Origin of the sequence: Iodobacter sp., from assembly GCF_025352645.1 — a bacterium.
GTDB lineage: Bacteria > Pseudomonadota > Gammaproteobacteria > Burkholderiales > Chitinibacteraceae > Iodobacter.
Window position 1 is genome coordinate 57,672 of record NZ_JANXSO010000017.1, and the last position, 56,308, is coordinate 113,979.

General features: G+C 49.8%; 61 protein-coding genes and 1 riboswitch (2 of these 62 only partly in view). Of the genes, 39 read left to right on the forward strand and 22 right to left on the reverse strand.

The features are described 5' to 3' along the window. Positions 1-55, forward strand: the end of a protein-coding gene (locus tag Q0R17_RS01950) for a PEP-CTERM sorting domain-containing protein (protein ID WP_293931659.1). The gene continues 623 nt to the left of window position 1, outside the view; the window shows 55 of its 678 coding nt (coding positions 624-678); its start codon lies beyond the left edge, outside the window; its stop codon occupies positions 53-55. A gap of 14 nt (positions 56-69) precedes the next feature. On the opposite strand, the gene Q0R17_RS01955 is transcribed toward Q0R17_RS01950, so the two are convergent. The 5 genes from Q0R17_RS01955 to ribBA all read right to left on the reverse strand — a co-directional run bounded on the left by Q0R17_RS01955 (position 70) and on the right by ribBA (position 3,805). Continuing rightward, positions 70-579, reverse strand: coding sequence for a phosphatidylglycerophosphatase A (locus Q0R17_RS01955; RefSeq protein WP_293931660.1), 510 nt, complete (start codon positions 577-579; stop codon positions 70-72). Positions 580-646: 67 nt separating this feature from the next. Continuing rightward, the gene (gene thiL, locus Q0R17_RS01960) at positions 647-1,597 is read right to left on the reverse strand and encodes a thiamine-phosphate kinase (RefSeq protein ID WP_293931661.1); all 951 of its coding nucleotides are present in this window, start codon (positions 1,595-1,597) and stop codon (positions 647-649) included. A gap of 122 nt (positions 1,598-1,719) precedes the next feature. Next, the gene (nusB, locus tag Q0R17_RS01965) at positions 1,720-2,229 is read right to left on the reverse strand and encodes a transcription antitermination factor NusB (protein WP_293931663.1); all 510 of its coding nucleotides are present in this window, start codon (positions 2,227-2,229) and stop codon (positions 1,720-1,722) included. Further along, positions 2,226-2,699, reverse strand: a complete 474-nt coding sequence (gene ribH, locus Q0R17_RS01970) for a 6,7-dimethyl-8-ribityllumazine synthase (RefSeq protein WP_293931664.1) — start codon at positions 2,697-2,699, stop codon at positions 2,226-2,228. The genes nusB and ribH overlap by 4 nt, the downstream gene beginning before the upstream one ends. Continuing rightward, entirely contained in the window at positions 2,699-3,805 is a 1,107-nt protein-coding gene (gene ribBA / locus Q0R17_RS01975) for a bifunctional 3,4-dihydroxy-2-butanone-4-phosphate synthase/GTP cyclohydrolase II (protein WP_293931666.1), read from the reverse strand. The genes ribH and ribBA overlap by 1 nt, the downstream gene beginning before the upstream one ends. Positions 3,806-4,153: 348 nt before the next feature. On the opposite strand from ribBA, the gene Q0R17_RS01980 reads away from it, so the two are divergent. The 21 genes from Q0R17_RS01980 (at position 4,154) to Q0R17_RS02080 (ending at position 22,349) form a co-directional block, all read left to right on the forward strand. Further along, positions 4,154-4,855 carry a beta-ketoacyl synthase chain length factor gene (locus Q0R17_RS01980; RefSeq protein WP_293931668.1) on the forward strand — a complete coding sequence of 234 codons (702 nt, stop codon included), beginning with the start codon at positions 4,154-4,156 and terminating at the stop codon, positions 4,853-4,855. After that, positions 4,848-5,630, forward strand: coding sequence for a 1-acyl-sn-glycerol-3-phosphate acyltransferase (locus Q0R17_RS01985; RefSeq protein WP_293931669.1), 783 nt, complete (start codon positions 4,848-4,850; stop codon positions 5,628-5,630). The genes Q0R17_RS01980 and Q0R17_RS01985 overlap by 8 nt, the downstream gene beginning before the upstream one ends. Next, positions 5,617-5,877: a phosphopantetheine-binding protein gene (locus Q0R17_RS01990; RefSeq protein WP_293931671.1), complete on the forward strand. Its 261-nt coding sequence runs from the start codon at positions 5,617-5,619 to the stop codon at positions 5,875-5,877. Before Q0R17_RS01985 ends, Q0R17_RS01990 begins: the two co-directional genes overlap by 14 nt. 47 nt (positions 5,878-5,924) lie before the next feature. Then, positions 5,925-6,182, forward strand: coding sequence for an acyl carrier protein (locus Q0R17_RS01995; protein ID WP_293931673.1), 258 nt, complete (start codon positions 5,925-5,927; stop codon positions 6,180-6,182). Between the two features lie 4 nt (positions 6,183-6,186). Next, positions 6,187-6,720, forward strand: coding sequence for a hypothetical protein (locus tag Q0R17_RS02000; protein ID WP_293931674.1), 534 nt, complete (start codon positions 6,187-6,189; stop codon positions 6,718-6,720). After that, positions 6,713-8,410, forward strand: a complete 1,698-nt coding sequence (locus tag Q0R17_RS02005; RefSeq protein WP_293931676.1) for an AMP-binding protein — start codon at positions 6,713-6,715, stop codon at positions 8,408-8,410. Before Q0R17_RS02000 ends, Q0R17_RS02005 begins: the two co-directional genes overlap by 8 nt. Next, positions 8,407-9,144 (forward strand): glycosyltransferase family 2 protein, encoded by a 738-nt coding sequence (locus Q0R17_RS02010; RefSeq protein ID WP_308446350.1) that lies wholly within the window; start codon positions 8,407-8,409, stop codon positions 9,142-9,144. Before Q0R17_RS02005 ends, Q0R17_RS02010 begins: the two co-directional genes overlap by 4 nt. Then, positions 9,141-10,079, forward strand: a complete 939-nt coding sequence (locus tag Q0R17_RS02015; protein WP_293931678.1) for an acyltransferase — start codon at positions 9,141-9,143, stop codon at positions 10,077-10,079. The genes Q0R17_RS02010 and Q0R17_RS02015 overlap by 4 nt, the downstream gene beginning before the upstream one ends. A 74-nt stretch (positions 10,080-10,153) precedes the next feature. Next, positions 10,154-11,704, forward strand: coding sequence for a histidine ammonia-lyase (gene hutH, locus Q0R17_RS02020; protein WP_293931680.1), 1,551 nt, complete (start codon positions 10,154-10,156; stop codon positions 11,702-11,704). After that, a complete protein-coding gene (locus Q0R17_RS02025; protein WP_293931682.1) occupies positions 11,691-12,116 on the forward strand; it encodes a thioesterase family protein in 426 nt (141 codons plus the stop codon). The genes hutH and Q0R17_RS02025 overlap by 14 nt, the downstream gene beginning before the upstream one ends. A 107-nt stretch (positions 12,117-12,223) precedes the next feature. Continuing rightward, positions 12,224-12,532: a hypothetical protein gene (locus Q0R17_RS02030; protein WP_293931684.1), complete on the forward strand. Its 309-nt coding sequence runs from the start codon at positions 12,224-12,226 to the stop codon at positions 12,530-12,532. A 115-nt stretch (positions 12,533-12,647) separates the two neighbouring features. Next, on the forward strand, positions 12,648-13,256 hold the full coding sequence (locus Q0R17_RS02035) for an outer membrane lipoprotein carrier protein LolA (RefSeq protein WP_293931685.1): 609 nt from the start codon (positions 12,648-12,650) through the stop codon (positions 13,254-13,256). Next, complete coding sequence (locus Q0R17_RS02040; RefSeq protein WP_293931687.1) at positions 13,249-15,582, forward strand: MMPL family transporter; 2,334 nt, start codon at positions 13,249-13,251, stop codon at positions 15,580-15,582. The genes Q0R17_RS02035 and Q0R17_RS02040 overlap by 8 nt, the downstream gene beginning before the upstream one ends. Positions 15,583-15,585: 3 nt before the next feature. Further along, the gene (locus Q0R17_RS02045) at positions 15,586-15,855 is read left to right on the forward strand and encodes a hypothetical protein (RefSeq protein WP_293931689.1); all 270 of its coding nucleotides are present in this window, start codon (positions 15,586-15,588) and stop codon (positions 15,853-15,855) included. Between the two features lie 216 nt (positions 15,856-16,071). After that, positions 16,072-17,307, forward strand: a complete 1,236-nt coding sequence (locus Q0R17_RS02050; RefSeq protein ID WP_293931691.1) for an NAD(P)/FAD-dependent oxidoreductase — start codon at positions 16,072-16,074, stop codon at positions 17,305-17,307. Between the two features lie 43 nt (positions 17,308-17,350). After that, on the forward strand, positions 17,351-17,908 hold the full coding sequence (locus tag Q0R17_RS02055) for a DUF3261 domain-containing protein (protein WP_293931692.1): 558 nt from the start codon (positions 17,351-17,353) through the stop codon (positions 17,906-17,908). A gap of 29 nt (positions 17,909-17,937) precedes the next feature. Further along, entirely contained in the window at positions 17,938-19,128 is a 1,191-nt protein-coding gene (locus tag Q0R17_RS02060; RefSeq protein WP_293931694.1) for a beta-ketoacyl-ACP synthase, read from the forward strand. Further along, positions 19,115-19,576, forward strand: coding sequence for a hotdog family protein (locus tag Q0R17_RS02065; RefSeq protein ID WP_293931696.1), 462 nt, complete (start codon positions 19,115-19,117; stop codon positions 19,574-19,576). Before Q0R17_RS02060 ends, Q0R17_RS02065 begins: the two co-directional genes overlap by 14 nt. Further along, on the forward strand, positions 19,569-20,300 hold the full coding sequence (fabG, locus tag Q0R17_RS02070; RefSeq protein ID WP_293931697.1) for a 3-oxoacyl-ACP reductase FabG: 732 nt from the start codon (positions 19,569-19,571) through the stop codon (positions 20,298-20,300). Before Q0R17_RS02065 ends, fabG begins: the two co-directional genes overlap by 8 nt. 133 nt (positions 20,301-20,433) lie before the next feature. Next, on the forward strand, positions 20,434-21,669 hold the full coding sequence (locus Q0R17_RS02075; RefSeq protein WP_293931699.1) for a beta-ketoacyl-ACP synthase: 1,236 nt from the start codon (positions 20,434-20,436) through the stop codon (positions 21,667-21,669). Between the two features lie 101 nt (positions 21,670-21,770). Next, positions 21,771-22,349 (forward strand): hypothetical protein, encoded by a 579-nt coding sequence (locus Q0R17_RS02080; protein ID WP_293931701.1) that lies wholly within the window; start codon positions 21,771-21,773, stop codon positions 22,347-22,349. Positions 22,350-22,527: 178 nt separating this feature from the next. Here the strand turns inward: Q0R17_RS02080 and Q0R17_RS02085 are convergent, their stop codons facing one another. From Q0R17_RS02085 to Q0R17_RS02135, 11 genes are all read right to left on the reverse strand, one after another. After that, positions 22,528-23,235, reverse strand: a complete 708-nt coding sequence (locus Q0R17_RS02085; RefSeq protein WP_293931703.1) for a riboflavin synthase subunit alpha — start codon at positions 23,233-23,235, stop codon at positions 22,528-22,530. Then, positions 23,236-23,409 (reverse strand): zinc-ribbon domain-containing protein, encoded by a 174-nt coding sequence (locus Q0R17_RS02090; RefSeq protein WP_293931705.1) that lies wholly within the window; start codon positions 23,407-23,409, stop codon positions 23,236-23,238. Further along, positions 23,399-24,526: a bifunctional diaminohydroxyphosphoribosylaminopyrimidine deaminase/5-amino-6-(5-phosphoribosylamino)uracil reductase RibD gene (gene ribD, locus Q0R17_RS02095; RefSeq protein ID WP_293931706.1), complete on the reverse strand. Its 1,128-nt coding sequence runs from the start codon at positions 24,524-24,526 to the stop codon at positions 23,399-23,401. Before ribD ends, Q0R17_RS02090 begins: the two co-directional genes overlap by 11 nt. Positions 24,527-24,697: 171 nt before the next feature. After that, on the reverse strand, positions 24,698-25,150 hold the full coding sequence (gene nrdR / locus Q0R17_RS02100; protein ID WP_293931707.1) for a transcriptional regulator NrdR: 453 nt from the start codon (positions 25,148-25,150) through the stop codon (positions 24,698-24,700). Positions 25,151-25,411: 261 nt separating this feature from the next. Next, the gene (gene glyA / locus Q0R17_RS02105) at positions 25,412-26,659 is read right to left on the reverse strand and encodes a serine hydroxymethyltransferase (RefSeq protein WP_293931709.1); all 1,248 of its coding nucleotides are present in this window, start codon (positions 26,657-26,659) and stop codon (positions 25,412-25,414) included. Positions 26,660-26,765: 106 nt separating this feature from the next. Continuing rightward, positions 26,766-28,442, reverse strand: a complete 1,677-nt coding sequence (locus Q0R17_RS02110) for a hypothetical protein (RefSeq protein WP_293931710.1) — start codon at positions 28,440-28,442, stop codon at positions 26,766-26,768. Positions 28,443-28,605: 163 nt separating this feature from the next. Continuing rightward, the gene (locus Q0R17_RS02115; protein WP_293931711.1) at positions 28,606-29,160 is read right to left on the reverse strand and encodes a hypoxanthine-guanine phosphoribosyltransferase; all 555 of its coding nucleotides are present in this window, start codon (positions 29,158-29,160) and stop codon (positions 28,606-28,608) included. Positions 29,161-29,275: 115 nt separating this feature from the next. Continuing rightward, positions 29,276-29,836, reverse strand: a complete 561-nt coding sequence (locus Q0R17_RS02120; protein ID WP_293931712.1) for an adenine phosphoribosyltransferase — start codon at positions 29,834-29,836, stop codon at positions 29,276-29,278. Positions 29,837-29,845: 9 nt separating this feature from the next. Next, on the reverse strand, positions 29,846-31,138 hold the full coding sequence (locus tag Q0R17_RS02125; protein ID WP_293931713.1) for an NCS2 family permease: 1,293 nt from the start codon (positions 31,136-31,138) through the stop codon (positions 29,846-29,848). 85 nt (positions 31,139-31,223) lie between these two features. Beyond that, positions 31,224-31,793, reverse strand: coding sequence for a TMEM165/GDT1 family protein (locus Q0R17_RS02130; protein ID WP_293931714.1), 570 nt, complete (start codon positions 31,791-31,793; stop codon positions 31,224-31,226). Positions 31,794-31,879: 86 nt separating this feature from the next. Next, a riboswitch (yybP-ykoY riboswitch) is annotated at positions 31,880-32,010 on the reverse strand. An 86-nt stretch (positions 32,011-32,096) separates the two neighbouring features. Continuing rightward, positions 32,097-32,573 carry a low molecular weight protein-tyrosine-phosphatase gene (locus Q0R17_RS02135; RefSeq protein ID WP_293931716.1) on the reverse strand — a complete coding sequence of 159 codons (477 nt, stop codon included), beginning with the start codon at positions 32,571-32,573 and terminating at the stop codon, positions 32,097-32,099. A gap of 961 nt (positions 32,574-33,534) precedes the next feature. Here Q0R17_RS02135 and Q0R17_RS02140 point away from each other — a divergent pair. The 5 genes from Q0R17_RS02140 (at position 33,535) to Q0R17_RS02160 (ending at position 40,873) form a co-directional block, all read left to right on the forward strand. Continuing rightward, positions 33,535-34,791, forward strand: coding sequence for an MFS transporter (locus Q0R17_RS02140; protein WP_293931718.1), 1,257 nt, complete (start codon positions 33,535-33,537; stop codon positions 34,789-34,791). 48 nt (positions 34,792-34,839) lie between these two features. After that, on the forward strand, positions 34,840-35,970 hold the full coding sequence (locus Q0R17_RS02145; RefSeq protein ID WP_293931720.1) for an acyl-protein synthase: 1,131 nt from the start codon (positions 34,840-34,842) through the stop codon (positions 35,968-35,970). Positions 35,971-35,972: 2 nt separating this feature from the next. Then, entirely contained in the window at positions 35,973-38,417 is a 2,445-nt protein-coding gene (locus Q0R17_RS02150; RefSeq protein WP_293931722.1) for an acyl-CoA reductase, read from the forward strand. A gap of 240 nt (positions 38,418-38,657) precedes the next feature. Continuing rightward, positions 38,658-39,935: a phenylacetate--CoA ligase family protein gene (locus Q0R17_RS02155; protein ID WP_293931723.1), complete on the forward strand. Its 1,278-nt coding sequence runs from the start codon at positions 38,658-38,660 to the stop codon at positions 39,933-39,935. Continuing rightward, complete coding sequence (locus Q0R17_RS02160) at positions 39,932-40,873, forward strand: GNAT family N-acetyltransferase (protein WP_293931725.1); 942 nt, start codon at positions 39,932-39,934, stop codon at positions 40,871-40,873. Before Q0R17_RS02155 ends, Q0R17_RS02160 begins: the two co-directional genes overlap by 4 nt. A gap of 173 nt (positions 40,874-41,046) precedes the next feature. Here the strand turns inward: Q0R17_RS02160 and Q0R17_RS02165 are convergent, their stop codons facing one another. Then, positions 41,047-41,628 carry a DUF2628 domain-containing protein gene (locus Q0R17_RS02165; RefSeq protein WP_293931727.1) on the reverse strand — a complete coding sequence of 194 codons (582 nt, stop codon included), beginning with the start codon at positions 41,626-41,628 and terminating at the stop codon, positions 41,047-41,049. A 653-nt stretch (positions 41,629-42,281) separates the two neighbouring features. Here Q0R17_RS02165 and Q0R17_RS02170 point away from each other — a divergent pair. From Q0R17_RS02170 to Q0R17_RS02225, 12 genes are all read left to right on the forward strand, one after another. Then, positions 42,282-42,449: a hypothetical protein gene (locus Q0R17_RS02170; RefSeq protein WP_293931728.1), complete on the forward strand. Its 168-nt coding sequence runs from the start codon at positions 42,282-42,284 to the stop codon at positions 42,447-42,449. Positions 42,450-42,666: 217 nt separating this feature from the next. Then, complete coding sequence (locus Q0R17_RS02175) at positions 42,667-43,077, forward strand: VOC family protein (RefSeq protein ID WP_293931730.1); 411 nt, start codon at positions 42,667-42,669, stop codon at positions 43,075-43,077. Between the two features lie 27 nt (positions 43,078-43,104). Beyond that, positions 43,105-43,635, forward strand: a complete 531-nt coding sequence (locus Q0R17_RS02180) for a GNAT family N-acetyltransferase (protein WP_293931731.1) — start codon at positions 43,105-43,107, stop codon at positions 43,633-43,635. Between the two features lie 164 nt (positions 43,636-43,799). Further along, positions 43,800-44,318: a GNAT family N-acetyltransferase gene (locus Q0R17_RS02185; RefSeq protein ID WP_293931733.1), complete on the forward strand. Its 519-nt coding sequence runs from the start codon at positions 43,800-43,802 to the stop codon at positions 44,316-44,318. Between the two features lie 24 nt (positions 44,319-44,342). After that, positions 44,343-44,651, forward strand: coding sequence for a hypothetical protein (locus tag Q0R17_RS02190; protein WP_293931734.1), 309 nt, complete (start codon positions 44,343-44,345; stop codon positions 44,649-44,651). A gap of 14 nt (positions 44,652-44,665) precedes the next feature. Beyond that, positions 44,666-45,187: a class IV adenylate cyclase gene (locus tag Q0R17_RS02195; RefSeq protein ID WP_293931736.1), complete on the forward strand. Its 522-nt coding sequence runs from the start codon at positions 44,666-44,668 to the stop codon at positions 45,185-45,187. Positions 45,188-45,329: 142 nt separating this feature from the next. Beyond that, on the forward strand, positions 45,330-45,737 hold the full coding sequence (locus Q0R17_RS02200) for a VOC family protein (RefSeq protein WP_293931738.1): 408 nt from the start codon (positions 45,330-45,332) through the stop codon (positions 45,735-45,737). A gap of 17 nt (positions 45,738-45,754) precedes the next feature. After that, positions 45,755-46,510 carry a pyridoxine 5'-phosphate synthase gene (locus Q0R17_RS02205; protein WP_293931740.1) on the forward strand — a complete coding sequence of 252 codons (756 nt, stop codon included), beginning with the start codon at positions 45,755-45,757 and terminating at the stop codon, positions 46,508-46,510. Between the two features lie 84 nt (positions 46,511-46,594). After that, entirely contained in the window at positions 46,595-46,768 is a 174-nt protein-coding gene (locus Q0R17_RS02210; protein WP_293931741.1) for a hypothetical protein, read from the forward strand. A gap of 81 nt (positions 46,769-46,849) precedes the next feature. Continuing rightward, entirely contained in the window at positions 46,850-48,085 is a 1,236-nt protein-coding gene (locus tag Q0R17_RS02215; RefSeq protein WP_293931743.1) for an MFS transporter, read from the forward strand. 7 nt (positions 48,086-48,092) lie between these two features. Beyond that, positions 48,093-49,823 carry an FAD-dependent 5-carboxymethylaminomethyl-2-thiouridine(34) oxidoreductase MnmC gene (mnmC, locus tag Q0R17_RS02220; protein ID WP_293931744.1) on the forward strand — a complete coding sequence of 577 codons (1,731 nt, stop codon included), beginning with the start codon at positions 48,093-48,095 and terminating at the stop codon, positions 49,821-49,823. A 149-nt stretch (positions 49,824-49,972) separates the two neighbouring features. Further along, complete coding sequence (locus Q0R17_RS02225) at positions 49,973-50,260, forward strand: hypothetical protein (RefSeq protein ID WP_293931746.1); 288 nt, start codon at positions 49,973-49,975, stop codon at positions 50,258-50,260. Here the strand turns inward: Q0R17_RS02225 and Q0R17_RS02230 are convergent. The 5 genes from Q0R17_RS02230 to Q0R17_RS02250 form a co-directional block, all read right to left on the reverse strand. Beyond that, positions 50,244-51,719, reverse strand: a complete 1,476-nt coding sequence (locus Q0R17_RS02230) for a PLP-dependent aminotransferase family protein (RefSeq protein WP_293931747.1) — start codon at positions 51,717-51,719, stop codon at positions 50,244-50,246. The two genes, Q0R17_RS02225 and Q0R17_RS02230, sit on opposite strands and share 17 nt — an antisense overlap. Positions 51,720-51,983: 264 nt before the next feature. Next, positions 51,984-52,316, reverse strand: a complete 333-nt coding sequence (gene ftsB, locus Q0R17_RS02235; protein ID WP_293931748.1) for a cell division protein FtsB — start codon at positions 52,314-52,316, stop codon at positions 51,984-51,986. A 74-nt stretch (positions 52,317-52,390) separates the two neighbouring features. Continuing rightward, complete coding sequence (gene eno / locus Q0R17_RS02240; protein WP_293931749.1) at positions 52,391-53,686, reverse strand: phosphopyruvate hydratase; 1,296 nt, start codon at positions 53,684-53,686, stop codon at positions 52,391-52,393. A gap of 244 nt (positions 53,687-53,930) precedes the next feature. Then, positions 53,931-54,770, reverse strand: a complete 840-nt coding sequence (kdsA, locus tag Q0R17_RS02245) for a 3-deoxy-8-phosphooctulonate synthase (RefSeq protein WP_293931750.1) — start codon at positions 54,768-54,770, stop codon at positions 53,931-53,933. A 239-nt stretch (positions 54,771-55,009) separates the two neighbouring features. Next, positions 55,010-56,308, reverse strand: the 3' portion of a protein-coding gene (locus Q0R17_RS02250; protein ID WP_293931751.1) for a CTP synthase. Its footprint extends 354 nt past the window's final position; 1,299 of the gene's 1,653 nt are visible here — the last part of the coding sequence; its start codon lies off the right edge, out of view; its stop codon occupies positions 55,010-55,012.

The following is a 56,308-nucleotide window of genomic DNA, read 5'->3' on the forward strand; positions in this document are numbered from 1 at the left end:
AGGCTTGATCGCCATAATGACACGGCAGCGTAAAAACTTTAAATCAATACGCTAGGGCTTTGATGTGTATTACAAAGCGTAAAAGTATTGAATAGCCAGCAACACCAGTATGGCGTATCCCGCAGCAAGGATATCGTCGATCATTACGCCAATACCGCCTGGCACGCGTTGATCGAACCAACAAATAGGCCAAGGTTTAAAAATATCGAACAATCTAAATAAGGCAAAAGCGAATAGCCAGCCTCGAGGATTAAGTGGCACAAATAGTAGCACCAGCCACATGGCAACAATCTCATCAATAACAATGCCACCAAAGTCGTGGACGCCTAGGATATTGCCTGTAATCTCGCTGGCCCAGCAGCCAATTAGGAAGACAGGCAAGCAGAGCCAAGCAATGGACAGCGGAGATACGCACTGTATCAATAAGGCATATAAGGGCAATGCCGCCAACGTACCAAAAGTACCAGGCGCTTTTTTAGCCAAACCACTTCCAACACCCAAAGCAATAAAATGCGCAGGATGCGCTAATAAAAACCGCCAGTCAGGGTGAACAAGCAGCTTTTGTGGATGATCATGCATACAAAACAACCCAATCTAATAAGAATATCAACTTAAAACGTGGCTAGGTGGCTAGGTGGCTAGGTGGCTAGGCAAAATGATCAAAGCCATGAAATGTAATCGGCAATGGCTGTTTTGCGGCATCCAGCAGGGTGACATCACTACCCTGGCGAATCATCCCAACCTGCGTAAGGGGTAAATCCAGCTCTGCAGCCAGCGCAACAATAACCGCGTGCTGATCGGCAGCGGCAGTAAAGCAGAGCTCATAATCATCCCCCCCCGCCAAAAATGCCTCTTGCTGTAAATACTGCGGCAAGCCAGCCACATCTGGCGCAAAAGGCACGGCATCGAGCCAAACTTCAACCCCGCAAGCCGATTGCTCACAAATATGCCGTAAATCTGCCAATAAGCCATCTGAGATATCTAAAGCCGCCGAAGCAATGCCGCGCAAACGCAGCCCAAGTGCTATGCGTGGCGTCGGCAAATCCAAGCGCAAGTCACACCGCACAGCAAGCGCCTCAGCCAGCGTTGCTCGCCCAGTACGGTGCATAACGGCAGCAGCAGCGGCCCCTAAATAACCCGACACCCAGACTTCATCCCCCGCCTTCGCACCACTGCGTAATAAGGCCTGGCCGCGTGGCACATGCCCCGCAATTTGAATGGCAATGGTCAACGGCCCGCAGGTTGTATCGCCCCCAATTAAGGAGAGATCATATTCATCCGCCATTGCCAGCAAGCCACGGCTAAAAGCGGCTAACCATGGTGCATCCATAGTGGGCATGGCAATCGATAAGGTAAACCAACTTGGCTCTGCTCCCATCGCAGCTAGATCAGACAAATTAACCGCGAGCGCTTTGCGCCCTAGGCGCTCAGGATCTGCATCTTGGAAAAAATGCCGCCCAGCCACCAGCATATCGGCTGAAATGGCTAACTGATCGCCAGCTGCAACAGAAACCAGCGCCGCATCGTCCCCCACGCCCAAATCGGCATTTTTAGCGGGGCGTTTAAAATAATAAGCAATGAGATCGAATTCGTTCAAGGCGCTTCAAGTCCATTCTAGGAGCGATGTTTGGCGGGTATTCATAGGCATTCACATCGCGTATAGATAAAAAAAGACGGGCTAAGCCCGCCTTTCGATCAATCAACACATAAAACGACGCATTAGGCGCGGCGTTTGGCGCGATTAGCCACTACTTCATCAGCACGAACAGACTCGGCCAGTTTATCTAGCACGCCATTCACAAATTTATGCCCATCTAAACCGCCAAAAGTTTTAGCCAGCTCGATTGCTTCATTGATAATCACAGGGTAAGGCGTTTCTGGCATGCACACAATTTCAAATGCGCCTACATACAAAACAGCAGCCTCAACCACGCTGACTTCATCCATCGGACGGTCAAGGTGCGGTGAAAGTGCAATTTGTAATGTTTTGATGTCTTTAATTACCCCAAACAAAATAGAGCGGAATAAGTTTTTATCTGCACGCTTATAAAGCGCACTTTTTTCGCTTTGACTGGACGCTTCGCTTTCCCAAGTTACATCACTTTTTGACAAAAACTCTTCAATATTGCCGGGGGTATCTGCGGCCAATAGCCATTGATAAACACCTTGCACGGCAAATTCACGGGAGAGACGACGGGATGATTTTGGTTTTGCTACATCGGAGGTCATGCTTGTAATGCCTTTAATAAATTCGCTGTTTCTACGGCGACACGCGCAGCGTCAGTGCCTTTTTCAAGCACACGCACTTCAGCTTGTTCGTCGTTTTCAGTGGTTAAGATGGCGTTTGCCACAACAATGCCGTAATCAAGTCCGATACGGCTTACACCAGCGCCAGATTCATTGGCAACCAGCTCAAAATGATAAGTTTCCCCACGGATCACTGCACCCAACGCAATCAGTGCGTCAAAACGATCCGATTCAGCCATCGCAGCCAAAACCAGTGGTATTTCCAAAGCGCCAGGCACCGTAGTAATCAGCATATCTTGCTCGGCCACGCCCAGTACTTTAAGTTCAGCCACGCAAGCATCGCGTAAACCTTCGCAGACCGGTGTATTAAACCGGCTCATTACAATACCGATACGTAAGCCATTGCCAGTCAAATTAGGCGCAATAAAAGGAATATTTGCAGCGATGCTCATTATTTTTTTCCTTGAGACAATTCAAATCCAGTAATTTCTAAGCCAAAACCCGTCATGCTTGGGATGCGGCGCTCCGGCGACAATAAACGCATTTTACCCACACCCAAGTCTTTTAGCATTTGTGCACCAATACCATAGGTGCGCAAATCCCACTTCTTGCTTTCATTTAAGCCTAATTCTGGCAAAGCGCGGGCCAATAAATCACGGCCATCTTCGCTGCGATGCAGCAGTACCATCACGCCACAGCCCACCTTGGCAATCGCCTCTAGCGACGATTTTACATCCCAAGAGTGGCCGCTCTGGCCTAAATCCATCCAATCAATCACCGACAAAGGCTCATGCACCCGCACCAAAGTTTCAATTTCAGGGCTAGGAACCCCTTTAATTAAGGCCAAATGGCTGGCAGACGTCAGCTTATCGGTGTACACCGCCAGCTCAAAATCACCAGCAAAGGTGGTAATGGTGCGGCGACCTGCGCACGCGACTAAGGACTCTGTGCGGCTGCGATAATGAATAAGGTCGGCGATAGTACCAATTTTTAGCTGATGCTGTTCAGCAAATACCAAAAGTTCGGGCAAACGGGCCATAGTGCCGTCGTCATTCATGATCTCGCAGATCACGCTGGCGGGCGTTACCCCTGCCAAAGCGGCCAGATCACAACCAGCCTCAGTATGCCCTGCCCTGACCAGCACCCCGCCAGGCTGCGCCATAATCGGGAACACATGACCAGGCTGCACGATATCACTCGGCTTGGCATCAAAGGCAATGGCTTTTTTAATGGTTAAAGCGCGATCATGCGCAGAAATCCCCGTGGTCACGCCTTCGGCCGCTTCAATGGACGCCGTAAAGTTAGTGCCAAAGCTGGAGCCATTGGCACGCACCATAGGCGCAAGCCCCAGATAGGCACAGCGCTCGGCATTTAAGGTCAGACAAATCAGCCCACGGCCATGTTTAGCCATAAAATTGATGGCCTCAGGCGTAACAAAGTCTGCTGCCAGCACCAGATCACCTTCATTTTCGCGATCTTCTTCATCAACCAACACCACCATGCGCCCGGCGCGCATTTCTTCAATAATTTCCTGGACCGGGGAGATATTGACGCTCATAACATACCTTTAAAGATCACTAACTTCTGAATAAATGAATCCGGCAGTGCGCATCACGGCGCTTAGTTTAGGGCCAGACAGTCTGTCATGCAGGCAGTAAGCCTGCATTGTCCCAGATCAGCAGGGGATAGACCACCATTTTGCCAATGTATAAGAACTGGAAACGATGATGAGTAATACATCAGAAAATATGCCAAACGGGCAAAGTTCTTTCTTTCACCTGACGGCTCTGCTACTCTCTGGCACCTCATCATAAATACCTTAGCGTATTTGCTAAGCCAATGGATTCACGAGTTTTTAAATTCATTCCATTCGCCCCCCCGTACAAATAAGCCAGACGATTGGAAAATGATTAGATTTCAGATTGCCAAATGGGCCGCATGGGCTCCCGCAGCAAACACATCACAGGCAAGTCTGTTAAACCTCGCTGGTTTAAGTAATGAAGCCCCCTCACTCAGTGAAATGCCTGCCATGTTGCGCCGCCGAGCCGGCCGCTTGGGCAAAACAGCGCTGCATACTGCCTATCAGGCCGCTGACCAAGCCACAGGCTGCCCAGTTATTTTTGCCTCCCGCTACGGTGATATGGCTCAGTCTGTAGAGCAACTGCAACTGTTAGCCCAAAGCGGCGCGCTGTCACCTAGCGCCTTTAGCATGTCGGTGCATAACGCTATTTCTGCTTTGTTTTCAATTGCCCGCAAAGACACCGCCAGCTACACCGCGATTGCCGCTGGAGAGGAAACCATAGAAGCGGCATTCACCGAAGCGATCGGCCTACTGGCTGATGGCGCAGCAAGCGTATTACTGGTGTACTACGAAGAGCCTTTATCTGCGCCGCACCATGTTTTTGCAGCGTATCCCACCTTTGCACATGCCTTTGCCTGCCGTTTAGTAAAAGCCGACAGAGGATTTAGCCTCAGCAGCCACACCACAACCAGCACCACCGCTAATCTAGCTGACGGTTTGGCCGTACTGGATTTTTTACTTTCAGAACAGCACAGCCTCCTGCATACCGCTGGAGCACGAACCTGGGTCTGGCAACAAAATGTTTAAGTCATTTGAACGAGGGTGGCGTATTCTTGCCACGGCGATAGCCTTCAGCGTATTTGGCGCTGGTGGATTGCTATTGGGTTTGGTTTTTTTCCCACTACTTAATCTGTGCATGCAGCAAAATTCACAAAAAACCCGTATTGCCCGCCTCACTGTTCATTATGCGTTTAAGCTCTTTATTGAATTAATGCGCATCACGGGAATTTTGCGTTACCGCATCAACGGCATAGAAAAGCTGAACCGCCAAGGCTTACTGATTCTGGCCAACCACCCCACCCTGATTGACGTGGTGTTTTTGATTTCGCTCATCAAAAATGCCGACTGCGTAGTCAAGGCTGGGCTAGCCAAAAACCCTTTTACCCGTGGCCCGATTAAAGGCACAGGTTATATTTGCAATGACTCCGGCACACAGCTATTGGATGATTGCATAGCGTCACTGCATGCAAGCAACAATCTGCTTATTTTTCCCGAAGGCACACGCACCGCCACCGATGGCAGCATGAAGCTACAACGAGGCGCTGCCAATATTGCTTTACGCGGCGAATGCAATATCACCCCCGTAACAATACGCTGTACCCCACTCAGCCTAACCAGAGGGCTGCCGTGGTGGAAAGTACCGGCCAGCCAGATGATTTTTACCTTGGACGTAGGTGACGATATTGCGGTTGCGCCGTTTTTAGCACAGGCTAATGGCGAAACCGCCCTCGCCGCACGCCAGCTTACACAGCATTTGCACGACTATTTTTTACCGGAGAAACCCGCCCATGCTGGTGCTTGAACAAGAAATTAAAGAACTGATTATTACCGCCCTCAATCTTGAAGACCTCATCCCTGATGATATCGACAGCAAGGCCCCGTTGTTTGTGGATGGGCTAGGACTGGACTCTATCGATGCCTTAGAGCTAGGTTTGGCCCTGCAAAAAAAATACCGCGTTAGCCTATCGGCCGACTCAACAGAAACGCGCGCGCACTTTGCCAGCGTTCAAGCCTTAGCGGCTTTTGTTTCAGCAGCCCAGCCAGCATAAACGCACCACCGCACACGCTTAAATTTAGTTGTAGCAAGGAATAAAGCATGACCAAGCAAGAAATGTTTGAGCGTCTTAGCGCTATTTTGCAAGAAACTTTTGATACAGAAATCAGCAAAATCACGCCAGAAGCCCGCCTTTACGAAGATCTAGATATCGACAGCATCGATGCCGTTGATTTAATCGTCAAACTCAAACCTATCGCGGGCAAACGCCTGCACCCCGACGCTTTTAAAGCCGTTCGCACCCTGCAAGATGTCGTTGACGCACTTTATGAGCTGATGCAGGAAAAATCTGCCGTTTAAGCCTATGCGTAACGTTATTTTAGCGGTGCTAACACTGCTCTATCCTCTGCTTATTTATCGTGGGATGGGGCATTTCGAGCCCAAATGGCTAGCACTTTTGCTGCTAGCCATCGCACTAACACGCGCCGTACTCAGCAAAGAAAAAGTCTGGCTCATTGCCGCTGCAGGTGCGGCAGTGCTGGCTGCGATCAGTTTTTTTAGCAATCAAGCGCTGCCACTTAAACTCTACCCAGTACTGGTCAATGCCGTGCTATGCCTGGTGTTTGCCTTAACACTGGTTTATCCGCCGAGTGCCATCGAGCGACTGGCCAGATTAAGCGAGCCGGACCTCCCCCCCAGCGGCGTGCGCTATACCCGCAGGGTGACGCAGGTCTGGTGTGGTTTTTTTATTTTTAACGGGAGTGCGGCACTGATGAGCGCACTCTGGTCAGACGCCGCATGGGCGATTTACAACGGCTTAATTGCTTATCTACTGATGGGTATTTTATTTCTGGGTGAATGGCTCATTCGCAGGCGAGTAAAGGCAGCACATGGCTGAGTTTATTTCTCTTGATCGCCTCCTTTCTCAAGGGCGGCCTTCCTCATATCTTATTGCCGTTGCAGACACCGCCGAGCAAAACCTTGATTTTGCCGCGTTTTCAATTCAGGCAGCTCGCTGGCGGCAAGCATTTAAAGCGCATTCTGGGCATAAATTTGCCCTGTACTTTAATAACAGCGCCACCTTTGCCGCCGCCCTAATGGGTGCTTGGCAGGCGGGGAAATGTGTTTACCTACCGGGTGACGCCTTACCCTCCACTTTGCAGCGCTTACGTCATGAGGTAGATGGTTTTGCTGGGGATTTACCTAGCGAATACGCGCCAGTACAGCCCAGAGCCGCTGCCATTGACCAGTGGAACGATCTAGACCTTAACGCCATATCACTGGTGGTTTACACCTCAGGCTCTAGCGGCGAGCCCAGCGCCATCCCTAAAAAACTATCGCAGCTGAGTAGCGAAGTGGCGGCTCTCCATGCTTGTTTTGGCCGGCACAGTGCCACGGTGCTGGCTACCGTGTCGCATCAGCATATTTACGGCCTTTTATTTCGAGTGCTCTGGCCGATTTCTGCCGGATATGCTTTTGCCGCTGACCGACTCGCCTTCCCCGAAGACATAGCTGCCGCGCTGAGCACCACCCCAGATGCCGTGCTAGTTGCCAGCCCTGCGCACTTAAAGCGTTTACCAGAACAACTTAATTGGGGCAAAGCAGCAAGCCATTTACGCATGTTATTTTCTTCTGGCGGGCCACTAAGCACCGAGGCACTGCACCTCTGCCGCAGCCTACTACGGCAAGCCCCCATTGAAGTCTACGGCAGCTCCGAAACCGGCGGCATTGCTTGGCGGGCTCGTCAGCAAGATGTGCAAACGGCATGGCAAACATTGCCTGGCGTGGCCGTAAAAGTGCGCGATGAGCTACTACAAGTACGCTCAGCCCATCTAAGCGACGATCAATGGCAGGCCTGCTCTGACCGCGTAACACTAACAGATTCAGGGTTTGAGCTAATAGGCCGTAGTGATCGGATTATCAAGATCGAAGAAAAACGGGTGTCGCTCAACGCAATAGAAGACGCGCTACTCACTACAGGGCTTTTGCAAGACGCCCGCATCGTTGCGCTTAAGGGAGCAAGGCTTACGCTAGGTGTTGTTGCTACACCGAACACAGCGGGCTGGCATCTCTTTGATACCGCAGGCAAACGCGCACTGAATCAACAGCTACGCAAAACTTTGGCCCTTTGTGTAGAAGCCAGCGCCCTGCCACGGCGCTTTCGATACTTGCATGCGCTGCCTACCAACAGCCAGAGCAAAGTCACCGAAACCGCACTTGCAGCGCTCTTTGACCCACGCCGCCCAGAGGCACGCGTACTGTCTTTAAGCAGCAATCATGCCTTACTGGCGATTGATGTTAAGGCAGATTCACCTTTTTTTGACGGGCATTTTACTGACTCACCGGTTTTACCCGGTGTGGCACAAATTGAGTGGGCGCTGCGTTTAGCGCGCGAGCTATTTGATCTACCAGCGGTTTTTTTACGGCTAGAGCTAATTAAGTTTCAGCAGGTCATCACCCCTGATAGCCGAATACAGCTGGAGCTTGGCACACAAGCTAAAGCTAACGAATCTGTGCTTACATTTAAATTTCTATCTACTGCAGGCCCTCACGCCAGCGGCAAAATCGTGCTGGGAGCACATCCATGAGCCTCATCAAGATCTGTGTGGTTATCCCCGTATATAACCATGGTGCAGCGATAGGCGCAGTAGTGGCATCCGTACAACGCCATGGACTGCACTGTATTTTAGTTGATGATGGCAGCGACGCTAACTGTGCAGCAGTACTGGATCAGCTAGAAGCAACAGGCATTACACTGATTCGGCTAGCAAAAAACCAAGGGAAAGGCGGGGCAATGATTGCAGGGTTTCGCAGCGCCTCTGCCCTAGGCTATAGCCATGTTTTACAGATTGATGCTGATGGTCAGCACAATACCGCCGACATCCCTAAATTTGTAGTACTGGCTCAGCAAAACCAGCCGGCCTTAATCTGCGGCTGTCCTGTTTACGATGAAAGTGTGCCCAAAGCCCGTCTCTATGGCCGTTATGCCACTCATATTTGGGTGTGGATCAACACCCTATCGCTGGCAATTAAAGACTCCATGTGCGGTTTTCGCGTTTATCCGCTGGCCCCAACTATTGCGCTTTTTGATAGCACCAACATTGGCAAACGCATGGATTTTGATATCGAAGTGGCAGTGCGGCTGCACTGGCGCGGCATGCCTGTCATCAACCAACCGACCCGTGTCAGCTACCCTAGTGATGGGATATCACACTTTAAAGTTCTGAAAGACAATCTGCTGATCTCTCGTATGCATGCCCAGCTTTTTGCCGGAATGCTGCTGCGCTCACCTTTGCTGATCTGGCGGAAAATTGCTGCATGAATAAGCAGAACCAACACTGGGCAGACATCGGCGAAAATACCTTTATTACCGGCATCTGGCTGCTATTTCATGTGCATCGCTTAGCTGGCCGCTGGCCATTTCGGCTGTGTATTTACCCTGTTGTTACCCTGCAATGGCTAACTAGACCCAGCCTACGTTATGCCTCTATGCAATATCTGCAGCGGCTTGAAGCCGCCACAGGCGCGCTCGGCCATACGCCATCAATACGAGACAGCCTAAAACACCTCGCGCTATTTGCCGAAACCATGCTGGATAAGCTGCTCGCTGCATCAGGCAAATATCGCTTTGATCAAATCAAAACCGAAGGCCGCGAAGCTTTTTACGCTGTAGCCGAGCAGGGGCTAGGCGGCATTATTGTCACCGCCCACCTTGGCTGCTTAGAGCTATGCCGTGCTATGGCGGCGCAGCGGAGCAAAATCCGCCTCAATATTCTGGTGCATACCCGTCACGCCGTACAATTCAATCAATTACTTAAGCGGCTTAACCCAGATAACGACTTACAACTCATTGAAGTCACCGAAGTGGGCCCCGCCACCGCCGTGCTACTGCAAAGCAAAATTGCCGCTGGGGAATACATCGTGATTGCGGGCGACCGTATTCCTGTATTTGCCAGCCAAACCGTACAAGCTGATTTTTTAGGCCATAGCGCCCCGTTCCCAGTTGGGCCCTATATTTTGGCCAACTTGCTCAAATGCCCACTCTATTTACTGGGCTGCATCCATGAAGGGCGTGGCTACCGTATTCATTTTGAAACCCTCGCTGATAAGGTCGTTTTACCACGCGGCCAGCGAGCTATCGCCATGGCTGGCTACGCGCAGCAATACGCCGATGCGCTCACCATCTTGCTGAAACGCTCGCCCTATGACTGGTTCAATTTCTTTGCCTTTTGGGACCAAAGCCATGCCAGCCAATGATACAGCAACGCACCAAGACTATATTTGCCCTGCCAAGCACTGGCTCCACTTTTCAGACTTCCGGAACCCAATCCATGCCAACAACTCATACCCCGGCGATCTGCTTTGACGGCAGCCGCTTAAGCATCGAAGATATCGTCGCAATTTCACAGAAAAAATCATCTGCAGCGCTCTCTGCCAACCCTGATTTTCGTGGCCGTATTCAAAAGGGCGCGGATTTTTTAGACCGTCTACTCAAGGATGATGGCGTTATTTATGGCGTGACCACCGGCTATGGTGATTCTTGCACCGTCACCATTCCGCCTGAGCTAATCGCAGAACTACCGCATCATCTTTACACCTACCACGGCTGCGGCGCTGGGCGTTTTCTGACCCCTGAAGAAACCCGCGCCGTGATCGCAACTCGGCTAAGCTCTTTATCGCAAGGGATGTCAGGCGTTAGCATTGCGCTCTTAGATCAGCTTGAGGCCTTACTTAATCACGACATTCTGCCGCTGATTCCTGCGGAAGGCTCGGTAGGGGCTAGTGGTGATTTAACCCCTCTCTCTTACGTGGCCGCCGTGCTTTGTGGTGAACGTGAGGTGATGTACCGTGGCGAGCGCCGCGATGCCAGCGATGTATTTACTGAACTCAATATCCAACCACTACGCCTGCGCCCAAAAGAAGGCCTCGCCATGATGAATGGCACGGCGGTGATGACCGCACTGGCTTGCCTCGCGTGGCAGCGTGCCAATTATTTATGCAAATTATCCGCCAGACTCACCGCCATGAATGTGGTGGCGAGTGCGGGCAATGCGCATCATTTTGATGAAACCCTATTTGCCGTTAAGCCACATGCGGGCCAGCAAGCGGTGGCCGCGCGTATCCGCAGTGATTTGGCCAGCCCAAAGCCCAGCCGTAACGACGAGCGCTTGCAAGACCGCTATTCCCTGCGCTGCGCGCCGCATGTGATTGGCGTACTAGAAGACGCATTGCCGTTTTTTAGAACCCTGATCGAAAACGAGCTCAACAGCGCTAACGACAACCCGATTATTGATGCGACCAACGAGCGGGTGCTGCATGGTGGGCATTTCTATGGCGGGCATATTGCTTTTGCGATGGACAGCCTGAAAAACACCGTGGCCAATCTGGCTGATTTACTAGATCGCCAGTTGGCGCTTTTGGTAGACACCCGCTTTAATCACGGCCTGCCGTCCAATTTATCCGGCTGCACCGGCCCGCGTGCGGCCATTAATCATGGCTTAAAAGCGCTACAAATCAGTGTATCGGCATGGACGGCCGAAGCACTGAAGCAAACCATGCCCGCCTCGGTGTTTAGCCGCTCGACCGAATGCCATAATCAAGACAAAGTCAGCATGGGCACCATCGCCGCCCGCGATGCCTTACGCGTATTGGAGCTAACCGAGCAAGTAGTTGCCGCCATGTTGATTGCTGCACGTCAGGGAATCGCACTGCGCCGCCGCATCGATCCAAGCTTGCATCTGCCAGAAGCACTGGCCACCATGCAGGCCGATTTAGAAGACCGTATCCCACTGATTGTGGAAGACCGCGCCCTAGATAAAGAGCTGCAGACGCTGATCAGCAATATTCGTGAACAAGCATGGGTGCTGTATGACGAGCAATAATCTCAGCATTGAAATTCAGCTCTCACCAGCTTTTCATGATTTAGACCCGATGAATATCGTCTGGCATGGCAATTACGCCAAATACCTAGAAATTGCCCGCTGCGCCCTATTGGCCAAGTTTAATTACGATTACCCGCAAATGAAAGCGTCCGGCTATGCTTGGCCAATTGTTGATATGCGCTTGAAATACATCAAACCTGCCACCTTTGGCCAGCAATTGATAGTGCACGCCGAAATCACCGAGTGGGAATCGCGCTTAAAAATCAACTATCTGATCCGTGATGCCGTGAGCGGCCATAAAATCAACCAAGCACACACCATTCAGGTGGCGGTGGATATAGAGAGCGGCGAAATGCAATACGTCTGCCCAGCTATTTTATGGCAGCGGCTTGGGGTGGAGGAGCCGCAATGAAAGCAGAAAAAACTCACTCACTATTTTATGCAAGAAACTCCCCCATCCACTTGATATAAAAACAATTAGAAATAATTGATTCATCTAAATTTTAAAAGGTCTTTTCAATGCAGTATCTTGTAATCGCTCTTATTTTATCTTCTATCACTTTAAGTGGCTGCGCATCCAGAGAAACAAAAACCAACCGAAAATTAAGTCAATTAGCTATTGTCACACCACTTATTGACGACACTTACGAATCCAGCGCGAATCATCGTGACAACAACATTAAATCAGAAAAAATCGTACTCGCCTCAGCGACTACACAGTGCCAAAACCAAGGAAAAACACCTGTTGTCCTCGAAAAAAAAATCAAAGAAGCCCCTGAATTCGGCGTAATTCTTAAATTTAAATGCGAGGTCAAATCATCAAAATAAACGGTCCATACTGTTTATTAAGGACAACTCACCATAAAGGAAGCTCCAAAAACAACGGCGCACCCTCTTGGTTCAGCTCAGCAACATTGGTCATTACAAAAGATCTAACAAAACAATGAAAACCATCTTGATGGGATTATTCTTCGCCGCACTAACCCTGAGCGTTCAGGCCACAGATTTAGCCGCCAGCGTCAAAGAGCGGCTCACGCAGCCCGCCGTATTGCGCGGTTATTTTGAGCAAAACAAACAGGTGATAGGGTTTAAAAAGCCACTCATTTCCCGTGGTGATTTTATTGTTGCACGGGATAAGGGCGTGCTCTGGCGCACTAAAACGCCCTTTGCTGGCACGCTTAGGCTAAGCCGCGATGAAATCGTGGCAAAACAGGATGATGGCGAAGTGGCCTTTCGCCTCAGTGCCAGCAAGGAGCCATCAGTCAGAATGATTAATGGTCTGCTGTTTTCACTGCTCAATGGCGATGTCAGCAGCTTGGGTGAGCTATTTAAGATTGAAGGCAGCGTGAATGGCAAATCGTGGCAGCTTTTGCTTACACCCAAGCAGGCCGCATTAGGCAAAATCATGCGCAAAATTGCCTTATCCGGCGATCAATTTGTACGCCAAATTGATCTTGACGAAGCCAGCGGCGATCAAACAACCATCCGCTTTACTGCGCAAAACACTGAGCCTGCTAAACTAAGCAGCGACGAGATGGCCCGCTTTGAGTAACCAAACCTCCACACTGCTGGCCAAAATTTGGCTACTGATCGTGCTCGCCTTTATCGGCCACAATATTTATCTCTGGTCTGGGCATTTACAGCTAGATACCGATATTCTCGCCATGCTGCCACAGGATGAACGCGATCCTACGGTGCAAAACGCCACGCGCCAACTGGCCGATGCGGCGGCAAACCGCGTAGTGGTGCTGGCTGGCGGAGCAGATTGGGAAAACGCCAAAAAAGCCGGCGACGCTTACGCTAAAGCCCTAGTAAACAGCAAATTGCCGCTAACCTTGCGCTACCGCATGGGGGATGAAGCCGAATGGCTGAGTTTTTTTATTCCTTACCGCAAGCAGTTACTGAGTAGCGCACAACAGCAGCTATTGCAAAGCCAGAGCAGCGATCAATTGGCCCAAAAGGCCGTTGCAATGCTGTATCAGCCTGGAATGGGTATGCCACGGCTGGGCGAGTGGCGCGATGATCCGCTTAATCTACTAGGGGGCTGGCTGGGCGAGCGCGCCGCGCAAAGCAAGGTACGCGTCAGAGATGGGCGCTTAAGCATCAGCGTTGGTGAGCAGCATTATGTCTTGCTCACTCTGCAGCAAAGCGGCTCGGCTTTTTCGATTAAAGCGCAGCAAGCGCTAATACCGGCACTGGATGCGGCCAAAGCCGCCGCACTCAGCCAAGCGGGCAAGGTGAGCATCCTAACTGTTGGCATTCCCTTACACGCAGCGGCGGCGGCCACACAAGCCGAGCAGGAAATCCACACCATAGGCATAGGCTCGATGCTCGGCATTGTGCTGCTCACCGTGTTTGCCTTCAGCGCCATTCGCCCGCGCATATTGGTGACGCTATCGATTGCCGTGGGTTTGCTGGCCGCTATTTCGGTCTGTAGCCTAGTTTTTGGCCGCTTACATCTTATTACGCTGGTGTTTGGAGCCAGCCTCGTTGGCGTGGCGGAAAACTACGGCAGCAATTACTTCAGCAGCCGTCAGGGCCGCGCCGCCAGCGAGCGCTGGGCCATGCTAAAAGAGCAAGCGCCGGTGATGTGGCTTGCCATGCTCACCACCGTTATTGGCTATGCCCTACTGGCGCTCACGCCCTTCCCTGGCTTGCGACAAATCGCGGTTTTCTCAGCCGTGGGCTTATTGGCGGCCTTTGTCACCGTGATGTGGTGGTTCCCCTTGTTTGATAAAGGGCGGCTCGATCACACCAAGCTCTCACTCTGGATAGGCACACGCCGTGCGCTTTGGCCTACGCTGGGCAAAAACCGCCTCACGCTGATTTTTACCGTGATCGTCAGTAGTTTATTGCTAGCGGGCGGTATGTCTATGCACAGCAATGACGATATCCGCCTCTTGCAAAGCTCACCACCGGCACTGATTAAGCAGCAGATTGAAGTCGGTAAACTGCTTGATCTACCTAGCCCTGCGCAGTTTTATTTGATTCGCGGTGCAAGTATCGAGGCGATGTTGCAGCAGGAAGAAGCACTCAAAGCTAGGCTTGACCCGATGATTACGCGTGGCCGGATTACGGGCTATCAAGCCATCAGCGATTGGGTGCCCTCCAGCGCGCAGCAAAGCCACAATCTAGCGTTGACTGAGCGTGCTGTTTTTGCAAAAGACGGCGTGTTGGCCAAAGCCAGTGCCTTGCTGGGTGAAGCACTACAACCAGCACACAACACGCCGCCACCATTACTCCTAAACGATTGGCTGGCAGCTGCAGTGTCAGAACCGCTACGCCATCAATGGCTGGGCCAGTTTGAGGGCGGTTACGCCAGTGTGATGCTGATCCGTGGCGTCAGCAGCGCCAGCCAGCTCACCGAGTTGGCCGCCTTAGCACCACAGCTGACGGGTGTGCGCTGGGTGGATAAAGTGGCCGAAGTCTCGGACGTAATGGGCCGCTATCGCGTCAAAATGGCTTGGGTGATTGCTTTAAGCTATCTACTGGTTTTTGCCGCGCTCACATTGCGCTTTGGTCGCAAGGCTTGGCGGGCGCTACTGCCAACCTTACTGGCCAGCGCGCTTACTTTGGCGATATTGGCGCTGCTTGGCCAGCCCTTACAGCTATTTAATATTTTGGCACTGCTGCTGATTTTGGGCATGGGCGTGGATTATGGGATTTTTCTATTAGAAAACCCCGAGCCCCACGCAACTAGGCCGTTTTTATCCGTCACGCTAGCGGCCATCTCTACCCTGCTTGCCTTTGGCCTGCTGGCGCTTTCTGCAACGCCTGCTTTACACGCTTTTGGGCTGACTATGCTGTTTGGCATTGGCCTTTCTTGGTTACTCACTCCTGCATTTATGCCCCTTACCTCCTTCATTCAAGACCGTTAAATCATGATCAATATACTTAATCAATTTGTATTTAAACACCTGCGCACCATCGAAATGGTCGGCGTGTTAATGCGTATTTTTAGCTTTAGCCTCGTCAGCTGGCTGGGGCCGCAAAGCCCATTTATGTTTGTTTGGAGCCTAAACACCATCGACGCCATTATGCTGGCATGGTGCTCGGCCATCAAACGCGATTCTGCTTACACCCTGCTCAATGGCTTCTGGATTATTGTGGGCCTTATTGGCATATTGCGCGCAGGGCAATTTATTCATTGACACCACGCTCCACAGTAGCAAGCACGACAGATTCACCATAGGGAACCTAGAAAAACCCATCTTTCGTCATAATACTGCGTTGCGTTTTAAAAAAAATCTCCTTACATATCAAACATATGCAGCATCGGTTTTTTTAAAATGCGCCTTGTCTTATTTTGAAATATAGGTTTTTCGAGGCCACCTCATAAAAAAAATCAAAATACAGAGAGAAAGAAAATGCGTTTAGAGCACACAGAAATACTGATTATGGGCGCAGGGCCATCTGGCTCGGTGGCGGCGGGTTTATTACGCAAGCAGGGCCGCCAAGTTTTAATTATTGAGAAAGAAACCTTTCCACGCTTTTCAATTGGCGAAAGTCTTTTGCCACAAAGCATGGAATACATTGAAGCGGCAGGCTTTTTGCAAGATGTGATTGAAGCAGGCTTTCAGTACAAAAATGGCGCGGCTTTTGTGCGCGGCGAGCAACGCACTGCGTTTGATTTTCGCGATAAGTTTTCTGCTGGTTGGGGCACTACTTACCAAGTACAGCGCGGCCATTTTGACCACGTTTTAGCCAAGGCAGCCACAAAAGCCGGCGCTGTCATCCGCTATCAAGAGCAAGTCACTGCAGTTGATCTAAGCGGCAAACAGCCCTTGGTCACCGTGCAATCTGCTACCGAAAGCTACCAAATCAGCGCGCGTTTTTTACTGGATGCCAGCGGCTTTGGCCGCATCTTGCCACGTTTGCTACAGCTAGAAACGCCTTCCGATTTCCCAGTGCGCGGCGCTTATTTTACCCATATTGAAGACCATATTTCAGGCGACTTTGACCGCAATAAGATTCTAGTTAGCGTTCACCCAGAGCACCATGATGTTTGGTTCTGGACCATCCCGTTTTCTAATGGCCGCTGCTCGCAAGGCGTGGTTGCACGGCCAGAATTTCTAGAAAAGTACCGCGGCAATGAAACCGAGCGCTTACAGGCCATTATTGCCGAAGTGCCAACGCTATCTGCCGTGCTAAAAAACGCCGTCTGGGATACCCCTGCCCGCCAGTTAATCGGCTATGCCGCGAATGTCAGCAGCTTACATGGCAAGGGCTTTGCTTTGCTTGGCAATGCGGGCGAGTTTCTAGACCCCGTTTTCTCTAGCGGAGTGACCATCGCGGTAAAATCTGCGGCACTTGCCGCTGCCGCTATTGAGCGCGAATTTGCGGGGGAAACAGTAGATTGGCAAGCCGACTACGCCCAACCACTGAAAGCGGGTGTGGATACCTTCAGAGCTTTTGTTGAAAGCTGGTATGCGGGTGGGTTCCAGGATGTGATTTTCTATGAAGAGCAATCAAACGATGTACGCCAGATGATTTCGGCCATTTTGGCAGGCTATGCATGGGATACCAGCAATCCTTATGTAGCTCAACCACGGCGCTTAAAAACGCTGGAGCAATTATGCGCTGCGCCTACTTCAGCAAAATAAGCGCGCAGATCATGCGGCTAAATCACCTGTCAGGAATAAACGCGTGAAATATTTGATCACCGCCCTTTTGCTGGGCTTACTAAGCGCTTGCAGCGATAAGGCTGAGCGTATTAGCCTACCCGCGCTGCGATTAACGCCTGCTGCCTTTGCTGGATCAGTAAGCCTTAGCCAAAGGCTGACGGTGATGCCGCTACCTGCCACTGAAGCACAAAGCAGTAAAACGCTGGATGCACTACTGGAAATCGATGCCGATCAGCTCCAGTTAGCGGGCTTTGCGCTAGGGCAACGGGTTTTAACGCTGCAATGGGATGGGAAAATACTGCAAAGTAAACGCCATCCCTTGCTGCCTGCCGCCGTTGATGAGCAGCGCATCTTGCGCGATGTACAGCTGGTGTACTGGCCAGCAACAGCCATTCAAGCGGCTTTGCCGCCAGAGTGGCGCTTAGACGACGACGATAACAGCCGTACTTTAAGCCTTGGTGATCAAGCCATGATCCGCATTACTTACGCAGCAAAACCGCGCTGGGCAGGGCTAGCCGACTTACACAACACAGCAGAACATTACCGCTTAGTGATTGATTCAAAAGAAACAGCGCCATAAGCTGCCATCGCCTTTAAAGAAAACACACCATGAGTATTTACCTTAATCATTTAGGCATCATTTGCGCTCTAGGCGAGGGTAGTCATGCCGTGCGCAAAGCGCTATTTGCTGACGCCCCCAGCGGAGTTACCCCCCAGCCCAGCCTCGGCATATCCCTGCCTTTAGGCGCAGTCACTAAACCACTGGCAGACTGCAGCGTTTTACCTGCAGAGTTGCGAAGCCGTAACAATGCGCTGCTGCTAAGCGCCCTAGTGCAAATTCGGCCCGCCGTGGATGAAGCCATTGCCCGCCTTGGCGCACATCGCATTGGCATTGTGTTAGGCACCAGCACTTCAGGGATTGGCGAAGCGCAGAGCGCCATTGCACAGCACTTGCAAACCGGCCAGCTTCCTGAGCGTTTTCATATTGCCCAGCAAGAGTTAGGCTCTCCAGCGGCGTGCCTCAGCACACTATTAAAACTGGCAGGGCCTTCTTTAGTGATTTCCACCGCCTGCTCATCCAGCGCAAAAGCCATGGCCAGCGCAGCGCGGCTGCTCAATGCGGGGCTATGCGATGCCGTCATTTGTGGCGGCGTGGATTCACTATGTGATTTCACCGTAGCGGGCTTTGCAGCCTTGGAGTCGGTTAGCAGCGAGCGCTGCCTACCCATGAGCATCAACCGCCACGGCATCAATATCGGCGAAGGCGCGGCCCTTTTTCTGATGAGTAAAGCAGCGGGGCCGGTGGCCTTAGTGGGCTGGGGAGAAACCTCAGACGCTCACCATATCTCCGCCCCCGATCCAAGCGGCCAAGGGGCTATCAGCGCCATGCAGCAGGCGCTTAATCGCGCCGAGCTCATGCCAGAGCAAATTGACTATATCAATCTGCACGGCACCGCTACTCAGCAAAATGATGCGATGGAAAGCCTAGCCGTTAACCAGCTATTTGGTGCCCAAGTACCCTGCAGCTCCACCAAACCCCTTACCGGCCATACTCTAGGCGCGGCGGGCGCAATTGAGGCGGCACTGTGCTACTTAACACTCCATGGCAACCCTAATGAACAACTCCCCCCACACTGGTGGGATGAGGCGATCGACCCCACAATTGCACCGCTGGCTTTAGTTAAAGCTGGGCAAAACGCCAAACTGCAGTACGTTTTAAGCAATTCATTTGCTTTTGGCGGCAGCAACGCAGTGCTGATTTTTAAAAAAACCACGGGGCCGCAAGATGACGCCCATTGAATACGCCATTGGCGACATCATGCCCCACTCCGCCAGCATGCTACTGCTCGACCGTGCCATCCAAGGGGACGACAAGCAGTTTGAAGCCGAAGTCACCATCCGCGCAGATAATTTGTTTTTTAGCGGCTCTGGCGTGGGTAGCTGGGTGGGCATCGAATATATGGCCCAAACCGTTGCCGCATGGGCCGGCTGGCACGCCCGCTTAAGCGGCCAGCCACCTAAAATCGGCTTTTTGCTAGGCAGCCGCCGCTATAGCTGCAGCGTCAGTGAGTTTAGCGAGGGGCAGCGGTTAAATATCCATATCAGCAGAACTTTTCAGGCCGACAATGGCCTAGGCCAGTTTGATTGCAAGATTGTGATTAATGATCAAGAAGTGGCACAAGCTGCACTCACCGTCTTTGAACCGCTTGATGCCAGTGCATTTTTAAAAGGTAATTGTAATGAGTAATAAAACAATTCTTGTCACCGGATCTAGCCGAGGCATTGGGCGCGCCATTGCACGGCGCTTGGCTGCAGATGGTTTTGATATCGTACTGCATTGCAAAAGCCGTATCGATGCAGCACAAAGTATTGCAGCAGAGATCACCGCACTTGGGCAAAGCAGCCGCATTCTGCAGTTTGACGTTGCCAACCGCAGCCAGACCGCGGATATATTACTTGCCGACATCGAAGCGCACGGCTGCTATTACGGCGTGGTTTGCAATGCAGGTATCGCGCTAGATAATGCTTTTCCGGCCATGCCTGGGGAAGACTGGGATGCGGTTATCCATACCAATTTAGATAGTTTTTACAATGTACTGCACCCCCTGACCATGCCTATGGTGCGGCAACGCAAACCGGGGCGAATTGTTACGCTTTCTTCCGTTTCTGGCCTCATCGGCAACCGTGGACAAGTCAATTACAGCGCTGCCAAAGCGGGGATTATTGGCGCAACCAAGGCACTGGCGGTGGAATTAGCCAGCCGAGGCATTACGGTGAACTGCGTGGCCCCTGGTCTAATCGATACCGAAATGGTGGACGAGCGCGTATTAGAAGAAGCCATGAAAATCATCCCAGCCAAACGCATGGGAAAACCAGAAGAAGTGGCAGCCGCAGTCAGCTTTTTAATGCAGGAAGACGCCGCCTATATCACCCGCCAAGTCATTTCGGTTAATGGAGGGTTAATAGGATGAAACACGCGGTGATCACTGGGATTGGCTCAATTCAAAGCCCCCGCAAATGGCAAGGCAAACCAGCAGAAATCGCAGCTATTGCCAGATTTTTAATGCAGAAAGACGCCAGATATCTCATTTTGGTGAATAGAGGATGAACAGGATGAAACGGGTTGTCATCACCGGCATTGGTGCCATTAGCCCTTTGGGGAACAATTGGAAAACCGTTGAAACGGCCCTAAAAGCGGGCAAAAATGCCATCCAAATCATGCCAGAATGGCAGGTATTTGAAGGCCTTAATACGCAGCTGGGCGCGCCTGCCGCACCGTTTGAGCTGCCTGCGCATTACAACCGAAAAAGCACTCGCAGCATGGGCCGCGTGGCGTTAATGGCCACCCGTGCTAGCGAGCTGGCACTGATCGACGCCGGCTTACTTGATAACACTCTAGTCAAGAGCGGCCAGATGGGCATTGCCTATGGATCGTCTGCGGGCACGCCAAAAGCCATTGGTGACTTTGGCCGAATGATGGCCGAAAAAAGCACCGAGGGCATCAATGCCACCACCTACATCAAAATGATGTCGCATACGGCAGCGGTTAATATTGGCGTATTTTTGGGTATTACTGGCCGTATTATCACCACCTCCAGCGCATGCACTTCGGGCAGCCAAGGCATAGGTTACGCCTATGAAGCTATCAAATTTGGCAGGCAAACCGCCATGTTGGCCGGTGGTGCGGAGGAGCTAGACGCTACTGAAGCCGCCGTATTTGACACCCTATTTGCCACCAGTGTACAAAACGACACCCCCCACGCTACGCCACGCCCCTTTGATGTAAAACGTGATGGCTTAGTCATTGGCGAAGGTGCAGGCACACTGGTGCTAGAAGAGCTAGAACACGCACTGGCGCGCGGCGCACACATCTATGCAGAAATCGTCGGTTTTGGCAGCAATAGCGATGGCAGCCACGTTACCCATCCTAATTACGCCACTATGGCGCAGGCCATTCGTTTAAGCTTGGCCGACGCGCAGCTGCAGCCTGCCGATATTGCCTATATCAACGCCCACGGCACCGCCACCGATCACGGCGACATTGCCGAATCAAAAGCCACTTTTGATGTGTTTGGCGCAGATACCCCCATTAGCTCGCTAAAAAGTTATATGGGCCACACATTGGGGGCTTGTGGCGCGCTGGAAGCATGGATCAGCATTGAAATGATGAATAGCGGCTGGTTTGCCCCCACCATTAACCTAACCGAGCCCGACCCGCGCTGTGCGCCATTAGATTACATCACTGGCGATGGCCGTCATTTAGATTGCGATATCGTGATGAGTAATAACTTTGCCTTTGGCGGAATCAATACTTCTTTAATTTTTAAACGCTGGCGTTAATTACTGCTGCGAAGAAAAAAAATCAACTGCGATATAGTAATGACTGAACAACTAAAACATTTTAAATAACAAGCTCTTTTTTAAACTTAAGGTTAGACATAATGAAATTAGCAATCATATTTTTAATGCTTGGCTCTAGCTCTGTAATGGCCAGCGAAAAAACATACCTTGAAACACCCGTTCAATATTTAGCCGATGCCAGTGTTATTAATAGGGTTAGGGAAGAATGCAATATTGAAGAGCTACTGGCTAAACGTGTTGGAAGCAGCATGGCCCAACTTAATCACGGCGAAGGGACCGTTGCAGCCGATGTTAGCAAAGTAGATGGCGATGTACTGCGCCTAAGAATTGCCCGCGTCACAGGCGTGGGCGGAGGTGGTTTTAGCGGCCCAAAATCAATTACCGTGGTCGCGGAGCTTCTAGAAAATGGCAAAGTTAAGCGCCAAACAAAATTAAACCGCTGGTCCATTGGTGGACTCTGGGGTGGTTTTCGTGGCACCTGCTCTATCCTTGATCGCACCGCAATAGCGATCGGCAAAGATTTAGCTTATTGGATAAAAGACTCAAGCTATATCATTAAAGAAGATGCCGATATTAAAGATGACCCTTCTGCAAAAGAGAATAAAGAGCCAGTAGCAAATACAACATCAAAAAATATTGAGCCTGCAAAGTCCAGCTAAATTCTATTAATTATTATTGAGCAAGACAGATGAATTTGAGAAATTCATCTGTCTTGCTCAATAAAATCCACCACTCATTAATGACGCACCTTCTCAATCAAAAACTCATAGAGAAAAAACGCTCTCGTGTTTTCTCTATGTGCTTAGTACTCTCATAGGCCTCTCTGCGACTATAGATTTAAGGCTTTTTTAAAGCGGCAGGCGCGGCCAGCGCGTAAACATCCACCCCCTGCTGGGCAAGTAGTGCTTCTAATGCGGGCATCAGTGCGCCAAGTTTTTCATCTAGCGCGTCTCTTACCGTATCCACCACCACCTGCGTGGCCCGTTCGATTTCCACATTGAACCAGCTACCCACTTGCTTACCTTCAAACACCGTCATCCGGCGTGTTTCGGGGATCAGCCATACTTCAAACCAACCTTCCACCTTATTGGTTTCAGATACGGTCAGGCTAGCACCGTCTAGGGCGATATAGCCTTTGGCAAAGATGTATTTCATCCATTGTTTTGCTACACCAATTCTAAAGCAGCAGTTCTCCTGATCTTTACGAATATCCAGCAAAGTGGCGGTAAAATCGACGTGGCCTGATAGCGGATGGCCGCCAATTTCTGCGCCGTCTTTGGCTGCACGTTCAGCATTTACGCTGCTGCCTACCCCATGCTGGCCCAAGGAAGTCACCCGCAAGCTTTGTAGCATCACATCAAAGCTAGCGCTGTCTTGTTCAAAAATTTCAGTCACCGTTAAACAAACGCCATCAATGGCAACTGAAGCACCAATTTGAATATCTTGGCAAAACCCCGCCGGAAAAGCGATACGAAAACTACGAATCCCTTCACGGTCTTCAATTGCTGCAATACGGGCCACACCCTGCACAATACCGGTAAACATTTATTCTTTGTCCTTAAATAGCTCTGGGTTTGCTGCATGCACGCGTTTAGACGACTTCAGCAAATTACAGTGATCACAAAAATAACTAATCGAACCACAGGCAGCAATCACGTCTAGCGGACGCTTACAATCTGGGCAAATGGGTACAGCTTCTTGCACAATTTCATTTGGCATAAAATTCTCCAGCATCGGTAAAGCGCAGTGTAAGACGCAAATCGTCTCCAACTAAGCGGCGCTCTAATACCTTAGCTTGTAGCTTATGGTTTAGATCAGTTAAATCAAGTGTAGCGATGCCTTTGGCGGTGTCGCCAATCAGCACTGGGGCTTGATAAAGCAGCATTTCATCCACCAAACCCGCTTGAAACAGCGCTCCAACTAAAATGCCGCCCGCCTCAACCGTTACTTGGTTGCAGCCTCGGCGGCCTAGTTCATTCAGTAAAGCAGTCAAATCAACGCGGCCCTGAGCATCGGCCAAAATCAAGACTTCGGCCCCTGCGGCTTCTAAGGCATGACGCTTTGACTCATCATCCTGAGCGCCAACAATCAATACGCCTGCCTGATTAAATAACTTGGCCGCTACAGGGGTGCGAAGCTGGCTATCCACCACCACACGCAGCGGCTGTCTGTCTACTCCGAATTCTCGCACCGTCAGCTGCGGATCATCGGCCAGCACCGTGCCGATGCCGGTCAGCATGGCGCAAGATCGGGCGCGGAGTTTTTGTACATCAGACCTTGCCGCTGGGCCGGTAATCCATTGTGACTGCCCATTGGCGAGCGCAGTGCGCCCATCTAAACTTGCGCCCATTTTAACCGTCACCCAAGGACGGGATCGCAGCATACGGCTGATAAAGCCTTTGTGATGCTCCAGCGCTGCGGCGTACAAAACGCCCGAACTCACTTCAACACCTGCCGCCGCCAAACGTGCTAAGCCTTGGCCCGCCACCAGCGGATTAGGATCAGTCAGCGCGGCGACCACACGCACTACTCCCGCTTTCAGCAAAGCATCGGCGCAAGGCGGTGTGCGGCCATAATGGCTGCAAGGCTCCAGCGTGACATAAGCCGTAGCACCAAGGGCCAAATCACCCGCAACACTTAAAGCCATCACCTCGGCATGCGCACCAGGAGCCCCCTTCACCACACCACCACCCGCTGGCTGACTAAACCCCACGCCCACCACCTGCCCGTCTTTCACCAACACGCAGCCAACAGAGGGGTTAGGCGAAGCGCTATTCTGCCCCAAAGCCGCCTGCTGCAAAGCCAGCTGCATATATTGATGATCGATACTGTTCATGGGTTTACCGGTGTAAAAATAAGGCTCATAAACCCAAATATTGAACCACGGAGAAAAGGGAGAACACAGAGGGCCACGGAGAAAAACATAGGAAAGGTTTTCTCCGTGAAACTCCGTGTTCTCTGTGTCCTCCGTGGTTCAAGATTTGGGTTTATTTCAGCATAAAAAACGTTATTCCTTACTCACTTCCCGTATCACATCGCGGAAATCATCGACGTCTTGGAAGGAGCGGTATACGGAGGCAAAGCGGATATAGGCGACTTTGTCGAGCTTGGCGAGTTCAGACATCACCATTTCGCCAATCTGGCGGCTCATGATTTCTCTATCGCCTAAAGACAATGCTTTTTGAATAATTCTAAGAATAGCTTCGTCCACCAGCGGCGTGGGTACTGGCCGTTTATGTAGGGCGCGCTCAAAGCTGGTGCGGATTTTTTCACGATCAAATTCGGCACGCTGACCATTTTGCTTTACCACCTGCGGCAGGCGCACTTCGGCAGTTTCAAAAGTAGTAAAGCGTTTATCGCACACAGGGCAACGGCGGCGACGGCGAACCAAATCGCCTTCATCAGATATACGCGAGTCAGCGACCAGCGTATCAGGGGAACCACAGAAGGGGCACTTCATCACAACCCCGCAAAGAACATTGTAGAAATAAACAAAACCCAAACCTCAAACCACGGAGGACACCGAGAACACGGAGTTTCACGGAGAAAACCGACACAATGCTCAGACTTAGCTTTTAAACAGACCTTTAAACAGACAAGGTCCAGCTAAAAATGGCGCAGCATCTTTCCAAAGAAAGCCAAACACTTTTTTGACTTTCTCCGTGTGACTCCGTGTCCTCTTTCACTCCGTGTTTTAAGACTTGGGTTTTTTATAGCGAATTTAAGCGCCGTAAACTGGGAAACGGGCGGTTAGTTCTTTTACTTTTACGGCCACGGCTGCGATATTGGCTTCATCCGTTGGATTATCCAATACATCAGCAATCAAGTTTGCCACGATGATCGCTTCAGCTTCTTTAAAACCACGGGTGGTGATCGCTGGGGAACCCAAACGAATACCCGAAGTCACAAATGGGCTTTCTGGATCATTAGGGATGGCGTTTTTATTGACGGTGATATGTGCCAAGCCTAATACAGCATCCGCTGCCTTACCGGTCAGCCCTTTTGAGCGCAGATCAACCAAAAACATATGCGATTCTGAACGACCAGAAATCACACGTAAGCCACGCTCAATCAAGGTTGCAGCCATAGCTTGTGCGTTTTTCAATACTTGCTCTTGGTACACTTTAAATTCTGGGCTTGCTGCTTCTTTAAATGCAATCGCTTTGGCGGCAATTACATGCATCAAAGGGCCGCCTTGCAGCGTTGGGAATACATTAGAGTTGATTGACTTTTCGAACTCAGCTTTGGCCAAGATCAAGCCACCACGCGGGCCGCGCAATGTTTTATGCGTGGTTGACGTTACAAAGTGAGCGTGTGGCACTGGGTTTGGATACACACCTGCAGCAATCAAACCGGCGTAATGCGCCATATCCACCATAAAGTAAGCGCCCACCTTGTCGGCAATTTCACGCATACGCGCCCAATCAAAGCGCAAAGCGTAAGCAGAAGCACCGCCGATCAAAAGCTTAGGCTTGGTTTCAAGCGCTACGCGTTCCATATCGTCGTAATCAATTTCTTCGTTTTCGTTCAGGCCGTAAGCCACTATATTAAATAGCTTACCGGATAAATTAGCTGGCGAGCCGTGTGTAAGGTGGCCACCGTGGCCTAGGTTCATACCCATGACGGTATCGCCCGGCTTCAGAATAGAAAAGTACACCGCTTGGTTGGCTTGCGAGCCAGAGTGCGGCTGCACATTGGCGTACTCTGCGCCAAACAAGGCTTTAACCCGATCAATGGCCAACTGCTCAACCGTATCAACAAATTCACAACCACCATAAAAACGCTTACCAGGATAACCTTCGGCGTATTTATTGGTCAGTTGTGAGCCTTGCGCTTCCATCACAGCAGGGCTAGTGTAATTTTCTGACGCGATCAGCTCAATGTGCTCATGCTGGCGAACAACTTCACCGGCAATGGCTGCAGCTAGATCTGGATCAAATTGGGCGATAGTAGCGGACTTGGAGAACATAGATTGGCGCTTCCGTAAGTCGGTTGGGAATAAGGAATAGCGCAGGATTCTAACACGGCAAGCTGTTTTGCCAATTGAGGAATTCGTGATAAATCATGATCCACGTTCATAATTCATCCCTAGCTTGCTTTTTTTTACGCCACTGATGGTGAATAATCTTTAATTTATCTTGGAAACCCATGCGATCATCTGACATGAAATCTAGGAACTCTGAAAGCATACGCGATTTCATTAGCGAGTAAAAAGTCAGCGCAGCAATGGGGATAAAGGTCGCAAAAAAGTAGCCAATTCTTAGCCAAGCGGCCTCATGAGCCAAATCAAACAAATTCATCCCCAAGAAGCCCGTCACGGTTGTCCCTACCAAGCCCAAAATAGTCACCACGGTTAAGCGCACCACGGTATCGGCTTGGCGGCGCAAATCATCGTTTTCTAAGTATTGGCTCATACTATGGATCGACTCCCTCACCTCCGCAAATAAGGCCTCGGTCCCCAAATGACGGCGCGCCATATGAAATAGCTGATCGGCCACCACTTGATTAGAAATCTCACTAAACCAGTAACGCTGGGTAAAGCGTAAAAAAGCTTCTTGTAATACGCGAATATCACGCTTAAAACGTCGAGAGGATTTTGCATCGCCAACCTGCAACCGTGACAAGGCCACCGCTAGCCGATCCGAAAAAATCAATAATGCAGCCTTATGGAAGTGCGCAATCGTCATCAATAAAAAATATTGATGACGGAACTGCCCTAAAGCCCCCGTGTAAGGGTCACTAAAAAAACCATGTCCGTGTTTTCCAATCAAGACAAAGGCGTGACCATCACACATCATGCGGGTTGAGGATGAATCATGTCGCCGCTCTGGCACCCAAAAACGATCATAGCAACAATGGGCTTCAAACTCCTGAAACACCTTGGCCGTATAGGGCAAATCTCCTCCTTGGGCGGGGCGAGTCACCAAACCTAGGCGGTAAAAATCTTCATCCGTTAAATCAAAAGGATCATCAAAGGCCAGATAAGCCATTAGCGGCATACGGTGATATTCAATTTGGCGATAGCGTAGCTCGCCTTCTTCCTCGGAATGATGCAGCACCAAAGGCCGCAATAAGGAATCCCAATGCTGTGCCATTGGGGCGGCGCGAAACTCGCCCACATGCGACAGAAATTTAGATTTATCATCGTAATCAGATACTGCAATCACGCCGCCTTTGGCATCTAGCCACTTCACAGTTTGCAAGCAGCTTGCGGCAGTATGGTCTTCATCCCACTGCGCAGGAAAAGCACGGCCAAAGCGAAACAAGGTGTCTTGCGCACGACTAAGCGGCACGTTATCAGCCAAGATTTCTAGGGCGAGAATTACGATATCAATATCGTAAAAAAAATACAGATCAACGTGGGCTACTTTAAAGTCTTGCCGCGTGCCATCTTTGTAATGCATGCGTACCGAGCAAATATCATGACGACGAAACACATGCAGCGGAGAGCCTCCGTAGCTATCGGTATTTGCCGCTTCTGCCGCGCCTTCTCCATATAAAAACCGCTGTACATAGGGCAAAAAGGTAACGAATTCACGATAATGCCGCTCTTGAAAAGCCTGCGGATCCATATCAAATACCGAAGGACGCAGCTGCCATGGCGAATCAACATCTACCAGCTGTTTCATAAGTTCCCAATGCCGCCCCATCACATCCGCCCCACCAAGTGGCTGGGCAAGCGGCATCATTTGCAAAGGCCAAATGAGAATTTGCCTAAAATGGCGCACCATAATTTCATCTGCTTCGCTCATTAAGTTCCCCTTTTGATTAGAATAGATCATCACGCAGCAGAACACGGGCAGCAGCAAGCAAATCACGGCCCAATATGCAAAAACCCCTTATTTACACGTCAGTAAATAAGGGGTTTTTAGCTCAAACAAATTACATGGCCGCTTTAAAACGACCCAACACGCATTACATGCCTTTTACCGCATAAATAGCGAGCGTATTGCGCCAATAGCCTTGGTAATCCATGCCGCAACCAAACAGGAAGCGATCTTCAACCTCTAGACCCACGTAATCTGCGCTTACGCCAACAGCCTTACGGTCATGTTTTTTATCAACCAATACCGCCACGCGAACTTCTTTTGCACCCTGCTCACGACAGAATTCCAAGATAGCCGCCAATGTGTGGCCTTCATCTAAGATGTCATCCACGATCACCACCACGCGGCCTTTCATGCTTTCTTGTGGTTTTACCTTCCAATCCAACATACCGCCGCTGGTTTCTTTACGATAACGTGTGGCGTGCATATAAGACACTTCTAGGGGGAAGCGTAAGCGTGGCAATAAATGCCCTGACACAATCAGCCCACCATTCATCACGGTGTAAACAATCGGGTTGGCGTACTGTAAATCAGCCGTCATTGCCTCTGCCATGCGATCTAGCGCGGCTAATACTTCGGCCTCGCCGTGCAAGCAATCCGAATTGTCAATAATCGTTTGGGCTTCAGGGAGTTCTAGGGTCACGATGGTGTACCTTTTTATTCAAATGAAAAACGGATGGCGCTTTTTAATAGGTGGCTTAGCAGTCAACAGATGCTCGCTAAATAGGACTAAGCCACTACGCCATCACTACAAATCTTTAATGCCCGGCGAAATCACAAACCGTAAACAGTGGGATACCCTGCTCACGTACGATTTTTGAGCCGCCTAATTCTGGCAAATCAACAATCGCAGCCGCCTCAACAACGGTTGCGCCAAGGCGATCTAATAATTTAGCTGCAGCAACCATGGTGCCGCCAGTTGCCACTAAATCATCAATCAGCAATACGCGATCGCCTTTTTTGCAGGCATCGGTATGTATTTCAACCGTAGCGGAGCCGTATTCAAGCTCATATTCTTCCGCGACGGTCAAAAAAGGTAATTTACCTTTTTTACGCACTGGCACAAAGCCAAGGTTTAACTCATAAGCCACTACCGCGCCCAGAATAAATCCACGGGCATCTACGCCAGCCACCATATCTAAACCCATATCCATATAGCGATGGACAAAAATATCAACCAACACACGGAAGGTTTTTTTATCCTGCAATAGCGGCGTGATATCCCGAAACTGCACCCCCGCCTGTGGCCAATTTGGCACAGTGCGAATGCGGTCGCGAATATAATCTGCGTATGGCGGCTCTGCCTGCAATATGCTCATTATCTTCCCTTAACCAAATGCAGCAAATTTAACAATCCACAACGCGGTAATAATCAATACCGCAGGGCTTAAATCTTTATAACGACCTGCCAGCATTTTAATAGCGGCGTAGCTAATAAAACCAAAGGCAATACCATCGGCAATAGAATAGGTAAATGGCATACCCACGGCTGTAATCACTGCCGGAGCCGCTTCCGTAATATCGTCCCAATCAAGCTCTGCCAAACCACGCGCCATCAACACCGCCACATAGCAAAGCGCCGGGGCCGTTGCATAAGCAGGCACCGTGCCCGCCAATGGCGCCACAAACAATGCCGCCAAGAATAAAATGGCCACAACTAAGCTAGTCAGACCAGTACGCCCGCCTGCAGCCACACCAGCAGCGGATTCAACATAGGCCGTTACGCTGGATGTACCCAGTGCAGCCCCTACCATAATGGCAGAAGAATCAGCGAACAGCGCTTTCTTTAAACGTGGCAATTTGCCATCTTTATCTAAAAGACCTGAGCGATGCGCAACACCCACTAAGGTGCCGGTTGTATCGAATAGATCCACAAAGAAGAAAATAAACACCACGCCAATTAAACCGGCATTGAAGGCACTTTTAATATCCATTTGCATAAAGGTTGGCGCAATTGAAGGCGGCGGAGAAAACACGCCTTTAAATTCGGTTAAACCGAATAAAATCGACAATAGCGTTACACCCAGCACGCCAATAATGATGGCGCCTTTTACCTTGCGATATTCCAAAGCCACAATTAAAAAGAAGCCGAGCACGGCCAATAAAGTGCTAGGCGCATGAATATCGCCCAATTGCACCATCGTGACCGGTGATGCCGTAATCAGACCGGCGCTTTTCAAGCCAATAATGGCCAGAAACAGGCCCACACCGGCTGAGATCGCCAGCTTTAGTGAGTGCGGAATCGCATTCACCAGCACTTCACGTAATTTAAACGAGGAAACCAGCACAAAAATCACGCCAGAAATAAACACCGCACCTAAGGCCGTTTGCCAAGGCACGCCCATGCCTTTCACAACTGCAAAGGTAAAGTAAGCGTTTAAACCCATACCTGGCGCCAGCGCAATTGGATAATTAGCCAACAACGCCATCACAGCGGTACCAAAAGCCGCAGCCAAACACGTCGCCACAAACACGGCGTTAAAATCCATACCGGTTTGCGCCAAAATGGCTGGATTGACGAAAATAATATAGGCCATGGTTAAAAACGTCGTAAACCCAGCGATGACCTCGGTTTTAACATTAGTACCGTGTTCTTTTAATTTGAACAATGCTTCGAGCATGAGCCCATTTCCCCGTTAAAAAAAACAAATAAGTTGGCTTGTATTGCTTGTTATTCACGCACAATACTGACCGACTCACACACCATTAACCGCCAATGCCCAGCAATGCCAACAGCCCTAGCAAAGCAAAAACAGCAGCGGCAACAAAACGAACATATCGCAAAATATGCATCCGCGCCGCAATCCACTTACCCACAAACACGGCAGGCACATCGGCAATCATCATGCCTAAGGTAGTGCCTGCAATCACCGCCCATAGTGGTTGGTATTTAAGAGCCAAGGCAACGGTAACAACCTGAGTTTTATCGCCGATTTCGGCCAAAAAGAACGCCACAGCGGTGGCCAAGAACGCACCATAGGGCTTGATTTGGGCTTCTTCTTCACCCATCTCATCGGGAATCAATGCCCAAACGGCAATGGCTAAGAAGCCTAAGCCAATCACCCAACGCAAAACAGCAGGCGACACTAAGCCCGCCACTTGCAGCCCAAGCCAGCCCGCAGCAAAGTGATTAAGTACAGTCGCAACAAAGATGCCCAGAATAATAGGCAAAGGGCGTCGAAAGCGCGCAGCCAAGATTAACGCGAGTAATTGCGTCTTATCGCCGATTTCGGCAATGGCTACTACACCAGTAGAAATAAGGAATGTATCAATCATTGAGTTGTGTTTCCGGGGCGGGCAGGATAGAGGTCGCGCAGCATTGCCCACCCCGGGAAATGCTGAACGAACCTCAGGTCTTGTCAAGTTGACCCATATTCTGCGTTCAGAATACAGCTCCAACCGAATACGCCATGGATCAAACAATCCAAGTATGTTGACGTATTCCCCGCAAACAGTTCTTTCAAACTCGCTGCAGGCGACTACTCCCCCGAAGACCAAAGCGCGGATTTTAACCACCAGTCATGCATGCTGCAATCCCAGATTACAAAAACCGTCCGTACAAACTACTATTTACATATCTCAAATGACCGTTTTAATGTGATTTAGCAGTGCGGCACACCCTGCCTCTACTTGATCTAATACCGCCTCAAACCCAGCAGCGCCGCCATAATAAGGATCTAACACCTCACTTTGAGTGGGCACAGGGGCAAAGGATAAAAATAATTTCACCCGCGACTGATATTCTGGCGGGCATTGCCGTTGTAAATCCTTTAAATGGCCATTATCCATCGCCAAAATCCAATCAAACTCAGCAAAATCGCTCTGCTGTACGCTGCGGGCGCGCAAAAAAGACAAGTCAAAACCACGTTTTTGAGCATGGCTTTGCGCACGCCGATCTGGCGGCTCCCCAATGTGATAATTCTGCGTGCCGGCAGAGTCCACTTCAATGGCATGACTTAGCCCCGCATCTTTCACCCATTGCCGCATCACCCCATCGGCAGTAGGGCTTCTACAGATGTTTCCGGTGCACACAAAAATCACCTTAACTTTTTTCATTAAAAATTAGCCAATTAAAATAAACATACCGTTTTAAAAAAAATGATGACTGCCAATATAAGTTAACAACTTAGCACGCTCTATATGGCAGATATAGAGCCATATCAATGCGGCCCTGCACCGTCGGCATTCAAGATTAATTGATTGCTTTGGTGGCTTTTGCAAGAAAATATAGGCGCCGCCATGAAACTGACACCATCAGTAATCACATCCGTCAGCAATACGCGCTTAACTTCTTAGTTTTAGACTTCATTATTCACCTGGCACTCATCATGCTCGTCATAAACCTAAAGCAAACCTCAAAACACGAATACATTTTTATGTAAAAAATCAATACATTACATTTTAAATTATCGATTTAGAGTGTTGTAGAAAAATTCAAAAAAACATCAATCACCATTTTATTCTGTAAATTTACGTCAGCCATAAGTAAATATTTGCCTATATTAACCAGTAATCCACACAATACAATTGTAATTGTTAAATAAGAATTTATCGTGTTTCAACATAATTTTTGATAAGCATGGCCTTTCCACATGAGAAATAACCCATAGAAATCCCCATTCGCTTTAAAGAAAATAAAAAACAACCTTAATCAGGTTTGCATTCTAGGAGCTGCCCAATATACAGCCGTAAACAATGCCTTCGGCAATAACTACGCAATACACCTTATTAGCGCAATCGGCGGCAAATTAGAAATATCTTTCAGTCACTTCGATGCACCATCAGCACCTCCCCCACACATATTAATTTAGGGGCATTACTGAAAAGTAAAACGGCGCTCAAAGGCTCCGATAACTTTGATCATGGCGGTTGCTTCAGAGGGCCAAGTTTCAAAAACACTTAAGAAAATCTATCTACTTGTAGCTTCTTTATTTTTCCGCACCTTCTTTCTGGGTTTTCTCTATACGAAAGCCTGCCGATTAAACGCACAGATTGACTTAACTAAATTGTTGGCACGATGTCTTCCTTTACCCGCTCGCTATTACCGATTTCCTCCCGCCAGGCGCTGTTTTTTTGTTTACTACTCGCCACGTTTGAACTACTGATTTACGTCGGCAGCGATATCGTAATGCCCGCCATGTTGTATGTGGTGGCAGACCTTAATGCACCCGTTAGCCATGTGCCTATCGCCTTGAACGCTTATTTGCTAGGCGGTGTTGCCTTCCAATGGCTAATCGGCCCCTTGTCGGATTGTTTTGGCCGTCGTCCACTGTTGTTAATTGGCGCAACTCTGTTTGCCGTGGCGTGCCTAATCACCCCCTTGGTGGGCGATATCTATGTATTTAATGTATTGCGCTTTATTCAGGGTATTGCACTGGGCTTTGTGGTGGTGGTGAGTTACCCCGCGTTGCAAGAGTCTTTTGAGGAAACCGATGCGGTGCGGCTTATGGCGCTATTGGCCAATATCGCCTTGCTGTCGCCATTATTGGGCCCCTTACTAGGCAGCATGCTGCTGGAGCTTGTGACGTGGCGAACGCTGTTTGTTGGCGTGGGTGTGAGCGGCATCTTAGTCTTAATCGGGCTGTGGTTTTTTATGCCTGAAACCATCGGTGTTACGCGTACAGATGGCAGTCGGCTTGAGCCAGCACCACTTAATCTGGCCAGCATTTTGGCAAGTTACCGTGAACTACTGAGCAATGCTCGCTTTATGCAAGGCAGCTTTGCTCTAGGGCTAATCAGCATCCCATTGATTGGCTGGATTGGCCTTGCACCTTTGCTGCTGATGAATAATCTGGGGCTCAGTTCTATTGCCTACGGCCTGTGGCAATTGCCCATTTTTGCTGGTTTGATTGCCGGAAATCTAGCTTTAAATTATCTGGTTACCCGCTTTGAACTTGATGCACTGATCCGCTTATCGCTGTGGCCAATTTTTGGGGGCTTACTCTTTATGCTAGCAGCCACCTTGCTAACCGGCCACTTATTAGCGGTGGTGCTGGGCTTAACGATCTACGCCTTTGGCATGGGCATTTGCAACGCTACGCTTTATCGGCAAACCTTATTTGCCAGCGAGAGCAGCAAAGGCACCGTTGCCGCCATGTTGGGGATGATTTCTGTTGCCACTATCGGCCTAGGTAGTTCGGCACTTGCGCTGCTGGGTGCAGGCACCAGCCTGGCTGCTTTCGCCATTGCGGCCAGTATTGGCGCGGGTTTAGCGCTATGGCCACTGTGCTGCTTACTTAAGCGCCCACCCATAACTGCCTCCGTTACGATTTAGTTTTTAACTACCCGCTTCCGTTCATTTATCTTGCCTAGGAGATCATTTGTGGCCTCACTCGTCCATGTCGATGCGCTGTGCGCCATCGAATCCCCCTATCGTAGCGATGCCGCTTGCGATCAGCTGTTTAACGCAGCAATGCGCGAGCTCACGGAATATCACTGCGAGGAGTCGCCAGGCTACGCCCAATGGTTAGCGTCCAATGGATGGGATAAGGCGAAGCTGGAAAACGTGAACGACTGGTCGAGTTTGCCTCCATTGTTTGCCAATTATTTCAAGCGCCGCTTGGTATTGAGCAAAGCGGGTGAAGAAGCGTTGGAGTTAACGTCATCAGGCACCAGCGGCCAAAAAAGCCGCATGCGCTATGACGAGCGCAGCTTGGGTGCCGCCCAAGCAATGGTTGACCGTATCTTCAAGCTATACGGCTGGAATACGCCCGACACCCCCTGCAATTATCTGTTGTTAAGTTACGAGCCTGCTGGCGCAATCACACTTGGCACCGCCTATACCGACCAGTTTTTGTGCAAATACGCGCCAATCAACCGCGCAGTATATGCCTTGCGGCATAACGGCCACGGTAACGAGTTCGACCCGTTTGGGGTAATTAGGGCCTTACAGGAGTTTGCCGAAGAAGGCCTGCCGGTACGAATCTTTGGCTTCCCTGCATTTTTGTGGTTTGCGCTAGAGCGCATGCGGGAAATGGGCTATCCAGCCCTAAAGCTGCACCCTGATTCATTGGTATTTCTGGGCGGTGGTTGGAAAACCCACGCCGACCAAATCATCCCTAAAACCATGTTGTATCAACGCTTGGGTGAGCAACTTGGTATTCCAGACGTGCGCTGCCGAGATGGCTATGGCGCGGTGGAACACCCAGTACCCTATATCGAATGCCCAAAGCATCGCTTCCATATTCCCAGCTATGCGCGCGCCTATATCCGCCACCCAGCGACTTTAGACACGCAACCATACGGCGCAAGGGGCTTTTTGCATTTCGTATCGCCCTACATCACATCCAGCCCCGCCCATAGCGTGATCATGAGTGATTTGGCCACCTTACACCCAGGCCATGAATGCGGCTGCGGCATCGAAACCGACTGGTTTGAACTACTGGGACGCGCAGGCACCAGTAAAAGCCGCAGCTGTGCACTGGCGGCATCTGAATTGATCAAGGAGTCTTAAGCATGTATCTCGTACAAGGTATCCTTATAAGCCAGACTGGGGCGGATGAAGCATTAGCGTCCTTACAAACACGGCTAGCAACGACGCTGGCGCAACAGCTGGATAACGAAACGGTATTGGCTTGTGCTGAAAGCTTTGCCCAATGGGTACTGAACGATAGCGACGCGCTGGGCTTGGATGCCGAAAACCGCACGGCGCTGCACGGCTTCTGCCAACGTGACGCCTTGGCAACTAAGCTAGCCCGAGAGTTAGGCGAAATGCCATTTTCGCTGCGCCGCATTGATTACCGTAGCCCGCATTTTGAAAGCTGGCGACCTCTGGGATTGGTCGTACATATCACGCCAGCCAATTCCGCCTTGCTGGCATTCTTCGCCATGTTAGAAAGCCTGCTGGTTGGCAATATCAACTGGCTACGCCCTAGCAGCAGCGATAACGGACGCACTGCTGCGTTGTTGGCAGCGTTCCTCAGCCATGACAGCACCGGCACATTAGCAGATTATCTTGCCGTATTACCTTGGCCCAATGCTGATCTAGCTCGCCTATTCAGCCGAGCCGATGCGGTGTCTGCCTGGGGTGGGGAAGCGGCACTGACGGCGATTCGGCAGCAGTTACCCGCCGGTTGCCGCTGGGTAGACTGGGGACACCGCATCAGCTTTGCGTATGTAGTGCCCAGCGCCGCAAGCGAAGCGCAGCTCGATGCCTTGGCCGATGAGGTTTGTCGCTTTGATCAACAGGCGTGTTCCAGCCCGCAATGCGTATTGATTGATAGCGAAGACCCTGCCGTATTGCGGGAAGTGGGCGAACAGTTGGCCAAAGCACTCTCACGGCGTACCCAGCAATGGCCTGAATTAATTCCTAGCGAGCAAGAGTCTGCCGAGATCAGCACCCAGCTTGCGTTCGCACGGCTGGATCAAAGCTTCTCCGATGTGCGGGGGCATGTTTGGCAAGGTGAAGGCTGGCGGATTATTTGGGCACAAACAGCCGCCTTAGTGGCGTCGCCATTATTTCGCACCGTACAACTACGGCCAGTGCCGCGAGCACAGTTGGTGGAGACACTGCAAGCTTGGCGAACCCGGCTGCAAACCTGCGGCTTAGTGGCACATAACCATGATTTGGCGCAATTAGGCCAGATTTTGCTGGCCGCCGGTGTTAGCCGTGTGACACCGGTGAGTGCGATGCACGACGGGTATGAAGGCGAGCCGCACGATGGTGTATACGCCCTAGCGCGGCTAACGCGCCGGGTGTCGGTGAGCTTTGCGGCGGATAAGCTGCCAAACCACGTCACGCTTGACCCACCTCCAGCGGAGCCAGAAGGTTTAGTTACACAGCCGATTATGGATAAGGTTGCTTTCCAGCAAACACCGATGACAGAAAATGCCCAATTGTTTTTCCGTAGTGGCGGCAGCAGCGGCAAGCCCAAACTAGCGGGTTTTAGCTATCGCGATTATCACCGGCAAATGCAAGCGGCGGCAGATGGCTTGTTTGCGGCGGGCCTTGATCCGGCGAACGATCGAGTCATGAATTTACTCTACGGCGGCAACCTGTATGGCGGCTTATTAAGCTTTTTCACCATTTTGGACAAATTGTCAGCGGTGCATTTCCCTATGGGTGGCCCGAGCGACGACGATTACAGCGAAATTGCCCAGCTGATTATCGACCAAGGTGTGAATACGCTGATTGGCATGCCCGGCACGATCCACCATTTGTTTGTGCGGGAAGAGGCTAGGCTGCGCGCTTACGGCGGCATCCAAAAAATCATGTTAGGCGGCGAGCACTTGAACCCGCAGCAACGCAAGTTTTTAGCTGGGTTCGGTGTATCGATGATCCGTTCCGCCATTTATGGCTCGGTTGATGCCGGCCCCTTAGGCCACAGCTGTGGTAGTTCGCCCGATGGCGTATTCCATCTATTGGCCGACACCCAGTGGCTAGAAATTGTGAATACCGAGCAAGACCAAGCCGCAGCGCCAGGTGTAACTGGTCGCTTGTTATTTACCTCTCGTGCCCGCGAGGGGCAGGCGGTGATACGTTATGAGCTTGGTGATTTAGGCCGTTGGGTGACGGGCCCTTGTGAATGTGGGCTGCCCGCGCCGCGATTCGAGCTATGTGGTAGGCACGGCCAGTTGCTGCGGGTAGGAACCCTCTTTTTTAACCCTACGCTTAGCGCTAAGGCAATAGGCGTACCGCTACAGTTCTTGATTAACTACACCGCCAGCGGCAGAGAGCATTTGGTGGTACAGGTGGAGGGTGATATTGAGCATGTCCGCCAGTATTTAAGTCAACACAGCGAGCTGGGAGAGGCGCTGAATAACGGGCTACTAGAGATGGAGGTGATCCATAAATTGTCGACGGATTTCCAACGCCATCCACAAAGTGGCAAAACACCGTTAGTGCTAGATCACCGGCAGCCTGTATTAAGCAACACTGCCGAGCCAGCAGGCGCAGTTTAATTTGCCTGTAATGGGTGATGTACAGAGCTTGGTTGGCTCCTCCACTGAGCAGCAATGCCCAGATGGAGGGTGCAGATCAGCTTAGACCCACACCAGCCTTGGCTGTATCCCTTTAGAACAGACTCATCACAACAAGCTTTACGGCCTGTAAAAATGAGCGCAACAACAAGCCGCCACGTTACCCTTCTGCTGACAGATGCATGGGCAAAGTGAATAGACTGCTTGCAGGAAGCTATACAAATGACCCTTCTCATAGAACAGCTCGTGCAGTACGCACGCCAACATTCCCCTTTCTATGCAGCGCTGTACCGAGACATACCCCGCTCTGGCTGGCAACTCCACGACTTGCCGCTGATCGACCCTGCTTTGTATTGGCAGCAGTCACAAACATTATCGTCCTGGCCGGTACTGACCGGCCCCATCCTTGATGGCCATGTTTTTCGAACTGGGGGATCAACCGGTGCTGGCAAGCTGTCGGTGTATTCCCGTGAGGAATGGCGTGATTTTGTGCGTGCTTTTGGCCAAGGAATGGGCTCGCAGCTAACCCCAGGCGACCGAGTGGCCAATTTGTTTTTTGCGGGCGATTTATACACCAGCTTTTTATTTATTCATGGCGCATTAGCGCACTCACCCGTGCCCGTCTGTGAATACCCTTTTACCGGTGCGGTCGAGACCACGCTACTGGCTGAGGCGATTGAAGCCCATCAAATCAACGTACTGGCTTGTGTGCCCGCCCAACTATTGCGTTTTGTCAGCCAATTGCTCGAGCGCGGACAAGTGCTCACCAGCGTCACGCTGGTTCTGTATGGCGGCGAAAGCTTGTTTGAAGAGCAGCTGTCTATGCTGTCGCTAGCCTTGCCAAACGCCCGCTTCGCCTCGGTGGGCTGCGCCAGTGTTGATGCAGGCTTGATTGGCGCAAGCACACCGGATTGCCTATTGGGCGAGCACCATGTATTTGATGGTGATGCCCTAGTGGAAATCATCGATGAAACCACGGGTAAGCCTATTGAGGAGGAAGGCCAGACTGGTGTATTGGTTGTGACCAATCTGCAACGGCGCTTGATGCCGCTGATTCGTTATCCAACTGGCGACTTGGCGGTTTGGTGTGAGCCAACCGATACCAAGCAACGCAAGTTTGCACTTCGTGGCCGCGCCAGTCAGGGATATCGTGTTCGGCTGGGCACGCTCTCGCTATTTCCTGAGGAAATTGGTGGCATTGTGAAAGCGCATTTAGGCCCAGCGTCTTGGCAATTGTTGCTGGCCCGCGCTGACGGCATGGACAGCTTGACGCTGCGGGTTGCGCCAGATGGCGGCTTAAGCAACGCCGTAAAAGAAAAGCTTTATACCGCGCTAATAGAGAAATACCCAGCGATGAATACCTTGTCACAGAGAAATCTGCTGCGCTTTGATATCGCTTGCCACACGGTTCACAATCTGACGTTTCACCCTCGCTCAGGCAAGTTATTGCGGGTGGTGGACCAGCGCTCCTATGTGGTGCAAGCGGAGCGGCAAGCATGAACAAATGGAACAAATTTGCCGTTTCAGTCCGCAGTTTCGTGCCAGAAGATGCCAATAAAGTGAGCGCTCTGTTTCGCACGGTGTATGGCGACTGCTATGTGTATCCGGATGTTTATCTGCCCTCGATGATTTGCCGCAATAACGCACAACAGCGCTGGCATTCGGTTGTGGCCTGCATAAAAGACCAAATTGTTGGCCATGCCGTGCTGTGGGTGCATCAAGATTACCCAGATAGCGCCGAGCTGGCGCTCAATATTGTTCACCCCGACGCACGCGGCATGGGTATTGCCACGACGCTGGGGGCTTACCTAAGAGACTATGCGCGCGAATGCGGGCTGCGTACGTTAACAATCAAACAGGTATCGTCCCATGCACAAAGCCAGCGTTTGGCTCAGACGCTGGGTTTCCAAACCACCGGTTTGCTATTGGATTATGTGGCCTCCCCATTTGGCAACGAGTGGCGTGAAAGCGTGGTGCTGGGGTGCCTACCTTTGCAGCCCTCTCCTTTGCCAGCCTTACCGTGGCCATTATCCTGCCGAGATTGGCTTGGGCCTATCGAGCAAAATTTCGGTACACATTCCCTGATGGATTCCACCCCCGCCGCTACCCCAATAGCAGTGGCGAGCCATGAGCATAGAATTGAGGTAACACTGACAGACCTACACCCCAACAACGTGGATGAAGTAGCGCAAATGCCTAAGAAGCGCCTGATTTATCTGCGGATGCGCCTAGACCAACATACGCCAGCGGCCATGCAACAACTGCGCCGCGCCGGTTTTGCATATGCCGGCTTTATGCCGGGGCCCGCTCAAGGGTGGTATGGCCTGATGCAACGCGGCTACAAGGCGCATAAGCTGGAATTATGCTGCCCAGTCGCCAGAAAACTGTACCAAGGCAGCCTTAAACAGCATGCAGAAATTATGACGGATGCACGCTAGTCGCTTATTTTAAAATTACTTTTACTCGGCGACTAAGCACCAAGTTGATTATGGCAATATGAAAGCATGTTTGGCTGGGTAGCATCGCGATGCTTGCAGCGCTGCGGCTGGTAACGGCGCTGGAATAAAGCCACGTTAGTGAGCTTTACTCCGTTGATATTCGATGAGGGCCCTTAGCCTTCAACAAGCGCGATAAGAACCATAATTGAAATAAATACCGCAGCAAATCCAACGGCAGCCGCAACACTTGTGCCACCTTGTTTTATCAGCTCAATTTTTGCTTGCTCCGGCGTATTCATTGCAATAATTTCTTTTGTTTTCTTTTCTACGTGAAGTTTGTACAAAGCATTCCCTTGCATGCCAAGGGCGATGGCAATACCTAAACTAATAGCGTTGGATAGACTATTTGAAACGCCAAAAGCGATCTCGCAAAGTGTTTCTACCGCGATTACGCCGATAAAGACCGCCGAATAAAGATACATTTTTCTATAAGGCATCCATAGAAAGCCAAGTAAGAAAGCCGCCCAACTCCACGATTGCTTACTACTTTTTTTCTCAGCTATTTCCCACTTTCTCTGAAAGTAGTCATAGTTCTTGCCAATAAAAGTCTTTAAGGCATCATCGTCGTTTGCTATAGGTGCTTCTAATACAGCGGCGAGCGGTGACGGCTCTAAAATTGGATGAGCAACGCCACACCCAGAGCAAAATGCAGCATCAACCTCAAGCTGTGCCCCACATTTTGAACAAAACTCCATTGATATTTCTCCTTAGCCTATGGACTTGGGCTCACGCTAAATTAGAAAGAAAGCCCATCCATTTTCCAAACATTTCCCCATTTCAGTGAGGAGCAAGGCAGCATAATGTTAAAAAACCCACCAACACAGCAAGAATTATCGAGGGTATTTTTAACGGATTCGTAATATTTAGTAAGTTTTAAGCCAAGTTCATGCTGGCATTGCACAGCGAATATGTAATTTATGTAAATGAACTAACCCATTAGCCGCCATACGCATCCAGAGGTGCAGGCTAAGGGCTTAGGTCAGTGAATCAAGAGCAGCGACAATAGCTACTAAAAATACTAATTAATCCCGAAAGAAGCTCTTTGTAGGCTTGACGTTGCCGCTCACCAATACTCTACTAGCAAGGCATTTACCTTACAGCGCTTTATTTAGCTATTTACGACTCATCATCGAATGAAATAAGCTGTTATAGCCCGCCCAGCAAGGCTATAACAAGATAACGACCACACACCACGGCCCAATCCAGCAAACCCATTCAGCATTGTCAAGCCGACTTATCTACTAAGGTTTTATTCATATTGATGAAAGCTGGGCAAGGTGGCAAGATAGGGCTTGGCAGTAAATATTGAATCCTTTCAATGCGCTACTTTCTGAAAAGGAGTTGAACCATGGGTTTGTGGCTAGCAATTGGAATAGGCACAGGAGCCGCTCTAGGCTTCGCATTTGATGGCTTAGCGCTGGGTTTTGGCTTTGGCGCGATCTTTGGCGCAGCGTTTGGTGTGGTCTCTGACAAGCGCGCCAACGCAAAGAAAGCCCCCCGCTCACATACAAATTAATATCCAGCCCATCAACGGCATGTTTAACACTTCGGCTTGGCCAGAATACCGAAGCACGCTTTTAACCTTGCCGTAGATTGCGCCAACGCCTGCTTTTTAAATAAGCAATCCAGATAGAGGAAAATGGGTTACCAGCAGGCGGGCCAACCCAAGCCATAGACATCACCAAGCTGTATTTTGTACACTCTCTGTGAGTTAAATCACAAAAAGAGCGAGCATGTTGACAGGCTTAAATCATATCACTCTAGCTGTAAGCAATCTAAATAGCTCTTTAAGCTTTTACACTACTATTCTTGGCTTTAAGGGCCATGTAAAATGGGCGACAGGCGCTTACCTCAGCCTTGGTGATTTATGGCTTTGCTTATCGCTAGGTAAACCCGCCCCAAAACAAGATTACAGCCACATTGCCTTTAGTATTCCCCCATTACAATTCCACATTTTTCAGCAGCAACTGCGTACGCATAATGTGGTTGAATGGAAAAGCAACTCTAGCGAAGGTGATTCTATTTACCTGCTTGACCCTGACGAACATCAATTAGAGATCCATGCGGGCGATTTACACAGCCGTTTAAACAGCCGTTTAAACAGCTTGCAATTAAAGCCATATAAAGACTTAATCTGGCTTTAAGACCCTCTCCAATACTATGGCCACAATATGCATTTTTTCATTGAAACACCACGGCTGATTTTGCGTGATTTTATGGCCGATGATTTGGCCGCCTATACCGCATTATCCCAAAATGAAAAATATCAACGCTTTTATAGCGAAGTAGATTGCTCAATTAGCAAAACCACCCAGCTAGTCGGTATATTTATTGAGCAAGCTGCAGAAACACCTAGAAGCAAATTTCAGCTGGCTATTATCGATAAAACCAGCCAGCAACTCATTGGCACGGCGGGTTTAAGAATAGAAACAGACCAACAAGCCTCCATTGGCTGCGGCATTGCCAAGGCAGGCCACGCCGCAGAAGCGATGTGTGCCTTAGTGGCTTACGGCTTTAAACAGCAAAATCTACATCGCATCTACGCAGAAACCATCGCCAACAACAAAGCCGCCATTGCACTTTGCACCCAATTTGGCATGCGCGAAGAAGCGCGCTTTTTAGAACACCGCTATTTTAAAAACAAATGGTGGGGCACCGTGATTTTGGCCATACTCAAAAGCGAGTGGCAAACAAATCATTAAGCACTCGCCCTGCCCACAATCAGCAGCTTGGAGGCAAAGATCATGGCAGCGCCTACAGCTAGTTTGTGGGTCAACCAAGGGTGAATGCTTAGGCTCTAGACACATAATGGTCATTGAAGCGCTCGCCCAGCGCTCGCCCTCATCACTTTAACGCGAGCAACGATATGCGGATTAGGCAAGTAAGCCCACACGAAACCTCTCTATTGGCGGGCTTAGTGGCTTTATTACAAAATGGTGTGCAACACGGCGCATCCATAGGATTTTTAGTACCACTATCAGCCAGCGCGGCCTTGGCCTATTGGCAAAATGTTTTACAAAGCCAAGGTCTAGTCCTTTGGGTTGCCGAGCAAGGCGAGCAAGGCGAGCAAGTAATTGGCACCGCTCAATTGGATTTGTGCGGCAAAGAAAACGGCCAGCATCGGGCTGAAGTGCAAAAACTAATCGTTTTAAAAGAATGCCGAGGCCAAGGCATTGCTAGCCAGCTGATGCAGCACCTAGAGCACTTTGCCCGCAGCCAAGGCCGCCATTTATTAATTTTGGACACACAAACCGGCTCTGCTGCGGAAATGCTCTACCAAAAACTGGGCTGGCAACGGGCGGGTGAAATCCCTAATTTTGCACTTAACCCAGCAGGGCTTTTATTCCCAACCTCCTTATATTTCAAGTTAATTACTCACCCATAAATAACGCTGTTGCATAAGGAAAAAATGCAATCATTTTTTTATAAAGCAATTATTTTATTTTGCTTAGCCGCATTAAGTGGCTGCACTCTGCTTGGTGCCGTCATTGGTAAGCAATTAGATGACCATAGAGAAAACCCAATTTATGAAAATAAATTAGCCGCAGAAGGGTTCAATGTGGATGTTGAACTTATTAAGGGAATAGTGAATAGCCCTAAAAAAGCGGAGCCATGGGAAGAAAAATCTCTATGCGAAATCAACATAGAAAAACGAGTTTGCTCCGCTAAAAGTGGCGAATGTTGGTGCGAAGCCGTTAATATCCCCATCCTTCCCTAGGGTATACATATCTAATGGCAAGAAATATTGAAATAAAAGCGCGCATTGCGAACATTGCCGTACTGATCCCGATACTTGAATCACTTAGCCATACCGCCCCCATTGACATTACCCAAGACGATACTTTCTTTGCCTGCGAGAATGGTCGCTTAAAACTGCGAGCATTTCCAGACGGCAGTGGCCAGCTTATTTTCTATCGCCGCGCCAATCAGCTTGGCCCTAAGGAGTCGTTTTATGTACTTTCCAGCACGGCAGAGCCGGATGCGCTCAGGGAAGTGCTCGCTTATTCCAATGGCAAAATTGGCCGCGTAGAAAAACAACGCACCCTCTATCAATGTGGCCGTACCCGCGTGCATTTGGATCGCGTAAAAAAATTAGGTGATTTTTTAGAGCTAGAAGTGGTGCTGGCAGAAAACGAAACCGCAGCAAAGGACCAAGCAGAAGCGCAGCAACTGATGGCAAAGCTAGGCATTCAAACAGAACAGCTGATTGAATGTGCTTATTTAGATTTGTTGGCGGCAAAAAACCACATGTAAATTCCCCACTACACGGGGAAAATCAGCAAAATGTCAGCCATCAAAAAGCTGTTCTACGCAAAGCCCTTACATTAGCAGCGATTTTCTACATCCCCCCTATACTTCTTGCTGTAAAATCTTTCACTTAGCCGAGGGTGCAGCAATGAGCCGCAAGATTTATGTCAATCTAGCCGTGAAAAATCTGGAAGAATCCATCGCGTTCTTTAGCCAGCTGGGCTTTAAGTTTAACCCGCAGTTTTCTGATAGCAGCGCCAGTTGCCTAATGATTTCAGATGATATTTTTGTCATGTTGCTGGGCGAAGAGCGGTTTCAGACTTTTACCCCAAAAATACTTTGCAACCCCCACACCCATACCGAAATGCTGCTTTGCCTATCCTGCGATAGCCGCGAAGAAGTAGACCAAATTGTTTGCTTAGCCGTTACGGCGGGCGGTGCAATTTATAACGAAGCACAAGATCATGGCTTTATGTATGCCCACGGCTTTCAAGATTTAGACGGGCATATCTGGGAATTGGTTTATATGGAAGCCGTGATGGGCTTAACGGCCTAGGCTTAATAAGGATGATAATGAGCTCCACCACACGCTGTGCACTTTCAATCAATGTCAACAAAGTAGCGCTACTGCGCAATACTCGCCATCTGGGCATACCTAGTGTGGTGAAAGCCGCTGAGCTATGCCTGCAAGCTGGCGCACAGGGCATCACCGTTCACCCTAGGCCCGATGCGCGCCATATTCGCAGCGACGATGTGAGCAATCTTGCGACCCTGCTCAAAGCATGGCCGCATGCCGAGTACAATATCGAAGGCAATCCCACCCAAAATTTAATGGATTTCATCCGTGAATTTCGCCCGCATCAGGCCACCTTTGTGCCCGATGGCGAAGATCAATTCACCTCCAATTTTGGCTGGAGCCTACCAGAGGACATGGATAAACTACGCCCACTGATTGCCGAATGTAAGGCATTAGGGGTTAGAGTTAGCTTATTTATGGATCCAAACCCCGCCGCCATGCCTTTGGTGGCAGCGCTTGGCGCTGAGCGCATCGAGCTTTATACCGAAACTTACGCCAACGCCTACGGCGGCGAGCAAGAAGCCAGCGTACTAGCGGGTTTTACCGCCACAGCAGAGGCCGCGCTGGCAGCTGGGCTGGGCATTAACGCAGGCCACGATTTAAACTGCGATAACCTGACGCGCTTTTTACAAGCCGTGCCGGGTGTGCAAGAAATATCCATCGGCCACGCCTTTATTGCCGATGCGCTAGAGCTGGGTTATACCCAAGCAGTGAATGCATATCAAGCATGTATTGCTAAGGCTTACGATTAACTGCCGCTTATTATGAGTACGTGGGTATGGCTAGCCCATCACTCATGCAATATCGTTCAACCACCATATCCAATGAGTGCAATCATGAAAGCCACCCTAATCTGCCTAGCCCTTGCCCTGAGCGCATGTGGCCCCACCCCACAAAAAATTGCCGAACCACAGCGCGAAGCCCTAGATAAAGCCAAGGCCGTGGAGGGCGTTGTACTAAAACAAGCCGCCGAGCAAGCCTCAGCGGCAGCGGCGGCCGAAACTAATTAGACCAAATGGGAATTCTTCTCTAGGCACAGCGACCTAAAAACGCCAGACTGCTGCACTGCCCACCGACCATACTTACATACAATGCCAGCTAAAATACTAATTACCCAATTGACTTGGCGCACAATGCTTCTGCCCTTAGCTTTGGTATTGTTTGAGTTTTCCACTTATATCGCTAACGATATGATTTTGCCTGGCATGTTAGCCGTTACGCGGGAATTTAATGCTGGGCCGCAATGGGTGCCTACCTCAATGACGGCCTATCTAGTAGGTGGTGCATCTTTACAATGGCTACTTGGCCCATTATCCGATCGAATTGGCCGCAGGCCGGTGATGCTGTCTGGTGTGGCGTTTTTTATTACCATGTGTTTACTCACCCTATTTACCCGCTCTATTGAGCAATTTATTGTTTTACGGGTATTTCAAGGCGTAGGCATGTGTTTTATTGGCGCGGTGGGCTATGCGCTGGTACAAGAATCCTTCGACGAAAAAACCGCCATTAAAGTAACCGCGCTCATGGCCAATGTCGCCATGATTGCCCCTTTATTGGGCCCACTAGCGGGCGCAGTGATGATGGAACTAGCGCCTTGGCGAATGATTTTTGTATTAATTGCGGCGGTGGCTTTTTTATCCTTTATTGGGCTTTGGTACGCGCTACCCAAAATTGCCCCCAATAAAAGTCTATCCCCTTTTACTTATCGCGCGGTTTGGCAAGATTATAAAAATGTATTTAGTAATACGCATTTTTTAACTGGCGCATTGGCAATGGGCTTATGTAGTGTGCCATTGCTAACCTGGATTGGCATTTCGCCAGTTATCTTAATTGGCGACGCAGGCTTATCGCCGATTGAATTTGGTTACTGGCAAATCCCTGTGTTTGCCGCTTTGATTATTGGCAATTTCACCCTCGCCAAACTAAGCAATCACCTGCCTGTGCGCAGAATGATAGGTTTGGGCTTGATTCCTCAGGTGTTTGGCTTGAGTTTTTGCTTTATCGCCATGCTTTTCGCGCCTAGTCACTATATTTATCTGGTGATTGGCATTAGCTTTTACGCTTTTGGCTGTGGGCTGGTCAATGCAGGTCTATTTAGGCTGGTACTGTTCTCTAGCAGTGTGAGCAAAGGCACGGTGGCCGCAGCCTTTGGCATGATCACCATGGGTGTATATGGCCTAGGTATAGAGGGAATTAAAGCGGGGCACTTACTGGCTGGTAATCGCTTTTTTGCTAGCGCCCTACTTATCGTTGGTGGCGTGTTTGTCTTTGCGTTGAAAAAATTTATGGATAAACATCAGCGCATTTCTAGCGCCACCACTCACTAAGGCCGATATGGATTTTTTAGCCGCGCATGGCCTTCCTAGACGTTGGCAAGGCCAGCCGAGCTTCACTCTTTTGCAATGTGACTTTGCCAATGGGCAAGAATTTTTGCGAACATGGCAAGCTTGGCAAGCAGATCCAAAACGTAGCCAACGCTTACATTATCTGGCGTTTGTTAGCCAAACCACACTTCCTACCTGCCCGCATCCTGATTTGGCCGAGTTATACGCCGCCCTAGTACAAAGCTGGCCGGCATTATGCAAAGGCTTTCAGCGCCTTCATTTTGCGACGGGGGATGTAATATTGACGCTAATCTGGGGCGACACGCTTAATCAATTACGCAGCGTTAGCGCCACAATCGATGCGTTTGATCTTAATGCAGCTATTAGCCCAGCACATTACAAAGCGCTGTGGCGGCTATCCAGCGCCAATACGCAACTGATTGCCTACAACAATGCCGACGCCGCCTTACAAAAAAGCAGTGGCTTTGCCATGGACAAGCATGGGGATTATTACGCGGGGTTTTGCACTCGCCCCCCTATTGATAAATCTAACAAATACCCACATCAGGCGCTCATTATTGGCGCGGGCTTGGCGGGCACTAGTATCGCTGAGCGCTTGGCTGCCCGTGGTTGGCTAGTCAATATTATCGATGCGGCAGCAGGCGTGGCAACGCAATCCTCTGGCAACCATGCGGGCTTATTTCACCCCAGCGCCAGCCGCGATGATAATTATTCAGCCAGGCTTAGCCGTGTAGGCTGTGCAGAAACCCAGCAGCACCTACAGCGCTTAAAGCAAGCGGGGCTTGAGGTTTTTTTTGGCAACGACGGCATCTTGCAAATTGCAAAAGACGACGCACAAGCCGCATTAATGCAAGAAATCGTTCTGCAATACCCTGCCAGTTTATTAAAATGGATCAGCCAAAACGATGCCCAACAGCAACTTGGCGCACGCCCAAGCCACGGCGGCTGGTGGTTTTCTCAGGGTGGCTGGGCTAATCCGGCCAGTGTTTGTCGGGCCAATCTAGCCCGCTGGCCCAAGCAAATCACCACGCACTTTGGGCATAAAGTAGATCGCATTCATCAAGCCATAGACGGCTGGCAAGCCATTGCCGCAGATGGCCATGTTATTGCGTGCAGCCCTGTGCTGATTATTGCCAATGCCACCGAAGCACTCGATTTACTACCTGATTTAGAGTTGCCGCTTAGCAAAACACTCAGAAGCACCAGTCTAATTGCAGATTTTGAGCATCCCAGATACAGCTTAAGTGGCTCAGGCTATTTAACCGCCGCTTTTCAAGGCTACCGCTGCATTGGCGCAGCTGAAGTAAAAGATAACGATTTAGATATCGCAGCCGCCCATAATTTAGTGGAATTACACGCTTTACTGCCTGATTTAGCCGCAAAAACAGCCAACAGTAGCCGCGCCTGTTATCGCCCCAACAGCCTAGATCGACTCCCCCTAGTGGGGGCCTTGCACGACCCACAAAACATCCCCGCGGCGCTACATCAGCTACATCAAATCCCTAGGCAAATAGGGCTATATGGCTTATTGGGATTAGGCTCACGCGGCCTTAGCTGGGCGATCATTGCCGCCGAAGTGCTGGCCTGCCAGCTTAATGGCGAGCCATCCCCTATTGAGGCCGACTTGCTGCAAGCAATCGATCCCGCACGCTTCTTACTAAGAAAACACCGCAGAAACTTAAACACGCTGTCGACTACTTTGCCGCAAACTGAATCATAAGCACCCTAATTTGGCATAAATTGCGCCCATACCCCAGCCAACTTACCGGTCATGCTATTGAGTCGCCCGTCTGGCGGCTGAAGCCTCACTGAGCACTTACAAACATACAGCGCGGCCTATTCTGCAATTAACAATGTAGGAGGTTTATCATGCGCCGCATCATCCCCACCCTCATCTTTGGATTGTGCTTTATCCACGCCGAATCACGCGCAGATATCAATGACATTCTTGGCTTACAGCAAGCCATCAATGGCTTTTGTGGCGCACGCATGGATGTAATTTTAGTGGATGAATCACACACCAATCCGCCATGCCTGATGGCCTACTCCGATGGCTGTGAAGAAGCTCAACCCAATAGCCCGCAAAGCTGCCTTGTGGTGATGAGCGAAGACAATGCCCAAGCAGATGAAGGCAAAGTGCTTAGCGTATCGTGGTAGCTTCACCAATCTGCTGCTGAACCAACTCACCCAAGCGCGCAATCGCCTGTTCGTGACGATCACTCCAAGGCTCATTACAGCAGATGCGTAAGCAATTACGATAGCTATGGCTTGGCGAAAACAAAGGGCCGGGAGTGAAACTTATCCCCTCCCTTAAAGCATGCTGAAGCAACAATAAAGTATCTACCGCTGCATTTAATTCAATCCAAAAAACATAGCCGCCTTGCGGAACATGCAAGCGAGTATCACTCGGGAAAAACCGCTCAATCGCTGCCACCGCCAGCATCACCTGATCAAAGCAGGCTCGGCGCAGGCGACGCAAATGATGATCGTAACCGCCACTTTCTAAAAACTTGGCAATGGTTCTTTGCAGCGGCATAGCGTTAGAAAAAGTATTAATAAATTTAAGTTGTTCTACTTTTTGATGATAACGCCCTGCCACCACCCAGCCAATTCTAAATCCCGGCGCTACAGTTTTAGTAAAAGAAGAAATCAGCATCACATTACCTTCTTTATCAAAGGCTTTAGCGGGCCGAGGCCTATCCCCTTTGTAATAAAACTCACCGTATAAATCGTCCTCAATTAAAGGAATATGCCGCTCAGCTAACAACTCCACCAAACACTTTTTATTTTCATCCGGCATTAAACTGCCTAGCGGATTAGAAAAATTAGGCAGTAATACACAGGCTTTTACTTCGCCACTACGCGTGGCTAATTCCAGCGCCTCAATGGATATGCCCGTTTGTGGGTGAGTAGGTATTTCTAACGCTTTAAGCTGAAAGCTTTCTAAAATCTGCAATAGGCCAAAATAAGAAGGCGATTCAATCGCCACCACATCACCCGGCTGAGTCACCGCCCGTAAGCATAAATTAAGCGCTTCAATCGCGCCTTGGGTAATCAGTATTTCTTCCGCCTCAAATTGCCCTCCCCAATTTAATGCACGGCGGGCAATTTGGCGGCGTAATTCCACATCGCCAGCGGGGCGGCCATAATCTGCAATTAATTCCGGCGAATGCCGAGTCACTTGGGCTAATAAACGCTGCAATTGCTGATTAGGAAAAAGTGCGGGAGCCAAAATGGCAAAGCCGAAATCAATTTTAATATCGTGTAAACGCGCCAAAGTAGCAGGCAACCACATAGGATCAATCACCACTTGCCGCGCTTGCTGCGGTGGCTGAGTGAGCTCTGGAGCAGAAAAACCATTGCGATGCTTTTGCACATAAAAGCCAGACTGAGGGCGTGCTTCAATTAAGCCACGGTCTTCTAGCTCGCGGTAAGCTTCCATCACAGTAGAGAGGCTAACTTGCCGCTGCGCGGATAGCTTTCGAATGGAAGGGAGTTTTTCGCCTAGCTGTAATACGCCAGATTGAATGGCCTGAGCCAATTCACCCGCCAATTGAAAATACAGCGTTTCAGTTTTGCGCCGTAGGCTGGCGTCAGGCAAAGAGAGATCAGTCATCACAAACTCCATAGATGACCTTACTATATCTTAGCCCGAGCAAGGATTACAGTAGCAAAAAAATATAAATATTTTGAAAGTGTACCGCTAGCCAGCACACCGGCTGATGGGGGTCTCGAAAAACCTATATTTCTAAATAAGACAAGGCGCATATTAAAAAAATCGACGCTGCATATGCTTGATATGTAAGGAGATTTTTTTAATGCGCAACGCAGTATTATGAGATCAGATGGGGTTTTCTAGGCGCCCTGATGCAATAGGTGGCTACTTCGCCCCACTAGCAGCAAGCGGAGCAGGCGTGGGGGATGAGGAGACAATAGGATGATCTTTATCTAAGACTTGGAAAAAAACCTCATCCTGACGAATCATGCCTAATTCATTCCGGCCGCGCTCTTCAATCGCATCTGAGCCGGTTTTTAAATCGCGAACATCTGCATCTAATGCGTCATTACGCTCTTTTAATTTTTCGTTTTGTAGTTTTTTTTCAACAAGCTGATGATCAAGCTGCCATACGCGCAACCAACTGCCTTTGCCCACCCAAAGGGGCCATTGCAAAGCAGCAATCATGATAGAAAATACAATAGCAAGCAGGCGCATAATTAGATTCTAAATGATAGAAAACCGGAATCAACGATTCCGGTTTGTGATACTACCTGAGAATAAGTCAGTTTTTACTTATTAATTTGGTAAAAAGCACCCATACCTGGGTATACCGCGGCTTCACCCAACTCTTCTTCAATACGAATCAATTGATTGTATTTAGCAATACGATCAGAGCGGCTTAATGAGCCGGTTTTAATTTGCATGCAGTTGGTTGCCACAGCCAAATCTGCGATAGTTGCATCTTCGGTTTCGCCTGAACGATGGCTCATGACCGAGGTGTAACCATGACGTTTAGCCAGATCAACCGCAGCCAGTGTTTCAGATAGCGAACCAATTTGGTTTACTTTGATAAGGATAGAGTTACAAACGCCTAAGCGAATCCCTTCAGCCAGAATCTTAGTGTTGGTTACAAACAAATCATCGCCCACGATTTGCACGCGTTTGCCCAAGCGATCGGTCAATACTTTCCAACCCGCCCAGTCACGCTCGCCCATACCATCTTCGATCGAGATAATTGGGAATTTATTAACCAAGCTTTCCAAGTAATCCACTTGCTCTTCAGATGTCAGAGCGCGTTTATCACTTTTCTTGTAAACATACTTGCCGGTTTCTTTATCAAAGAACTCAGAAGCAGCACAATCCAGTGCGATGCAGAAATCAGTACCGGCTTTGTAGCCTGCTTTTTCAATGGCAGACATAATCATTTCCAATGCTTCTTCTGCATTGGCTACATCTGGAGCAAAACCACCTTCATCGCCCACTTGGGTAGGCATACCCTTGTCGTGCAGGATTTTTTTCAGGTTGTGGAATACTTCAGCGCCGTAACGCAATGCTTCGCGGAAAGTTGGCGCGCCAACTGGCACAATCATCAGCTCTTGGAAATCCAAGCTATTTGATGCGTGCTCACCACCGTTAACCACATTCATCATTGGCACTGGCAGGCTCATCGGGCCTGAACCACCAATATAACGATACAGCGGCAAGCCCGCTTCTTCAGCAGCGGCCTTAGCAACCGCCATAGACACAGCTAAGATGGCGTTTGCACCAAGATTGCGTTTGTCTTCAGTACCATCTAAATCAATCATGGTTTTGTCGATAAACGCTTGGTCAGCAGCATCTAGGCCAATGATGGCCTCACAGATTTCGGTGTTGATATTTTCAACAGCCTTCAATACACCCTTGCCAAGGTAGCGGGATTTATCGCCATCACGCAGCTCAAGCGCTTCGCGCTCGCCAGTGGATGCACCAGACGGCACAGCGGCACGGCCCATTACGCCGGATTCCAGCAATACATCGGCTTCTACAGTTGGGTTACCACGAGAATCAAGAATTTCACGGGCGATTACTTCTACAATTGCGCTCATATTTCAAACACCTTTAAGGAGGGTTGGTCTGAGTAGCTACACCGAAAAACTTCCGGCACTAAAAAATTCAGATTTGGCAGCCTTTCAACTTTATGTCATTAAAACTGCCAAAATATTACAGCGAGTACTCAATCAATGAGTGTGCCTTAAAGCACCACCCCTGTCTTTGAGTACGATCAGCAATTCTTTCATTCTTGGGCAGAGCAGCAAAGCGGGCCCAAACGAGCCCGCATGCAATCGCAAATTACAAGCTATGTTCAATAAAAGAATGTGATTTTACTGCGCGATCGATGTCTTTTAATACCATTAACAATTCTTTCATTCGCGCCAATGGCCAAGCATTTGGGCCATCAGAAAGCGCTTTAGATGGATCTGGGTGCGTTTCCATAAACAAGCCAGAAATCCCCGCCGCCACCGCTGCACGCGCCAATACCGGCACAAACTCACGCTGGCCACCAGAGCGATCGCCCTGCCCGCCTGGCTGCTGCACTGAATGCGTCGCATCAAATACGATTGGGCAGCCCGTTTCACGCATAATCGCCAAACCGCGCATATCGCTAATCAGTGTGTTATAGCCAAAAGATGCGCCTCGCTCACAAACCATTAGATTATCCAGCCCGCCATTTGCATCGCGCGCTTTATTAATCACATTCACCATATCGCCAGGCGCCATGAATTGGCCCTTTTTGATATTCACTGGCTTGCCAGTGGCACAAACGGCATGAATAAAGTCAGTTTGGCGGGCCAAAAATGCGGGGGTTTGCAATACATCGACCACGCTCGCCACAATAGGGGCTTCGGCTTCAGTATGCACATCGGTAATAACAGGTACGCCAATTTGCTTTTTAACTTCGGATAAAATCCGCAAGCCTTCATCAATCCCTAAGCCGCGGAATGATTTGCCTGAGCTACGATTAGCTTTATCAAAACTCGATTTATAGATAAAAGGAATGCCCAGTGCATCGGTCATTTCTTTTAATTGTCCTGCGGTATCCAGCGCCATTTGCTCGCTTTCAATCACGCATGTGCCGGCGATCAAAAAGAACGGTTGATCGATACCGACTTCAAAGCCACATAATTTCATTTTTCGCTCCGTGAGGAGTGAGAAGTAAGCGGCAAGGAACCCCAGCACCTACTCTTCACGAGTTTCACAAACTATAGTTAGGTATAAATTCTTAGCCTTGCGCATGCATCCGGTTTCGTACTACCTGCATCTGCACACTTAACTAAAAATTTATCCCCTAATAATTAGACCCCGCCAGCGAAAAGCAGGTTTACCCTGCCAGCCTATGTTTAGAAGCATAAGCTGGCAGTTTTACAGTATTAGCAGCTTAAACCACTGCGCCCCTGCTCGTTAGCGTAAGCCAATGCTGCTTCAATATATGAAGTAAACAAAGGATGGCCATCACGCGGCGTAGAGGTAAATTCTGGGTGAAATTGGCAAGCAAAGAACCAGCGATGCGCACTCAGCTCAACCGTTTCAACCAATTGCTCTGCACCTGCCGAACGACCACTGATTTTTAATCCAGCAGCTTCTAAGCGAGGCAAGTAATAGTTGTTTACTTCGTAGCGATGACGATGACGCTCAGCAACGGATGCCGCGCCATAAATCTTAGCCGCAAGCGAGCCCTCTACCAGCTGACATTCCTGCGCACCTAAGCGCATTGTGCCACCCAAATTAGAGTTTTCATCACGCGTTTCAATTTTACCGTCGTGATTAACCCATTCGTTAATCAGCGCAACAACGGGGAACTCGGTATCTAAATCAAATTCAGTCGAGTTGGCACCCTTCATACCGGCTACATCACGCGCGTATTCAATCAGTGCAATCTGCATACCAAGGCAAATACCAAGGTAAGGGACATTGTTTTCACGGGCAAATTTAACGGCAAGAATCTTACCCTCTACACCACGCTTACCAAAGCCACCAGGAACCAGAATAGCGTCCATGCCTTCAAGGCAGCTGGAGCCGTTTTTCTCTAGCTCTTCAGAATCCATATAATGAATCTGTACGCGGCTATTGGTGTGTACACCCGCATGAATCAACGCTTCAGATAGTGATTTATATGACTCAGTCAGATCAACATATTTGCCGACCATGGCGATATTCACCGAATGACTCGGGTTTTTCAAACCATGAACAATCTTCTCCCAAGCAGACAAATCTGCCTTAGGTGCGTCAATTTGTAATAATTCACAAGCAATATCGTCAATACCTTGCGCGTGCAGCATATTAGGTACTTGATAGATGCTGTCCGCATCGTAACAAGCAATCACCGCGTTTTCTTCTACATTACAGAACAGCGCCAACTTACGGCGTTCTTCATCAGGCAGCTCGCGATCCATACGGCACAGTAAGATATCTGGCTGAATACCAATTTGGCGCAATTCTTTTACACTATGCTGGGTTGGCTTAGTTTTAATTTCACCCGCCGCAGCAAGATAAGGCACGTAAGACAAATGCACGTAGAGGGTATTTTTACGACCCACATTAGAGCGCATTTGGCGAATTGCTTCCAAAAATGGCAAGGACTCAATATCACCAACAGTGCCGCCGATTTCTACAATCGCAACGTCCACATCACCCGCGCCTTCGCGCAGCTTCATTTTGATTTCATCAGT

What these genes read in the sequence shown, in the direction of transcription:
- Q0R17_RS02025 (WP_293931682.1), top strand. Translation starts at nt 11,691, where the DNA reads ATGACGAGCAATAATCTCAGCATTGAAATTCAGCTCTCACCAGCTTTT.
- Q0R17_RS02110 (WP_293931710.1), bottom strand. Translation starts at nt 28,442, where the DNA reads ATGAGCGAAGCAGATGAAATTATGGTGCGCCATTTTAGGCAAATTCTC.
- Q0R17_RS01990 (WP_293931671.1), top strand. Translation starts at nt 5,617, where the DNA reads ATGCTGGTGCTTGAACAAGAAATTAAAGAACTGATTATTACCGCCCTC.
- Q0R17_RS02120 (WP_293931712.1), bottom strand. Translation starts at nt 29,836, where the DNA reads ATGAGCATATTGCAGGCAGAGCCGCCATACGCAGATTATATTCGCGAC.
- Q0R17_RS02140 (WP_293931718.1), top strand. Translation starts at nt 33,535, where the DNA reads ATGTCTTCCTTTACCCGCTCGCTATTACCGATTTCCTCCCGCCAGGCG.
- Q0R17_RS02200 (WP_293931738.1), top strand. Translation starts at nt 45,330, where the DNA reads ATGAGCCGCAAGATTTATGTCAATCTAGCCGTGAAAAATCTGGAAGAA.
- Q0R17_RS02185 (WP_293931733.1), top strand. Translation starts at nt 43,800, where the DNA reads ATGCGGATTAGGCAAGTAAGCCCACACGAAACCTCTCTATTGGCGGGC.
- nusB (WP_293931663.1), bottom strand. Translation starts at nt 2,229, where the DNA reads ATGACCTCCGATGTAGCAAAACCAAAATCATCCCGTCGTCTCTCCCGT.
- Q0R17_RS02035 (WP_293931685.1), top strand. Translation starts at nt 12,648, where the DNA reads ATGAAAACCATCTTGATGGGATTATTCTTCGCCGCACTAACCCTGAGC.
- eno (WP_293931749.1), bottom strand. Translation starts at nt 53,686, where the DNA reads ATGAGCGCAATTGTAGAAGTAATCGCCCGTGAAATTCTTGATTCTCGT.
- Q0R17_RS02155 (WP_293931723.1), top strand. Translation starts at nt 38,658, where the DNA reads ATGACCCTTCTCATAGAACAGCTCGTGCAGTACGCACGCCAACATTCC.
- nrdR (WP_293931707.1), bottom strand. Translation starts at nt 25,150, where the DNA reads ATGAAGTGCCCCTTCTGTGGTTCCCCTGATACGCTGGTCGCTGACTCG.
- Q0R17_RS02045 (WP_293931689.1), top strand. Translation starts at nt 15,586, where the DNA reads ATGATCAATATACTTAATCAATTTGTATTTAAACACCTGCGCACCATC.
- Q0R17_RS02130 (WP_293931714.1), bottom strand. Translation starts at nt 31,793, where the DNA reads ATGATTGATACATTCCTTATTTCTACTGGTGTAGTAGCCATTGCCGAA.
- Q0R17_RS02050 (WP_293931691.1), top strand. Translation starts at nt 16,072, where the DNA reads ATGCGTTTAGAGCACACAGAAATACTGATTATGGGCGCAGGGCCATCT.
- Q0R17_RS02085 (WP_293931703.1), bottom strand. Translation starts at nt 23,235, where the DNA reads ATGTTTACCGGTATTGTGCAGGGTGTGGCCCGTATTGCAGCAATTGAA.
- Q0R17_RS02180 (WP_293931731.1), top strand. Translation starts at nt 43,105, where the DNA reads ATGCATTTTTTCATTGAAACACCACGGCTGATTTTGCGTGATTTTATG.
- ftsB (WP_293931748.1), bottom strand. Translation starts at nt 52,316, where the DNA reads ATGCGCCTGCTTGCTATTGTATTTTCTATCATGATTGCTGCTTTGCAA.
- Q0R17_RS01955 (WP_293931660.1), bottom strand. Translation starts at nt 579, where the DNA reads ATGCATGATCATCCACAAAAGCTGCTTGTTCACCCTGACTGGCGGTTT.
- Q0R17_RS02170 (WP_293931728.1), top strand. Translation starts at nt 42,282, where the DNA reads ATGGGTTTGTGGCTAGCAATTGGAATAGGCACAGGAGCCGCTCTAGGC.
- Q0R17_RS02195 (WP_293931736.1), top strand. Translation starts at nt 44,666, where the DNA reads ATGGCAAGAAATATTGAAATAAAAGCGCGCATTGCGAACATTGCCGTA.
- Q0R17_RS02015 (WP_293931678.1), top strand. Translation starts at nt 9,141, where the DNA reads ATGAATAAGCAGAACCAACACTGGGCAGACATCGGCGAAAATACCTTT.
- Q0R17_RS02210 (WP_293931741.1), top strand. Translation starts at nt 46,595, where the DNA reads ATGAAAGCCACCCTAATCTGCCTAGCCCTTGCCCTGAGCGCATGTGGC.
- Q0R17_RS02215 (WP_293931743.1), top strand. Translation starts at nt 46,850, where the DNA reads ATGCCAGCTAAAATACTAATTACCCAATTGACTTGGCGCACAATGCTT.
- Q0R17_RS02160 (WP_293931725.1), top strand. Translation starts at nt 39,932, where the DNA reads ATGAACAAATGGAACAAATTTGCCGTTTCAGTCCGCAGTTTCGTGCCA.
- kdsA (WP_293931750.1), bottom strand. Translation starts at nt 54,770, where the DNA reads ATGAAATTATGTGGCTTTGAAGTCGGTATCGATCAACCGTTCTTTTTG.
- Q0R17_RS02150 (WP_293931722.1), top strand. Translation starts at nt 35,973, where the DNA reads ATGTATCTCGTACAAGGTATCCTTATAAGCCAGACTGGGGCGGATGAA.
- Q0R17_RS02125 (WP_293931713.1), bottom strand. Translation starts at nt 31,138, where the DNA reads ATGCTCGAAGCATTGTTCAAATTAAAAGAACACGGTACTAATGTTAAA.
- Q0R17_RS02060 (WP_293931694.1), top strand. Translation starts at nt 17,938, where the DNA reads ATGAGTATTTACCTTAATCATTTAGGCATCATTTGCGCTCTAGGCGAG.
- Q0R17_RS01980 (WP_293931668.1), top strand. Translation starts at nt 4,154, where the DNA reads ATGATTAGATTTCAGATTGCCAAATGGGCCGCATGGGCTCCCGCAGCA.
- Q0R17_RS02090 (WP_293931705.1), bottom strand. Translation starts at nt 23,409, where the DNA reads ATGCCAAATGAAATTGTGCAAGAAGCTGTACCCATTTGCCCAGATTGT.
- Q0R17_RS02065 (WP_293931696.1), top strand. Translation starts at nt 19,115, where the DNA reads ATGACGCCCATTGAATACGCCATTGGCGACATCATGCCCCACTCCGCC.
- ribD (WP_293931706.1), bottom strand. Translation starts at nt 24,526, where the DNA reads ATGAACAGTATCGATCATCAATATATGCAGCTGGCTTTGCAGCAGGCG.
- Q0R17_RS02010 (WP_308446350.1), top strand. Translation starts at nt 8,407, where the DNA reads ATGAGCCTCATCAAGATCTGTGTGGTTATCCCCGTATATAACCATGGT.
- Q0R17_RS02225 (WP_293931746.1), top strand. Translation starts at nt 49,973, where the DNA reads ATGCGCCGCATCATCCCCACCCTCATCTTTGGATTGTGCTTTATCCAC.
- Q0R17_RS02030 (WP_293931684.1), top strand. Translation starts at nt 12,224, where the DNA reads ATGCAGTATCTTGTAATCGCTCTTATTTTATCTTCTATCACTTTAAGT.
- glyA (WP_293931709.1), bottom strand. Translation starts at nt 26,659, where the DNA reads ATGTTCTCCAAGTCCGCTACTATCGCCCAATTTGATCCAGATCTAGCT.
- Q0R17_RS02230 (WP_293931747.1), bottom strand. Translation starts at nt 51,719, where the DNA reads ATGACTGATCTCTCTTTGCCTGACGCCAGCCTACGGCGCAAAACTGAA.
- Q0R17_RS02080 (WP_293931701.1), top strand. Translation starts at nt 21,771, where the DNA reads ATGAAATTAGCAATCATATTTTTAATGCTTGGCTCTAGCTCTGTAATG.
- Q0R17_RS02005 (WP_293931676.1), top strand. Translation starts at nt 6,713, where the DNA reads ATGGCTGAGTTTATTTCTCTTGATCGCCTCCTTTCTCAAGGGCGGCCT.
- Q0R17_RS02135 (WP_293931716.1), bottom strand. Translation starts at nt 32,573, where the DNA reads ATGAAAAAAGTTAAGGTGATTTTTGTGTGCACCGGAAACATCTGTAGA.
- Q0R17_RS01995 (WP_293931673.1), top strand. Translation starts at nt 5,925, where the DNA reads ATGACCAAGCAAGAAATGTTTGAGCGTCTTAGCGCTATTTTGCAAGAA.
- Q0R17_RS02165 (WP_293931727.1), bottom strand. Translation starts at nt 41,628, where the DNA reads ATGGAGTTTTGTTCAAAATGTGGGGCACAGCTTGAGGTTGATGCTGCA.
- Q0R17_RS02205 (WP_293931740.1), top strand. Translation starts at nt 45,755, where the DNA reads ATGAGCTCCACCACACGCTGTGCACTTTCAATCAATGTCAACAAAGTA.
- Q0R17_RS02000 (WP_293931674.1), top strand. Translation starts at nt 6,187, where the DNA reads ATGCGTAACGTTATTTTAGCGGTGCTAACACTGCTCTATCCTCTGCTT.
- Q0R17_RS02075 (WP_293931699.1), top strand. Translation starts at nt 20,434, where the DNA reads ATGAACAGGATGAAACGGGTTGTCATCACCGGCATTGGTGCCATTAGC.
- fabG (WP_293931697.1), top strand. Translation starts at nt 19,569, where the DNA reads ATGAGTAATAAAACAATTCTTGTCACCGGATCTAGCCGAGGCATTGGG.
- Q0R17_RS02175 (WP_293931730.1), top strand. Translation starts at nt 42,667, where the DNA reads ATGTTGACAGGCTTAAATCATATCACTCTAGCTGTAAGCAATCTAAAT.
- Q0R17_RS02190 (WP_293931734.1), top strand. Translation starts at nt 44,343, where the DNA reads ATGCAATCATTTTTTTATAAAGCAATTATTTTATTTTGCTTAGCCGCA.
- Q0R17_RS01985 (WP_293931669.1), top strand. Translation starts at nt 4,848, where the DNA reads ATGTTTAAGTCATTTGAACGAGGGTGGCGTATTCTTGCCACGGCGATA.
- mnmC (WP_293931744.1), top strand. Translation starts at nt 48,093, where the DNA reads ATGGATTTTTTAGCCGCGCATGGCCTTCCTAGACGTTGGCAAGGCCAG.
- hutH (WP_293931680.1), top strand. Translation starts at nt 10,154, where the DNA reads ATGCCAACAACTCATACCCCGGCGATCTGCTTTGACGGCAGCCGCTTA.
- ribH (WP_293931664.1), bottom strand. Translation starts at nt 2,699, where the DNA reads ATGAGCATCGCTGCAAATATTCCTTTTATTGCGCCTAATTTGACTGGC.
- ribBA (WP_293931666.1), bottom strand. Translation starts at nt 3,805, where the DNA reads ATGAGCGTCAATATCTCCCCGGTCCAGGAAATTATTGAAGAAATGCGC.